The 50,692-nt window shown below is 74.7% G+C and carries 53 protein-coding genes, 1 pseudogene and 1 riboswitch; of the genes and pseudogenes, 32 read left to right on the top strand and 22 right to left on the bottom strand.

Annotation, left to right across the window (positions count from 1 at the left end; all coding sequences use genetic code 11):
* Positions 1-846, top strand: a pseudogene (locus ACFV1L_RS30470) (hypothetical protein); the annotation flags it as partial.
* Between the two features lie 87 nt (positions 847-933).
* On the opposite strand, the gene ACFV1L_RS30475 reads toward ACFV1L_RS30470, so the two are convergent.
* Positions 934-1,368: an SsgA family sporulation/cell division regulator gene (locus ACFV1L_RS30475; RefSeq protein ID WP_380371928.1), complete on the bottom strand. Its 435-nt coding sequence runs from the start codon at positions 1,366-1,368 to the stop codon at positions 934-936.
* A 312-nt stretch (positions 1,369-1,680) separates the two neighbouring features.
* On the opposite strand from ACFV1L_RS30475, the gene ACFV1L_RS30480 reads away from it, so the two are divergent.
* Positions 1,681-2,901, top strand: a complete 1,221-nt coding sequence (locus tag ACFV1L_RS30480; protein WP_380371930.1) for a PucR family transcriptional regulator — start codon at positions 1,681-1,683, stop codon at positions 2,899-2,901.
* A gap of 151 nt (positions 2,902-3,052) precedes the next feature.
* Here ACFV1L_RS30480 and ACFV1L_RS30485 read toward each other — a convergent pair whose 3' ends face one another.
* Positions 3,053-3,589 (bottom strand): hypothetical protein, encoded by a 537-nt coding sequence (locus tag ACFV1L_RS30485; RefSeq protein WP_380371933.1) that lies wholly within the window; start codon positions 3,587-3,589, stop codon positions 3,053-3,055.
* Between the two features lie 276 nt (positions 3,590-3,865).
* On the opposite strand from ACFV1L_RS30485, the gene ACFV1L_RS30490 reads away from it, so the two are divergent.
* Together ACFV1L_RS30490 and ACFV1L_RS30495 are read left to right on the top strand one after the other, a co-directional pair.
* A complete protein-coding gene (locus ACFV1L_RS30490; RefSeq protein WP_380371936.1) occupies positions 3,866-4,651 on the top strand; it encodes a helical backbone metal receptor in 786 nt (261 codons plus the stop codon).
* 105 nt (positions 4,652-4,756) lie between these two features.
* Positions 4,757-5,860 (top strand): serine hydrolase domain-containing protein, encoded by a 1,104-nt coding sequence (locus ACFV1L_RS30495; RefSeq protein WP_380371939.1) that lies wholly within the window; start codon positions 4,757-4,759, stop codon positions 5,858-5,860.
* 30 nt (positions 5,861-5,890) lie between these two features.
* Here the strand turns inward: ACFV1L_RS30495 and ACFV1L_RS30500 are convergent, their stop codons facing one another.
* On the bottom strand, positions 5,891-6,583 hold the full coding sequence (locus ACFV1L_RS30500; RefSeq protein ID WP_380371942.1) for a (2Fe-2S)-binding protein: 693 nt from the start codon (positions 6,581-6,583) through the stop codon (positions 5,891-5,893).
* A 157-nt stretch (positions 6,584-6,740) separates the two neighbouring features.
* Between ACFV1L_RS30500 and ACFV1L_RS30505 the strand changes: the two genes are divergently transcribed.
* Complete coding sequence (locus ACFV1L_RS30505; protein WP_380371944.1) at positions 6,741-7,712, top strand: aldo/keto reductase; 972 nt, start codon at positions 6,741-6,743, stop codon at positions 7,710-7,712.
* A gap of 61 nt (positions 7,713-7,773) precedes the next feature.
* Positions 7,774-8,517 carry an SOS response-associated peptidase gene (locus tag ACFV1L_RS30510; RefSeq protein WP_380371947.1) on the top strand — a complete coding sequence of 248 codons (744 nt, stop codon included), beginning with the start codon at positions 7,774-7,776 and terminating at the stop codon, positions 8,515-8,517.
* Positions 8,518-8,524: 7 nt separating this feature from the next.
* Here the strand turns inward: ACFV1L_RS30510 and ACFV1L_RS30515 are convergent, their stop codons facing one another.
* Positions 8,525-8,734: a hypothetical protein gene (locus tag ACFV1L_RS30515; protein ID WP_380371949.1), complete on the bottom strand. Its 210-nt coding sequence runs from the start codon at positions 8,732-8,734 to the stop codon at positions 8,525-8,527.
* Positions 8,735-9,024: 290 nt separating this feature from the next.
* On the opposite strand from ACFV1L_RS30515, the gene ACFV1L_RS30520 reads away from it, so the two are divergent.
* The 3 genes from ACFV1L_RS30520 (at position 9,025) to ACFV1L_RS30530 (ending at position 11,791) form a co-directional block, all read left to right on the top strand.
* On the top strand, positions 9,025-10,293 hold the full coding sequence (locus ACFV1L_RS30520) for an ADP-ribosylglycohydrolase family protein (RefSeq protein WP_380371952.1): 1,269 nt from the start codon (positions 9,025-9,027) through the stop codon (positions 10,291-10,293).
* Between the two features lie 47 nt (positions 10,294-10,340).
* Positions 10,341-11,033, top strand: a complete 693-nt coding sequence (locus ACFV1L_RS30525) for an HAD family hydrolase (RefSeq protein WP_380371955.1) — start codon at positions 10,341-10,343, stop codon at positions 11,031-11,033.
* 98 nt (positions 11,034-11,131) lie between these two features.
* Positions 11,132-11,791: an endonuclease gene (locus ACFV1L_RS30530; protein WP_380371957.1), complete on the top strand. Its 660-nt coding sequence runs from the start codon at positions 11,132-11,134 to the stop codon at positions 11,789-11,791.
* Positions 11,792-11,851: 60 nt separating this feature from the next.
* Here the strand turns inward: ACFV1L_RS30530 and ACFV1L_RS30535 are convergent, their stop codons facing one another.
* The 4 genes from ACFV1L_RS30535 to ACFV1L_RS30550 form a co-directional block, all read right to left on the bottom strand.
* Positions 11,852-12,022 carry a hypothetical protein gene (locus tag ACFV1L_RS30535; RefSeq protein ID WP_380371960.1) on the bottom strand — a complete coding sequence of 57 codons (171 nt, stop codon included), beginning with the start codon at positions 12,020-12,022 and terminating at the stop codon, positions 11,852-11,854.
* Between the two features lie 30 nt (positions 12,023-12,052).
* Positions 12,053-14,218: an MMPL family transporter gene (locus tag ACFV1L_RS30540; protein ID WP_380371963.1), complete on the bottom strand. Its 2,166-nt coding sequence runs from the start codon at positions 14,216-14,218 to the stop codon at positions 12,053-12,055.
* A gap of 133 nt (positions 14,219-14,351) precedes the next feature.
* Entirely contained in the window at positions 14,352-14,744 is a 393-nt protein-coding gene (locus ACFV1L_RS30545; protein WP_380371966.1) for a DUF302 domain-containing protein, read from the bottom strand.
* Between the two features lie 137 nt (positions 14,745-14,881).
* A complete protein-coding gene (locus tag ACFV1L_RS30550) occupies positions 14,882-15,832 on the bottom strand; it encodes a cytochrome c oxidase assembly protein (protein ID WP_380371968.1) in 951 nt (316 codons plus the stop codon).
* Positions 15,833-15,983: 151 nt separating this feature from the next.
* Here ACFV1L_RS30550 and ACFV1L_RS30555 point away from each other — a divergent pair, with 151 nt between their 5' ends.
* Positions 15,984-17,402, top strand: coding sequence for an FtsW/RodA/SpoVE family cell cycle protein (locus tag ACFV1L_RS30555; RefSeq protein WP_380371969.1), 1,419 nt, complete (start codon positions 15,984-15,986; stop codon positions 17,400-17,402).
* Here the strand turns inward: ACFV1L_RS30555 and ACFV1L_RS30560 are convergent.
* Both ACFV1L_RS30560 and ACFV1L_RS30565 read right to left on the bottom strand, forming a co-directional pair.
* Complete coding sequence (locus ACFV1L_RS30560; protein WP_380372045.1) at positions 17,393-18,373, bottom strand: phosphotransferase family protein; 981 nt, start codon at positions 18,371-18,373, stop codon at positions 17,393-17,395. The two genes, ACFV1L_RS30555 and ACFV1L_RS30560, sit on opposite strands and share 10 nt — an antisense overlap.
* A gap of 8 nt (positions 18,374-18,381) precedes the next feature.
* On the bottom strand, positions 18,382-18,978 hold the full coding sequence (locus ACFV1L_RS30565) for a TetR/AcrR family transcriptional regulator (protein ID WP_380371972.1): 597 nt from the start codon (positions 18,976-18,978) through the stop codon (positions 18,382-18,384).
* A gap of 107 nt (positions 18,979-19,085) precedes the next feature.
* Here ACFV1L_RS30565 and ACFV1L_RS30570 point away from each other — a divergent pair, with 107 nt between their 5' ends.
* Both ACFV1L_RS30570 and ACFV1L_RS30575 read left to right on the top strand, forming a co-directional pair.
* Entirely contained in the window at positions 19,086-20,198 is a 1,113-nt protein-coding gene (locus ACFV1L_RS30570) for an ABC transporter permease (RefSeq protein WP_380371974.1), read from the top strand.
* Positions 20,195-20,845: an ABC transporter ATP-binding protein gene (locus tag ACFV1L_RS30575; protein ID WP_380371976.1), complete on the top strand. Its 651-nt coding sequence runs from the start codon at positions 20,195-20,197 to the stop codon at positions 20,843-20,845. Before ACFV1L_RS30570 ends, ACFV1L_RS30575 begins: the two co-directional genes overlap by 4 nt.
* A gap of 55 nt (positions 20,846-20,900) precedes the next feature.
* Here the strand turns inward: ACFV1L_RS30575 and ACFV1L_RS30580 are convergent, their stop codons facing one another.
* From ACFV1L_RS30580 to ACFV1L_RS30590, 3 genes are all read right to left on the bottom strand, one after another.
* Positions 20,901-22,289, bottom strand: coding sequence for an FAD-dependent oxidoreductase (locus tag ACFV1L_RS30580; protein ID WP_380371979.1), 1,389 nt, complete (start codon positions 22,287-22,289; stop codon positions 20,901-20,903).
* Between the two features lie 187 nt (positions 22,290-22,476).
* Positions 22,477-23,115 carry an MSMEG_1061 family FMN-dependent PPOX-type flavoprotein gene (locus tag ACFV1L_RS30585; RefSeq protein WP_380371982.1) on the bottom strand — a complete coding sequence of 213 codons (639 nt, stop codon included), beginning with the start codon at positions 23,113-23,115 and terminating at the stop codon, positions 22,477-22,479.
* A 77-nt stretch (positions 23,116-23,192) separates the two neighbouring features.
* Positions 23,193-23,441, bottom strand: a complete 249-nt coding sequence (locus ACFV1L_RS30590; protein ID WP_380371984.1) for an SCO4226 family nickel-binding protein — start codon at positions 23,439-23,441, stop codon at positions 23,193-23,195.
* 148 nt (positions 23,442-23,589) lie between these two features.
* A riboswitch (FMN riboswitch) is annotated at positions 23,590-23,717 on the top strand.
* Between the two features lie 188 nt (positions 23,718-23,905).
* Between ACFV1L_RS30590 and ACFV1L_RS30595 the strand changes: the two genes are divergently transcribed.
* The 9 genes from ACFV1L_RS30595 (at position 23,906) to ACFV1L_RS30635 (ending at position 31,386) form a co-directional block, all read left to right on the top strand.
* Complete coding sequence (locus ACFV1L_RS30595; RefSeq protein WP_380371987.1) at positions 23,906-24,565, top strand: riboflavin synthase; 660 nt, start codon at positions 23,906-23,908, stop codon at positions 24,563-24,565.
* A gap of 5 nt (positions 24,566-24,570) precedes the next feature.
* A complete protein-coding gene (locus ACFV1L_RS30600; RefSeq protein WP_380372047.1) occupies positions 24,571-25,200 on the top strand; it encodes a nicotinamide riboside transporter PnuC in 630 nt (209 codons plus the stop codon).
* Positions 25,197-26,480 carry a bifunctional 3,4-dihydroxy-2-butanone-4-phosphate synthase/GTP cyclohydrolase II gene (locus tag ACFV1L_RS30605; protein WP_380371990.1) on the top strand — a complete coding sequence of 428 codons (1,284 nt, stop codon included), beginning with the start codon at positions 25,197-25,199 and terminating at the stop codon, positions 26,478-26,480. The genes ACFV1L_RS30600 and ACFV1L_RS30605 overlap by 4 nt, the downstream gene beginning before the upstream one ends.
* A gap of 46 nt (positions 26,481-26,526) precedes the next feature.
* The gene (gene ribH, locus ACFV1L_RS30610; RefSeq protein WP_380371992.1) at positions 26,527-27,012 is read left to right on the top strand and encodes a 6,7-dimethyl-8-ribityllumazine synthase; all 486 of its coding nucleotides are present in this window, start codon (positions 26,527-26,529) and stop codon (positions 27,010-27,012) included.
* A 104-nt stretch (positions 27,013-27,116) separates the two neighbouring features.
* Positions 27,117-27,389, top strand: a complete 273-nt coding sequence (locus ACFV1L_RS30615; RefSeq protein ID WP_035859611.1) for a phosphoribosyl-ATP diphosphatase — start codon at positions 27,117-27,119, stop codon at positions 27,387-27,389.
* Positions 27,390-27,426: 37 nt separating this feature from the next.
* Positions 27,427-28,275, top strand: coding sequence for an ATP phosphoribosyltransferase (hisG, locus tag ACFV1L_RS30620; RefSeq protein ID WP_380371995.1), 849 nt, complete (start codon positions 27,427-27,429; stop codon positions 28,273-28,275).
* A gap of 61 nt (positions 28,276-28,336) precedes the next feature.
* Positions 28,337-28,780, top strand: coding sequence for a PH domain-containing protein (locus ACFV1L_RS30625; protein ID WP_380371998.1), 444 nt, complete (start codon positions 28,337-28,339; stop codon positions 28,778-28,780).
* A gap of 216 nt (positions 28,781-28,996) precedes the next feature.
* Positions 28,997-30,340 (top strand): hemolysin family protein, encoded by a 1,344-nt coding sequence (locus tag ACFV1L_RS30630; RefSeq protein ID WP_380371999.1) that lies wholly within the window; start codon positions 28,997-28,999, stop codon positions 30,338-30,340.
* On the top strand, positions 30,337-31,386 hold the full coding sequence (locus tag ACFV1L_RS30635; RefSeq protein WP_380372002.1) for a hemolysin family protein: 1,050 nt from the start codon (positions 30,337-30,339) through the stop codon (positions 31,384-31,386). Before ACFV1L_RS30630 ends, ACFV1L_RS30635 begins: the two co-directional genes overlap by 4 nt.
* A 59-nt stretch (positions 31,387-31,445) precedes the next feature.
* Here the strand turns inward: ACFV1L_RS30635 and ACFV1L_RS30640 are convergent, their stop codons facing one another.
* Complete coding sequence (locus ACFV1L_RS30640; RefSeq protein WP_380372004.1) at positions 31,446-32,114, bottom strand: rhomboid family intramembrane serine protease; 669 nt, start codon at positions 32,112-32,114, stop codon at positions 31,446-31,448.
* A 115-nt stretch (positions 32,115-32,229) separates the two neighbouring features.
* On the bottom strand, positions 32,230-33,117 hold the full coding sequence (locus ACFV1L_RS30645) for an SDR family NAD(P)-dependent oxidoreductase (protein ID WP_380372007.1): 888 nt from the start codon (positions 33,115-33,117) through the stop codon (positions 32,230-32,232).
* A gap of 68 nt (positions 33,118-33,185) precedes the next feature.
* Between ACFV1L_RS30645 and ACFV1L_RS30650 the strand changes: the two genes are divergently transcribed.
* The 4 genes from ACFV1L_RS30650 to ACFV1L_RS30665 all read left to right on the top strand — a co-directional run bounded on the left by ACFV1L_RS30650 (position 33,186) and on the right by ACFV1L_RS30665 (position 36,156).
* Positions 33,186-33,851 carry a TetR family transcriptional regulator gene (locus ACFV1L_RS30650; protein ID WP_380372009.1) on the top strand — a complete coding sequence of 222 codons (666 nt, stop codon included), beginning with the start codon at positions 33,186-33,188 and terminating at the stop codon, positions 33,849-33,851.
* A 94-nt stretch (positions 33,852-33,945) separates the two neighbouring features.
* Positions 33,946-34,683 (top strand): YqjF family protein, encoded by a 738-nt coding sequence (locus tag ACFV1L_RS30655; protein ID WP_380372012.1) that lies wholly within the window; start codon positions 33,946-33,948, stop codon positions 34,681-34,683.
* A gap of 159 nt (positions 34,684-34,842) precedes the next feature.
* The gene (locus tag ACFV1L_RS30660) at positions 34,843-35,406 is read left to right on the top strand and encodes a hypothetical protein (protein WP_380372015.1); all 564 of its coding nucleotides are present in this window, start codon (positions 34,843-34,845) and stop codon (positions 35,404-35,406) included.
* A gap of 159 nt (positions 35,407-35,565) precedes the next feature.
* On the top strand, positions 35,566-36,156 hold the full coding sequence (locus ACFV1L_RS30665; RefSeq protein WP_380372017.1) for an RICIN domain-containing protein: 591 nt from the start codon (positions 35,566-35,568) through the stop codon (positions 36,154-36,156).
* 26 nt (positions 36,157-36,182) lie between these two features.
* On the opposite strand, the gene ACFV1L_RS30670 is transcribed toward ACFV1L_RS30665, so the two are convergent.
* From ACFV1L_RS30670 to ACFV1L_RS30685, 4 genes are all read right to left on the bottom strand, one after another.
* Positions 36,183-36,821 (bottom strand): DUF4230 domain-containing protein, encoded by a 639-nt coding sequence (locus tag ACFV1L_RS30670; protein WP_380372020.1) that lies wholly within the window; start codon positions 36,819-36,821, stop codon positions 36,183-36,185.
* Between the two features lie 62 nt (positions 36,822-36,883).
* Complete coding sequence (locus tag ACFV1L_RS30675; protein ID WP_380372050.1) at positions 36,884-38,692, bottom strand: AAA family ATPase; 1,809 nt, start codon at positions 38,690-38,692, stop codon at positions 36,884-36,886.
* Positions 38,693-39,005: 313 nt separating this feature from the next.
* A complete protein-coding gene (locus tag ACFV1L_RS30680) occupies positions 39,006-39,629 on the bottom strand; it encodes a uridine kinase (protein ID WP_380372022.1) in 624 nt (207 codons plus the stop codon).
* A gap of 74 nt (positions 39,630-39,703) precedes the next feature.
* Positions 39,704-40,105, bottom strand: a complete 402-nt coding sequence (locus ACFV1L_RS30685) for a hypothetical protein (protein WP_380372024.1) — start codon at positions 40,103-40,105, stop codon at positions 39,704-39,706.
* A gap of 207 nt (positions 40,106-40,312) precedes the next feature.
* Between ACFV1L_RS30685 and ACFV1L_RS30690 the strand changes: the two genes are divergently transcribed.
* The 4 genes from ACFV1L_RS30690 (at position 40,313) to fxsA (ending at position 44,831) form a co-directional block, all read left to right on the top strand.
* Entirely contained in the window at positions 40,313-40,753 is a 441-nt protein-coding gene (locus tag ACFV1L_RS30690; RefSeq protein WP_035859581.1) for an Lrp/AsnC family transcriptional regulator, read from the top strand.
* A 31-nt stretch (positions 40,754-40,784) separates the two neighbouring features.
* On the top strand, positions 40,785-42,419 hold the full coding sequence (locus ACFV1L_RS30695; RefSeq protein ID WP_380372027.1) for an amidohydrolase: 1,635 nt from the start codon (positions 40,785-40,787) through the stop codon (positions 42,417-42,419).
* 46 nt (positions 42,420-42,465) lie between these two features.
* Positions 42,466-44,070, top strand: coding sequence for an apolipoprotein N-acyltransferase (gene lnt / locus ACFV1L_RS30700; RefSeq protein WP_380372030.1), 1,605 nt, complete (start codon positions 42,466-42,468; stop codon positions 44,068-44,070).
* Positions 44,071-44,261: 191 nt separating this feature from the next.
* A complete protein-coding gene (gene fxsA / locus ACFV1L_RS30705) occupies positions 44,262-44,831 on the top strand; it encodes an FxsA family membrane protein (protein ID WP_380372032.1) in 570 nt (189 codons plus the stop codon).
* A 208-nt stretch (positions 44,832-45,039) separates the two neighbouring features.
* Here fxsA and ACFV1L_RS30710 read toward each other — a convergent pair whose 3' ends face one another.
* The 3 genes from ACFV1L_RS30710 to ACFV1L_RS30720 all read right to left on the bottom strand — a co-directional run bounded on the left by ACFV1L_RS30710 (position 45,040) and on the right by ACFV1L_RS30720 (position 47,620).
* Positions 45,040-45,414 carry an RNA polymerase-binding protein RbpA gene (locus ACFV1L_RS30710; protein ID WP_035859576.1) on the bottom strand — a complete coding sequence of 125 codons (375 nt, stop codon included), beginning with the start codon at positions 45,412-45,414 and terminating at the stop codon, positions 45,040-45,042.
* A 232-nt stretch (positions 45,415-45,646) separates the two neighbouring features.
* Complete coding sequence (locus ACFV1L_RS30715; protein ID WP_380372035.1) at positions 45,647-47,284, bottom strand: hypothetical protein; 1,638 nt, start codon at positions 47,282-47,284, stop codon at positions 45,647-45,649.
* A 141-nt stretch (positions 47,285-47,425) separates the two neighbouring features.
* Positions 47,426-47,620, bottom strand: a complete 195-nt coding sequence (locus tag ACFV1L_RS30720) for a hypothetical protein (protein WP_014134294.1) — start codon at positions 47,618-47,620, stop codon at positions 47,426-47,428.
* A gap of 340 nt (positions 47,621-47,960) precedes the next feature.
* Here ACFV1L_RS30720 and ACFV1L_RS30725 point away from each other — a divergent pair, with 340 nt between their 5' ends.
* The 3 genes from ACFV1L_RS30725 (at position 47,961) to ACFV1L_RS30735 (ending at position 50,574) form a co-directional block, all read left to right on the top strand.
* The gene (locus ACFV1L_RS30725; RefSeq protein ID WP_380372037.1) at positions 47,961-48,362 is read left to right on the top strand and encodes an ankyrin repeat domain-containing protein; all 402 of its coding nucleotides are present in this window, start codon (positions 47,961-47,963) and stop codon (positions 48,360-48,362) included.
* A gap of 21 nt (positions 48,363-48,383) precedes the next feature.
* Positions 48,384-48,890, top strand: a complete 507-nt coding sequence (locus ACFV1L_RS30730) for a GNAT family N-acetyltransferase (protein WP_380372040.1) — start codon at positions 48,384-48,386, stop codon at positions 48,888-48,890.
* 238 nt (positions 48,891-49,128) lie between these two features.
* Entirely contained in the window at positions 49,129-50,574 is a 1,446-nt protein-coding gene (locus ACFV1L_RS30735) for an endo-1,4-beta-xylanase (protein WP_380372042.1), read from the top strand.
* Positions 50,575-50,692 lie beyond the last annotated feature (118 nt).

Genomic DNA, 50,692 nt, shown 5'->3' on the forward strand with positions numbered 1-50,692 from the left:
GCTCCGCCCCCTCCACCGTCCGTCCACAACCCGGGGATCCACGTGCGCCCGCTCCGCCTCGCCGCCGCGGCGGCCTGCCTGTCCGCCGTCGCCGTCCTGACCGCCTGCGACCCCGACGGGGCGGACGGCGGCTCCGGCGCGAAGACCTCCGCCGCCGCACCGCCCGCCGCCTCCGGCACGCCGTCGTCCGGCGGCGCGGCGTCCGGGCCGGCGCCCGCACCGACCGCGACCGGCGGCGGGACGGCCGGCGGGAAGGGCTCGGCGGTGCCGCCGGCGGCCTGGATCGCGCCCCAGCAGGTGCCGCTGAACGCGGCGCTGCACTGGACGGCGCCCGCGCCGTCGGCGAAGAGCCTGGGCGCGAAGGGCCAGTTCCTGATCGAGCAGCTCTGCCACGGCAAGCGCTCCGCCGACTGGACGGACACCGTCCCCGGCCTGGACACCGCCTCGCTGGGCGGCGCGGACGGCGACTGGAAGGCCGACCAGAGCATCGTCAGCTTCGGCGACGCCGCCAAGAGCAGCGCGGCCGCGCAGTCCGCGTTCGGCCTGCTCGGCGCGGTCAAGGACGAGGTGCGGAACTGCGCCGCCACCGCGCCGGGGGCGAAGGCCGAGATCACCGGCGACGACAGCGAGTACCTGGTGGCGACCGTGACGGTCCCGCAGCCCGACGGCGGCGCCGTGCAGGTCCACGAGTACCTGACCACCTCCGGCGGCGCGCTGGTCGAACTCACCCTGCACACCCGGGTCGCCAAGGGCGGCCACCCGAGGACCGCCTGGTCCGCGCCCGCCGACAGCGCCGTCCTGAGCGCACTCGCCAAGCCCGTCTGCACGGCCTACCAGGACTGCTGACCGACGACGGAACCCGCACCCGGGCTGCGGCCGGCCGGTGCGCCGACGGGCAGTCAGGAACCCCGGCGGGCGGGCGGGTCGGCGGCGTCAGGCGTCCGGTGCGGCGTTGGCGGCGAACAGGGCGTCGAGCGCCCGGTCCACCCGGGCCCGCTCGGCCGCGCCGCCCGGCGGGACCAGGCGCAGCGTGTGCCGGGCCCAGGCGGCCAGCGGGGCCGCCGGGGCCTGCAGGAAGGCGTCCCCGTCGGGGGAGCAGAGCATCAGGGTGACGCTGCGGCGGCCGTCCGCGGCGGTCGGCCAGATCCGGACGTCGCCCAGGCCGGTGGGCCGCAGCAGGCCCTGCACCAGCAGGTCCCGGGCGAAGTACCAGCCGATCGGCCGCGCCGCGTCGACGTGGAACGCGATGTGCACCGCGTAGGGGTCGTCGACGGAGTACCGCAGCCGCGCCGGGACCGGGAAGGCCTCCTCCGGCGACAGCAGCAGATCCATCACCAGATCGAGGCGCAGCTCGGTGGGGCTCTCCATCGCGCGTGCCTTTCCACTCGGACCGCGCCGGCGGCTCCGGGCGGGACTGCACCGAGCGTAGGGCCGCCCGGCGCGGCCGACGCGCCCCGGAACACCAACGCTGTCGCGGCCGACAGCCCCGGCCCGCTCCGCCTGTGGGCCGCAACAAAACGTTGAGCCGACCGCCTGACGCACGGTCAATCCGGGGCGCGGCGCTCACCCGTGGAACGTCCGTGCGGCGGTCGCCCGTCGTGGCACTTGAGGGCGTGCCCGCCTCCTCCCGCGCCCCCGCGCCGAGCGAACGCGCCGCTGTGCGCCGCCTAGGCTCACCGCATGGGCACCCGACTCACCGACGCGCCGGTGGATTCCGCCGCGCGACTGGCCGGCCACCTGCTGGAACGACTCCCGTGGCTGACCGAGGAAACGGTCCGGCGGATCCGCGACAACATGAGCGTCTACCGCTCCGCCGGGCCGCTGCCCGCCGGCGACCTCAGCGAATCCGTCCGCAGCAACATCGAGTTCACCCTGCGCCGGCTGGCCCACGAGGAGGGGCTCAGTCTGGAGGCCCCCCGGCGCACCGGACGGCTGCGCGCCGAGCAGGGCATGCCGCTGGCCGCCGTGCAGTCCGCGTTCCGGATCGGCTTCGCCCACCTGTGGGAGACCATGGCCGCCGAGTCGCTCCGGCACGGCCTCGCCACCAGCGAGGAACTGGTGCAGATGGCCACCGACGTCTGGCGGTTCAACGAGGAGTCCACCACCGCCATGATGAACGCCTTCAACCGGGCCACCGCCCTGCTGATGGTCCGTCGGGACCAGGAGCGCTCGGCCCTGGTGGACGTGGTGCTGCGCGGCGGCATGGGCAACCCCGGCTCCGTGCTGGAGGCCGCCGACATGCTCACCCTCCCGTACGACGGCACCTTCGCCGTGGTCGTCGCGCACGCCCCCGGACTCGCCCGGCAGGCGCTGCCCGACATCGAACCGACGCTGCGCGAACACGACATGGGCTCCGCCTGGCGGCTCACCCCCGACGCGCACATCGGCATCGTCTCGATGCGGGCCGCCGCCGCGATCGACCAACTCGTCGACACGCTCCGGCAGCAGACCGTCCGCCGGGCCGGCGTCAGCCCCTGCTACACCCGCCTCGACCAGACCCCGCAGGCCCTGCACCTCGCCCAGGTCGCGCTGGCCAGCTCCGCCCGCCCGGACGAGACGGTCACCCTGTTCGACGCCAACCCGCTGCCGATGCTGGTCGCCTCCGCGCCGTCCACCGCGTCCCGGATCGGCAACCAGGTGCTCGGCCCCGTCATCGAACTCCCCGAGAGCCAGCGGGAGCAACTGCTCACCACCATGTCCACCTGGTTCGCCGTGGACGGCTCCGCGGACAAGGCCGCCAAGCTGCTGTACTGCCACCCCAACACCGTCCGCTACCGACTGCGCCGGATCGAGCAGCTCTCCGGGCGGTCGTTCGAACGGCGGCTGGACTCCGCCGAGTTGTACATCGCGCTGCAGGCGGTGCTGCACCTGCCCGAGGTGGTGCGCGACCCGCTGGAGTGAGGCCGCCCCGGTAGGGCCGGGCCCGGGCGGGGAACATGCGGCCGGGCCGCCGGCGCCGCCCCGGAGGGGGCAGCACCGACGGCCCGGACGCACCGCTCGCGTCAACGGGCGCCACGGGCGGCGCAGTCGACGTCGAGCGGGCCGTCGGCGGCTACGACAGGTCGTAGGCGCCGCCGGCGACCGCCACGCCGACCGGGCAGGTCAGGCGCACGCGGAACAGGCCGGAGAACTCGACGGTCGACACGTACCGGTTGCCGTCGGAACAGTCCACGAACGGCTGCCAGAGCGAGCCGTTGCAGGTCTCGGTGAAGCTGGCCCCGCTGAACGAGAAGTTCCCGCAGGTGAGGTCCAGCGGCTTGATGCTCGTGACCGACCCGTCGGAGTGCACGGTCGGCAGGTTGGACGGCCTGGCCATGGTGACCGAGGCCTCGACCACGGTCTCGCCGGTCGCGGACGCGTTGTTCGCCACCACGGGCACGACCGCGGCCCCGCCCATCGCGGGCGCCTCGGCCATCGCCGGCACGTGGTCCGTCGCGACGGGCTTGATCGCGGTGCCGACGGGCTTGATCGCGGTGTCGGCGGGCGTGGCCGTGGTGTTGGCGTACGCGACGGAGCCGACCGTGCCGACGGCGGTGAAGGCCAGCGCCGTGGCGGTGCCGACGGCGGCGAGCATCTTTCCGAATGCCATGTCATTCCACTTTCGCTGAAGCAGGACTACTGCTCGGGGAGGGAGTTCGACAGGGGGCCCACCTGCGGATTCGCCCCGGAACGCCGGGGCCGAGAGTCACGTTAGGTCAGCCGTCGGGGGTCGGCATCACCAGGACGCCGGTTTTGCTCCGTATACGCTCCAGTGGCTCTGCGGCCGGTTTGAAACGGGCCCGCAGCCCGTCCGGCCCCGGCCGGGCCGGCCGGGGCGGGGTCGGTGCGCGCCGGGGCCCGCCGGCCCGGGCGGTAGCGTGGAGTCATGGGCGCGGAACGCGAGTTGACGGACGACGAAGGACACCCGGTACGGCTCGGCGAGGTCCGCCGGATCGTCTCGCTGGTCCCCTCGCTCACCGAGGCCGTCGCCGTCACCGCCCCCGGGCTGCTGGTCGGCGCCACCGACTGGTGCACCCACCCCGCCGGCCTCGACGTCCCCCGGATCGGCGGCACCAAGAACCCCGACGTGCCGCGGATCCTCGCGCTCCGCCCCGACCTGGTGATCGCCAACGAGGAGGAGAACCGGGCCCCCGACCTCGCCGCGCTGCGGGCCGGCGGCGCGGCCGTGTGGACGACCCGGGTCCGAGACCTCGACCAGGCCCTCCGCTCGCTGCACCGGCTGCTGGCCCACGCCTGCCGACTGCCGGAGCCGGACTGGCTGGCGGCCGCTCGGGCGGCCTGGGACGCCGTGCCGGCGCCGACGGCCCCGGCGGGCGCGGTGGCGCCGATCTGGCGGCGGCCGTGGATGGTCCTCGGTCCGGACACCTTCGCCGCCGACCTGCTCCGCCGCCTGGGCGTCACCGTCCTGACGGCCGGACACGCCGGCCGGTACCCGCGCGTGCCACTGCCCGAACTCCGCGCCGCCGGAGCCGAGTTCCTCGCCCTCCCCGACGAGCCCTACCGCTTCACCGCCACCGACGGCCCCGACGCCTTCCCGGACCTCCCGTACGCCCTGCTGAGCGGCCGCCACCTCACCTGGTACGGCCCCTCGCTCGCCGAGGCGCCCGCCGTCCTCACCGCCCAGCTCGCCGCCCGGCACGGCCGGGGCTGAGAAATTCCGCCGCGGCGGATGTCGAGAACCGTGCCCCGGCTCCGACCGTCGGACGAGCGGCGCCCACCGGGGGCGCCGCCGAGCAGCGGGAAGGGCGCGACAGCCGTGCAGCAGCAGGTTCAGCAGGTCATCGACGAACTGGTGGAGTCCGGGGAGGAGCTGGGCATCCAGGTGGCGGTCCACCGGCACGGCGAACTGGTGGTGGACGCGGTCGCGGGCCTCGCCGACCCGGGCACCGGCCGGCCGGTCACCTCGGACACCCCGTTCTTCAGCGCCTCCACCGGCAAGGGCGTGACGGCGACCGTCGTGCACGTCCTGGTGGAGCGCGGCGTCCTCGCCTACGACGAGCCGATCGTCGACCTGTGGCCGGAGTTCGGCGCCCACGGCAAGGGCGGCGCGACCCTCCGGCACGCGCTGACGCACTCGATCGGCGTCCCCGCCGTGCCCGCCGACCTGACGGTGCCGGACCTGGCCGACTGGGACGGGATGTGCGCGCTGATCGCCGACTCCGTCCCCTGGTGGGAGCCCGGCACCGCGTCCGGCTACCACGCGGTGACCTGGGGCTACGTGCTCGGCGAGATCGTCCGCCGGGCCACCGGGCGGCCGATCTCCCAGGTGCTGCGCGAGGAGGTGGCCACGCCGCTCGGCGTCGCCGACGAACTGTACTTCGGCGTACCGGAGTCCGAGCTCGGACGGCTCGCCAGGCTGGAGGACGCGCCCGGCACCGCCGAGATGCTGGCCGCGATGCCCGCCGACCTGCCGCTGTTCAAGGCCGCCCCGCCCGCCGTGACCCCGTCCGCCGCCTACGGCAACGACCCCGCGGTGCTCACCGCCGACATCCCGTCCGGCGGCACGATGACCGCCCGCGCGGTGGCCCGGATGTACGCGGCGCTGCTCGGCGAGGTGGACGGCGTCCGGCTGCTCCCGGCCGAACGGCTGCGGGAGGCCACCGCCCTGGCCACCGCCGACATCGACCGGATGGTGGGGTTCCCGGCCCCCCGCGCCCTCGGCTACAACCTCGGCCGCCCCGGCGCGGACCCGCTGCAGACCCTGACCGTCTTCGGCATGCCCGGCATGGGCGGCAGCGCGGCCTGGGCCGACACCGCGACGGGCACCGCCTTCGCCCTGACCAGGAACCGCTTCTTCCCGGGCCCGGCAGCGGCGGTCGACCGGATCAGCGCCCTGGTGGCGAAGGCCGTCGCCGCCTGAGCCCGGACCCCGCCGCGCCGGCCGGCGGCGTCAACCGCCCGCTCGGCGGCCGGACTTCGGGGCGCGGGTGAAGACGCAGTCGCCGCAGAGGCCGCCGGCGGGGGTGCGGTAGTAGAGGCAGCAGGAGGCGCGCCGGAAGGCCAGCGGCCGGGGCGGCGGGGTGGCCTCGCCGGCGGGGGAGAGGTCGGGGAAGGCGAGGAGGGCGCGGGCCAGGGCGGCTGCGGGGGCGCGCAGCGCCGGGACGGTGCCGAGCCGGCGGGCGGCGCCGACCAGCGCGGACGCGGCGTTGCCGGCCAGCAGGCCGGCCGAGAGCGGGGTGCGGGCGCGGACGGCGTCGGCGAGCGGGTGCAGGTGACGGTCCATCACCAGCGCGTGCAGGGCGGCGGCCGACGCCTCCGGGCCGGGCCGGTCGGGCAGCCACAGGTCGAACGGCCCCTGCGGCGGCAGGGTGAACCGGGCGCCGTCCAGGTCGGGCAGCCGCCCGGTGGTGACGGCCGTGCCGAGGGCGACCGACCAGAGGCGGGCCGCCAGTCCCAGGTGCGCGGTGGACGCGGCGACCCGCGCCTCGTCCGTCCGCAGCACGCGGGCGACCTCGTCGATCCGCCCCGCCAACGGGCCGTCCGGGGCGGACAGTTCGTGCAGCGGCCGGAACCCGGCGGGCGGGGCGCCGGTGCGGGTGGCGAAGTAGGGGCCCAGCGCGGCCGTCGGCGGTCGGTCGGTCATGGCGCGGAGTGTAGCCCCGCCCAGGTCGGGCGGGGTGGTCCGGGTGCGGGGCAGCTGTCCGCCACCGGACCCGGGAGGCTCTGGCGCCCGGGCGGCCGGGCCGCCTATCGTCGCGGGCGGAGGACACACCAGCCACGGACACCGGGAGGAACGGCCCATGCAGTACCGGACGTTGGGGCGCAGCGGGATCGAGGTCTCCGAGGTCGGCTTCGGTGCCTGGGGGATCGGCGCCTCGGGATGGATCGGGGCGCGCGAGGACGAGTCGCTGGCGGCGCTGCACCGGGCCATCGACCTGGGGGTGAACTTCGTGGACACCGCGCGCGGCTACGGGGAGAGCGAGCGGCTGGTCGGGCAGGTGGTGCGGGAGCGGGCCGCGGCCGGGCAGCAGGTGCGGGTGGCGACCAAGGTGCCGCCGTTGAACCGGCAGTGGCCGGCCCGGGCCGGGGTGGATCCAGCGGAGGCGTTCCCGGGCGCGCACATCCGGGAGAGCGTGCAGACCTCGCTGCGGGTCAGCGGTCTGGAGCGGTTCGACCTGGTGCAGTTCCACGTCTGGCACGACGAGTGGATGGGCCGCGGCGACTGGCTGGAGACCGTCGCCCAGCTGAAGCAGGAGGGACTGATCGGCCTGTTCGGCGTGTCGATCAACGACCACGAGCCGCACACCGCCGTCGAGTTGGTGCGCAGCGGCGCGGTCGACGCGGTGCAGGTGATCTTCAACGTGTTCGACCAGTCGCCGCTGGAGGAGCTGTTCCCGGCCTGCGAGCAGCACGGCGTCGGGGTGATCGTCCGGGTGGCCCTCGACGAGGGCGGCCTGACCGGGCGGCTCACCGCCGACACGGTGTTCCCGGACGGCGACTTCCGGCAGCGCTACTTCCGCGGCGACCGGCTGGCCGAGGTGGAGCGGCGGGCCGCCGCGATCGCCGCGGACCTGGGCATCGGCGCCGACGGGCTGGCCGAGGCGGCGCTGCGGTTCGTGCTCAGCACCCCGGCGGTGTCCACCGTGATCCCGGGGATGCGCACGGTGCGCAACGTCGAGCGCAACGCCGCCGTCGGGGACGGAGTGCCGCTGTCCGAGGGCGAGTTGAAGATCCTGGCCGGGCACCGCTGGGACCGGAACTTCTACTCCTGAACCACCGGGGCGCCGCGTGGGGTGCGTGCGGTTGTCGGGGTTCGGTGGCAGGGTGGGGCGCATGTGCGGTCGTTTCGTCTCCACCACCGAACCCGGTGACCTGGTCGCCCTGCTCGACGTCGCGCGCTGGGACCCCACCGAGGCGCTCGCGCCGAGCTGGAACGTCGCGCCGACCGACCCGGTCCCGGCGGTGCTGGAGCGGGTCGACCACGACACCGGCGAGGTGGTGCGCCAACTGCGGCCGCTGCGCTGGGGCCTGGTGCCGTCCTGGGCGAAGGACCGGTCCGGCGCGGCGCGGCTGATCAACGCCCGCTCGGAGACCGTCGACCAGAAGCCGGCCTTCCGCAAGGCGTTCGCCGCGCGGCGCTGCGTCGTCCCCGCCGACGGCTACTACGAGTGGCGGCCCGTCCCGGCGGGGGACGGGCGCAAGGCGTACAAGCAGCCGTACTACCTGAGCACCGGCGAGCTGATGCTGATGGCCGGGCTGTACGAGTTCTGGCGGGACGCGAGCCTGCCGGAGGACGACCCGGCGGCCTGGCTGGCGACCGCGACCATCCTGACCACCGACGCCGCCGACCGGGCGGGGCGGGTGCACGACCGGATGCCGCTCACCATCGCCCGCGAGGACCTGGACGGCTGGCTCGACCCGGCGCACACCGACCGGGCCGAGCTGCACCACCTGCTGCACCGCCCCGCCGACGGCAACATCCGGGTCCGGGCGGTGCCCACCGCCGTCAACCGGGTCGCCGAGAACGGTCCTCAGCTGCTCGCCGAGGCCCCCGACCCGCTGGGACTGGCCGACTGACGCACCGTCAGCCGGCGTCGCCGGAACCGGAGTCGAGGAGCCGGCGACGGTCCTCGATCCGGCGGCGGCGGGCGTCCCGCCGGACCAGCTCGCCCGCGACGAGCGTCACCCGGGCCACCGCCCGGACCCAGCCGGGCCCGCCGCGCTCGGCCCACACCACACAGCCGCAGCCGCCCACCACGAGCAGCAGCACCACCACCAGAACCGCGCCGATCATCGGAGCCCCTTTCCTGAACGCTGCGTCCGATCATCGCAGGCCGCTGCCCCGGGACGGCGCGGCGCGGCGGCAGTTCAGCGAGTTCAGCGGCCGGGCGGAGTTCAGTGGGTGGCCCCGGCCGGGACGGTGAGCCGAGCCGGACGGTGCGCCCCGTCGGGCGGTCCCGGCCCGCCGCCCGCGGAGCCGCCGCGCGGTGTGATCGCGCCCGGCGCGCCGCGCCGGCAGGGGAAGTGTCCTCCGGCGAATACGACTTGACGCGGCAGCACCCCGCGCGCTTCGGTAGTGGCCGTATGAACGTTCCCGTTTCGCACGCCGGGCCCGCGCTCGACTCGCTCCAGGGCCTCTCCGTCGGCGACGCCCTCGGCGCCCAGTTCTTCGTCCCCGAGACCGCCCGCGCCCACTTCTCCGCGCGCACCGAACCGCCCGGCCCGTGGCCGTGGACCGACGACACCGAGATGGCCTGCTCGGTGTACGCCGCCCAGGTCGAACGCGGCGCCGTCGACAGCTACGACCTCACCCACGCGTTCGCCGTCCGCCACGACTTCGACCGCGGCTACGGGCCCGCCGCGAACCGCCTGCTGCGGCTGATCCGGGAGGGCGGCGACGCCCGCCGGCTGGCCGCCGAACTCTTCGACGGGCAGGGCTCGTTCGGCAACGGCGCGGCCATGCGGGTGGCGCCGCTCGGCGCCGCCCACGCCGACGACCCGGCGGCCGCGGTCGGCCCCGCCGCCGCCACCGCCGTGATCACCCACACCCACCCGGACGCCGTGGACGGCGCGATCGCGGTGGCCGTCGCCGCCGCCCACGCGGTGCGCTGCCGCACCGAACCGCTCGGCGCCGAACGCTGGTTGAGCGCCGTCGCCCGGTTCACCCCGTACGGCGCCGTCCGCGACGGCCTGCACCGGGCCCGGTCCCTGCTCGACCGCTCCGACGCCCGCGAGGTCGCGGCCGTGCTCGGCAACGGCAGCCGCACCAGCGCCGTCGACACCGTGCCGTTCGCGCTGTGGTGCGCGGCCCGCTGGCTCGACGACTACCCGACCGCGGTCCGCTCCGCGATCAGTGCCGGCGGCGACATGGACACCGTCGCCGCGATCACCGGCGGCGTGGTCGCCGCCCGCACCGGCACCGGCGGCATCCCCGCCGCCTGGCTGGCCGCCCGCGAACCGCTGCCCGACTGGGCGTTCCCCGACCCCGGCAGCATCCCGCCCGCGCTGCCGCACCTCACCCCGATGCGGCTGCCCCGGCCCCAGCCCGTCCCGGACGGGCTGCACTTCACCGAGGAGCAGTGGAACCGCTACCGGGCCGGTTACCGCGCGGCCCGCTGGGCGGCCCGCGCCGAGGAGGGCGTGCTGCGCCTGCACTTCGCCGTCTCCGGGCACCAGGCGTTCGCCGTCCGGGTGCGCCCGAGCGGCAGCGGGCAACGGCCCGTCGCCGTCGAGGTCGAGGCCCACCCCGCGTTCCACAACGGCGCCCGCCGGCCGGGGGCGCTGCTGGCGGCCGTGCTGGAACTGGAGGGCGTCCTCCAGACCAGGGGCAGCGAACCCGCCGGCCCCTGGTGACGCGGGTAGGCTGAGCGTTCCGAACGGGACGGCCGAGGAGCGGCGGGATGCGGATCGAGGTGGTGCTGTTCGACCTCGACGGCACGCTGCTGGACCATGACGGCGCCGCCGAGGCGGCCGTGCTCGCCGGAGCGGCCGCCGAACTCGCCGGGCGGCCGCTGGACCGGGACGGGGTGCTGCGCTTCTGGCGCGAGCTGGAGGAGCGCGAGTACGACCGGTACCTGAGCGGCGAACTGACGGTGCAGCAGATGCGCCGGGTCCGGGCGGCCGCCCTGGCCCGCCACCTCGGCCTGGGGGAGTGGCCCGACGAGCGGGCCGACGCCTGGTTCGCCGGCTACCTGCGCCGCTACCGCCGGTCCTGGCGCGCCTACCCCGAAGTGCCGCGCGCCGTACGGGAACTGGGCGCCGACCGGCGGCTCGGAGTGATCACCAACGGCGAGGGCGACCTGCAGCGGCAGAAGCTGCACGCCGTCGGCCTCGGCGCGCTGGCCGCGCACACCACCGCCTCCGCCGAGGCCGGCTGCGCCAAGCCGGACCCGCAGATCTTCCACCTGGCCTGCCGCGCCCTCGGCGTCGCCCCCGGGCGCGCCGCCTACGTCGGCGACCGGCTGGACGTGGACGCACAGGCCGCCGCCGAGGCTGGCCTGCTCGGCATCTGGCTGGAGCGCGAGCCCACCGGGGCGGGCGCCGCCGTGCCCCGGGTCCGGTCGCTGAGCGAGGTCGCCGCGCTGCTGGCCTGAACCCCGTGCGGCGTGGTGCGGGCGGCCCGGGCCCCGCTCCGCGTACCGTCGGCCCGGAGGCTGACGGTTCGTCAGCGAAGCGACTGAGGGAGGCCGGTATGGACGCACGACGGCGGGTGGCAGTGCTGGTGGCGGAGGCGGGAACGACGCTGGCCGAACAGGCGGGCATCGACATCGCCGACCGGCCCGCCGAACTCTGGCAGCTGCTGATGCTCAGCAACCTGGTCTCGGCCCGCATCCAGGCCGACATCGCCGTCACCGGCACCGCCTCGCTGGTCGCGGCCGGCGCCGGCACCCCCGCCGGCACGCTGGAACTCGACTGGCAGCAGCGCAAGGACGCGCTGATCGCCGGCCGCTACCAGCACTTCGCCGACGGCACCGCCACCCGGCTCGGCGAGTGCGCCCGGCTCACCCAGGACGAGTACGGGGGCGACCTGCGAAAACTCGCCGCCGCCGCACAGGGGCGCCCCGAACGGACCCGGGCCCTGCTGCAGCGCTTCCCCGGCATCGGCCCGGCCGGCGCCGCCGCGTTCTGCCGCGAGGCCCAGGCCGTCTGGCCGCACCTGCGGCCCGCCCTCGACGCCCGCGCCCTCACCGGCGCCGAGCGGCTCGGGCTGCCCGCCGACCCGGCCGAACTGGCCGCCCTGGTCGACCCCGCCGACCTGCACCGCCTGGCCGACGCCCTGGTCCGGGCCGCCCTCGACCCGGCCATGGTCGAGCGGGTCCTCGCCGACAGCACGGAGGCCGCGCCGGTCTGACCCCGCACGCGCGGGCGCCCCCGCCCTGACGGTGGGCGGGGGCGCTCGGTGCGAGGGGTGTCAGCCTCGGCCGAACAGGCGGTTCAGCCAGGAGCCGGACGCGGCCTTGTCGGCCGCCGTGCAGGAGCAGCGCTGGGACTTCGGGATGCCCGCCAGGACCTGCTCGACGTGCATGCCGCAGCCGGCGTACGAGGGCTTGTTGCAGGTCTTGCAGGTGATGCGACGACACATGGTGGTGGATCCTTCCGGGGTGGGGGTGGGTCAGGAGTGCGAGAACGGAATCCTGGGCAGGACGCGGTCCAGCCAGCGGGGGGTGTGCCAGGCGGCGCGGCCGGTCAGGCGGAGCAGCACGGGGAGCAGGACCAGGCGGACCAGGGCGGCGTCCAGCAGGACGGCGACGCCGAGGACGATGCCCATCTCCTTCGGGGGCAGCGGACCGGAGATGGCGAAGGTGAAGAACACCGCGACCATCACGCCGGCCGCCGCGAAGATCACCCGGCCGGAGTGGGCCAGCGCGCCCACCATCGCCTCCTTCGGGTCGCCGCTGCGCTCGAAGTGCTCCTTGGCGGAGGCCAGCAGGAAGACGGTGTAGTCCATCGCGATCGCGAAGATCATCGCGAAGAAGAACACCGGCGCCCAGCCGTCCAGGAAGCCCTGCGGCTCGAAGCCGAGCAGTCCGGCGCCGTGGCCGTCCTGGAAGACCAGCCGGGCGACGCCGAACGCCGCGCCGGTGGACAGCAGGCTGGCGACCGTGCCGAGCGCCGCGATCAGCGGGGCGCGCAGCGCGAACAGCAGCAGGACGAAGCCCAGTGCCATCACGACGCCGATCACCAGCGGGGTCTTCTCGGTCAGCAGGTGCTGCAGGTCGAGGTTCTCCACCGCCGCGCCGCCGACCAGGGTGTGGTCGGGCAGCTCCGCGCGCAGCGCGTCCACGGTGCGGCCCAGCTGCGGGTCGGACGGGTCGACGGACGGGACGGCCTGGATCATCGACCAGTTCGCGCCGTCGGCGGCCGGCATCGCGGGCATCACACCGGCGATCCCGGGGGTGCCGGCGACGGCCTGCGCGGTGGCCGCGGCCTGGTCGGTGGGGGTGAGGATCTGCAGGGTGCCGGGGGCGCCGTCGCCGAACGCCCGCTGGACGGCGGTGTAGCCGGTCCGGGCGCTGGCGTCGTCGGGCAGCACGTTGATCGACGGCATCGCGGTGCGCAGTCCGATCACCGGTGCGGCCAGCGCCGCCAGCACGACCAGGGCGAGCGCGCCCCAGCGCAGCGGGTGCTTCCACAGCCGCTCGCCCCAGGCGGCGAACTTCGGGGAGCGGTGCTCGCCGCTCTTGACCCAGGGCAGCGCCAGCGCGTCGATGCGGTGGCCGAGCTTGCCGAGGACGGCGGGCAGCAGGGTCAGGGTCGCGCCGAGCACGAACAGCACCGCGAGCATGATGCCGCCGGCCATCGAGCGGAACGCGGGGGACGGGACCAGCATCACCGCGGACAGGCTGACCAGGACGGTCGCGCCGGACAGCAGGACGGCCTTGCCGGCGGTGTCCATGGTTTCGGCGACCGCTCCGGCGCTGCCGAGCGAGCGGCCCATGCGTGCGCTGCGGAAGCGGACCACCAGGAACAGCGCGTAGTCGATGCCCAGCGCGAGGGCGAACATCATGGCGAAGTTCATCGCCCAGATGGAGACCGGGAACAGGTGGCTGATCAGCACCAGCGAGCCCGCCGAGGCGGCCAGGCCGGCCATGGTCAGCAGCAGCGGGAGTCCGGCGGCGACCAGCGAGCCGAACGCCAGCACCAGGATGGCCAGCGTCACCGGCCAGGACATGATCTCGGACTTCATCATCGCGTCGTGGTTGGCGGTGTTGAAGTCGCTCCACAGCACGGACGCGCCGGTCGCGGTGACGTCCACGCCGCCGCCGGACAGGGCGTGCAGCGGTTCCTTCAGGTCGTCGGCGGCGCGCACCATGTCGTCCGGCGAGGCGGCCGCGCCGGCCAGCAGCACGGCGGTGCGGCCGTCCTGGCTGATCGTCGCGCCGGGCTGCGGCGGGATCACGGTGGAGATCCGGGAGTCGGCGGCGGCCAGCGCGGTGGCCCGGTCGACGACCTGCTGCACGGCGGGGTCGGTGACGGGGCGGTCGGCGGCGACCACGATCTGGATCGCGGACGAGGCGTTGCCCGCGAAGTGCTCCTCGGCGAGGGTGCGGACCTTCACCGAGTCGGAGCCGTTGGCCTGCCAGCCCGCGCCGGACAGCGCGGAGGTGACCTGCGGGGCGAAGGCGCCGAGGCCGATCACCACGATCAGCCAGCCGGCCAGCACGGTCTTGAAGTGGTGGACGGACCAGACGCCGAGGCGGCCGAGCAACCCGGGCCGGGGCGGAGCTGCGGCGGCCGGGCCGATGGCGGCGGCCGGCGCGGGGGCGGAGCGGTTCACGGGGTTTCTCTCCAAGCGGGCGGGAGGTCCGCCGATCCAAGGGTAATACCTAGGGGGGTATATGCGGACGCAGGCGGGGGTCGGGGAGCGTGGCGAACGGGGGCGTCCGGGGACGCCCCCCGCCGGAGTGGGGTCAGGCGTTCAGCGCGGCCAGCGCGGCGCGCAGCCTGCCGGCGGCCTGGTCGGCCACCTCGGCGAGCTCGGGCCGGCCGGTGAACTGCATCATCAGCTGGGGGTCCATGGCCTCGACCCGCACCGCGCCGTCCACGGCGCGCAGCACCACGTTGCACGGCAGCAGCAGGCCGACCCGGCGGTCCACCTCCAGCGCGCGGTGCGCGATCGGCGGGTTGCAGGCGCCGAGGACCAGGAAGTCCTCCAGCTCGACGCCGAGCTTGGCGCGCAGGGTGGCCGTCATGTCGATCTCGGTGAGCACGCCGAAGCCCTGCTCGGCGAGCGCCGCGCGGACCCGGTCGGCGGCGTCCGCGAACGGGATGCCGGTCAGTGTGGCGGTGAAGTCGTCGGTCATGCTGCCCAACCTCTCTGATCGATACCCCCCTGGGTATTTCAGCGTACGTCGGTTGGAACCCGGCCGGCGGGAGGTCCATTCCCGGGCGCGGCGGGTGACGTCCGTCTCACCCGCGCCCGCCCGCCGGCGGGGCCGGGTCAGCCGCCGTAGCGGTGGCGCAGGTTCGGGTCGTCCAGCCACCACGGGCGCCCGTCCGCCGCGGGTCCGCCGCCGCTCGCGGCGGCGGCCGTGCGGGCCTGCTCGGCGGCGTCCAGCGCCGCGTCCACGGCGGCGTTCTCGGCCCGGCCGGTGACGATCAGCCGGCGGATCAGCGCGACCAGGAACGGCAGGCCGACCAGGTCGCCGAGGATCCAGATCGCGTTGCCGCCGACGAACTGGTCCCGGGCGAGCGACGGGCCCCAGTCGCGGGCCAGCGAGGCGTAGTACGGCTCGGCGATCACGTGGCCGCCGTACAGCAGCACCAGGGCCAGCGCCGCGTCGAACACCACCTCGACGAAGCCGATCACCACACCGATCAGCAGCGGGTACTCGTGCGCCACCGGGTCCAGCTGGAGGCGCGGCCAGAAGTACAGCAGGCCGAGCAGCACCAGCAGCAGGTGGAAGCCGGTGTTCCCGGCGGTGCTGGAGAGCGTCGTCCCGTACCACGGCGTGAAGTACAGCAGCCACGGCGGGGCGATCAGCAGCACCGTCGAGACCAGCGGGAACATCAGCACCCGGGAGGCCCGTCCGCCGAGCGCCGCCCGCAGCCGGGCCCGGCCCGCCGGCGGCAGGGTCTCCGCCAGCAGCGAGACCGGGGCGCCGAGCGCCAGCAGCAGCGGGACCAGCATCAGCAGCAGCACCAGCTGGACGGCGCGGTCGGTGAACAGCACCCGCTCGTACGCGCCGAGGCCCGAGCAGGTGGTCCACACCCACACCGCCAGCCCGCCCAGGAACGCCGCCGTGCGGTACCGGGGCCAGCCGCCGCGGCGGCGCGCGCCGGCCAGGTAGCCGCCGGCCAGCAGGACGGCGAGGGCGGCGACCGCCGGCTCCAGGGTCCAGGTGTCGACCAGCGCCGACCAGTGCCAGGGGACGGCCGCGGAGTGGGGCATGGGAGTGGCTCTCCTTCGGGCGGGATCCGGCCGCGCCGCCCGCCGGTGGAACCGGTGGCGGTCACCCTGCGTCGTCGCAGCGTCGGGTCCGTGCGAGGATCCGACAGCAAAGTTCTACACCTGTGTAGATACCACCGAGTGGGGGGCCCGGTTGACATCCGCCGCGCGCAGCGCGGGCCGGCGACACGCCGCGCACCGCCGGAACGTCGAACTGGGCCTGCTGGCCCTGGCGGTGACGGTGTGTCTGGCCGGCTGGGGGGCCGCGAGCCTGGCCCTGCGCGGCGCCCTCCCGCCCGGCCTGCTGCCCTACGGCACCGGCCTGACCGCCCTCACCGCCGTCCTGCACCTGGCGGTGCGCCGCTTCGCCCCGTACGCGGACCCGCTGATCCTGGCCCTCGCGGTGCTGTTCACCGGCTTCGGCCTGGTGCTGCTGGACCGCCTCGACTACTCGTACGCGATCTGGCACGCCGCCAAGGGCGACTGGCAGAAGATCCCCGCCGCGCCCAGCCAGGTGCAGTGGACGGTGATCGCCACGGCCGCCGCCGTGGTGCTGCTGGTCGTGGTCAAGCACCACCGGCTGCTGCAGAAGTACGTCTACCTGACCATGACGGGCGCGATGGTGCTGCTGGCCGCGCCCGCGTTCTTCCCCGGCGACGTGCTGGGCGCCAAGCGCTGGATCCGGATCGGCGGACTCTCCTTCGAGCCCGACGAGTTCGTCAAGGTCGCCATCGCGGTGTTCTTCGCCGGCTACCTGACGGCCAACCGGGACGCGCTCGCGCTCACCGGCCGCAAGGTGTGGGGCGTACAACTGCCGCGCGGCCGCAACCTCGGGCCGGTGCTGGCGATCTGGGTGGTCAGCCTGCTGGTGCTGGTCTTCGAACGCGACCTCGGCACCTCGCTGATCTTCTTCGGGGTGTTCGTGGTGATGCTCTACACCGCCACCGAACGCACCGGCTGGGTGCTGATCGGCCTGCTGATGGCCGTCGGCGGCGCGACCGTGGTCGGCGACCTGGAGCCGCACGTGCACGGCCGGGTCGCGGCCTGGCTGCACCCGCTGGACTACTACGAGCCGGTGCACGACCCCGCGATCGTCTCCGAGCAGCCCGCGCAGGCGCTGTTCAGCCTCGGCAGCGGCCACCTGCTCGGCAGCGGACTCGGGCAGGGCCGGCCGTTCCTGATCGGGTTCGCCGGGCGCAGCGACTTCATCTTCACCACCGTCGGCGAGGAACTCGGCCTGGCCGGCGGCATGGCCGTGCTGCTGCTGTACGGCCTGTTCGTGCAGCGCGCGCTGCGGACCGCGATCGCCGTCACCGACCCGTTCGGCAAACTGCTCGCCACCGGCCTGGCCGCCGCCGTCGCCCTCCAGGTCTTCGTGGTCGTCGGCGGCGTCTCCGGGCTGATACCGCTCACCGGCAAGGCCCTGCCGTTCCTCGCCGCCGGCGGCTCCTCGCTGACCGCGAACTGGCTGCTCACGGCCGTGCTGATCAAACTCTCCGACGCGGCCGGCCGGGCCGAGCTGGAGCCCGCCCCGCAGCCGCGGGTCCGGGGGCGCGGCCGGGACTACGCGTAGCGGTCCAGCAGGGCCCGCAGGTACTCCTCCAGCCGGGCGGCCACCACCCGGGGCGTCAGATCGGTGCGGCCCGACTCCCGCCAGGGGACGGCGACCTTCTCGGCGTCCGGGGCGAAGGCCAGCGCGTCCAGCAGCCGCCAGTACAGGTGCGCGGCGGGATCCTCGGCCGGCGAACCGCCCGCCGCGACGTAGCGGTCGACGAAGTCCATGCCCGCCGGGACGCCGTGCAGCAGGGCCAGCGCGGTCGAGCAGTGGGCCACGTCCAGGTCGGCCGGGCCCCAGGAGGTCTCCACCCAGTCGACGACGCCGGTGATCCGCAGGTCGTCGCCCGCCCCGTCGAACAGGACGTTCCCCGGGTGGAAGTCCCGGTGCAGGAAGCACGGCCGGTGGGCGGGGGCCTCGCGGCGGATGACGTCCACCGCGCGCCGCCACACCTCGGGCCGCCCGGTCGCCTCGGGCACCCGGACCCGCTCGGGCCCGGTCCAGGCCTGGTAGGTCCGCGGGCGGTCCGCCTCGCCCACCCGCAGCCGGTGGACGTCCAGCAGTTGACGGGCCAGCAGATCGGCCCGCCGCTCCGCCCCGTGGTCCGCCAGCCGGATCGTCCCGGGCAGCAGGGTCATCAGCAGCGAGGGGTGGTCGCAGTGCTCCGCCGTCGCGTCGACCGCCACCGGCCGGGCGGCCGGCACGCCCGTGCCGGCCAGCAGTTCCTGGACCCGCGCCTCGCGGGTCAGCAGCCCCTCGGCGTGCCGGACGAAGAACTCGTCGACGAAGGACCGCAGCACCAGCGAGCGCGGCCCGTCCGGCCCCGAGACGTCCAGGCGGCGCATCTGCGACGTCCACCCGCCGCGCAGGCGCACCGCCTTCTCGATGCGCTCCGACGGGGCCAGGGACCGCTCGACCCACGCACGGGTCGCCGCCCAGCCGGTCCGGTCACTGTCCTCGGTGTCCGCACTGTTCTCCACGGGGAGCAGACTACGCGTCAACTCCCGGACGGCCTCAGGGCGGTGAGGGCGGCGACGGCGAGGGCCTCGGCGCGCTCGGCGGTGGGCCGGTAGGGGGCGCCCGACTCCAGGGCGGTGACCGCGGCGTTCACCAGGCCCTGGATCAGCTGGGCGGTGAACTCCGGCGCGTCGTCGCCGAGTTCGGCGAGCGCCGCGACCAGCGGGGTGAGCAGCTCGCGGTGCGCGTGGCCGGCGGCCTCACGGAGCGCGGCGGCGTCCCGGTCGCCGGCCAGCGCGCGGGCGATCCGGTGCTCGCCGTCGCGGACCAGCTCGCACTGGGCGCGGACGTACGCGGCGACCCGCTGTTCGGGGGTGTCGGCGGCGGCCATCGCGGCGGCGATCCGCTCGGTCCACCGCGGTGCGGACTCCCGCACCACCGCCGAGAGCAGGTCGGCGCGGTCCGAGAAGTACTTGTAGACGCTGTTGCGGGCCAGTCCGGCCTCGCGGGCGACGGCCGTGAAGGTGACCGCGCCGGCGTCGCCCTCGCTCTCCAGCAGCGCACGGGCGGCCGCCACCAGCGCCCGGCGCTGCTGGGCGCGGTGGTCGGCGACCGTGGCGGCACTGATCTTCGGCACCCCGACAGTCTAGGAGCGCCGCCACCCCAGGTTGGGGACGCAGCGTCGCCATGTTCTATCTTGGGGACGCACTGTCCCCATCTTGTTCCCCCTTCGGAAGGAGCACGGTGTACCTCGCCCTGCTCGAACTCAAGGCCGCCCGCGGCCGCTTCCTGCTCATGGGCTGCGTCGTCCTGCTGGTCGCCGCCCTGGTCGGAATCGTCTCCGGGTTCACCACCGGACTCGGCGACGACACCGTCTCCGCCCTCCGCCGGCTGCCCGCCACCCACCTGGCGTTCTCCCCGGACGCCAAGTCCGACCAGTTCGCCCGCAGCCTCGTCCCCGCCGAGACCCTGGCCGGCTGGCAGCAGCGCCCCGGCGTCCGGGCCGTCCCGCTCGGCGTCGCCATCACCCGCGGCACCACCGACCGGCACACCGAGGTCGACCTCGCCGCGTTCGGCGTCGAACCCGGCTCCTTCCTCGACCCCGGCGCGGACGAAGGCCAACGCCTCGGCGGCGAGGACCAGTTGGTGATCTCCCGGAAGCTCGCCGACGAGGGCGTCGCGATCGGCGACACCCTCACCGTCGACCGGCTCGGCATCGCCCTCAAGGTCACCGGCATCACCGACCGCGCCTCCTACGGCCACGTCCCGGCCGGCTACACCACCCTCGGCACCTGGCAGCGGATCCGCTTCACCACCCCCGGCGCGAGGACACCCGCCGCCGAACTCCCGCAGCAGTACAGCGCGATCGCCCTGCGGGCCGGCGCCGCCGCCGACCTCGCCGCCGCCGACCGCGACCTCGGCACCCGGACCGTCACGCTCACCGACGCGTACGCCGCCGCACCCGGCTACACCGGCGAACGCGTCACCATGACGTCCATCCAGTTCTTCCTGTACCTGATCGCCCCGCTCGTCGTCGGCGCGTTCTTCGGCGTCTGGACCGTCCAGCGGCAGCCCGAACTGGCCCTGCTCCGCGCGATGGGCGCCTCCCGCCGCCGGCTCCTCGGCCACACCCTCGCCCAGGCCGCGGCCGTCGTCCTCGGCGGCACCCTGGCCGGCGCGGCGCTCGCCTCCGCCGTCGGACTGCTGGTCGGCGCCGAAGTCCCGTTCAGCCTCCCCGCCTCGACCCTCGCCACCACCATGGGCGCCGTCGCCCTCGCCGCCCTCGCCGGCGCCGCCCTCACCCTCCGACGGGTCGCCACCGCCGACCCGATGACCATGCTGGGAGCCGGACGATGACCTCACTCACCCTGCGCGGCATCACCGTCTCGCTCGGCCACGGCGACGCGAGGACGCCCGTCCTGCGGGACGTCGACGCGGAGTGCCGGCCCGGCGCCCTCACCGCCCTGGTCGGCCCGTCCGGCTCCGGCAAGTCCACCCTGCTCGCCGTCGCCGGGGCGCTGCTCAGGCCCGACAGCGGGCAAGTGCTGCTCGGCGGAACCGACTTGGCCGCGCTGAGCGACGGCGGACGGGCCCGGGCCCGGCGCGAACGGATCGGCTACATGTTCCAGAGCGGCAACCTGCTCGGCGGCCTCACCGCCGTCGAACAGCTGCTCGCGGCGGCGTCCGTCGCCGGCCGCCCCGCCGGGCGGCTGCGCGCCGCGGCGGAGTCGGCGCTCGCCGAGGTCGGCCTCGGGCACCGGCTGCGCCACCGCGCGGACCGGCTCTCCGGCGGCGAGAGGCAGCGCGTCGCGCTCGCCCGGGCCCTCTTCCTCGAACCGGAACTGCTCCTCATCGACGAACCCACCGCCGCCGTCGACCGCGAACAGGCCGGCGCCCTCACCGAGTTGATCGCCCGCACCGCGACGGCCCGCGGCTGCGCGGCGCTGGTCGCGACCCACGATCCGGTGGTCGTGGAGGCGGCGGAAGCGACGATCTCGATGTGAGCGGGAAGGGAGGGGCGCGCGGCCTCCCGGCCGGTAGGCCGCGCGCCCCCGGGGGTCAGCCCGCGTTGCGCTCCGTCACCCGGTCGCTGCGCGAGGCGTCGAGCATGGCGACGCGGTCGACGACCTTGACCCGTTCGCGGCCCTCGGCCTCGCCGAGGGCCTTCTCGTGGGCGTCGAGGAGGTGCCAGCCCTCCCAGGTGGTGAAGTCGACGCCGCGGGCGCGCAGGAAGCCGATCACGGCGGACTCGGCCGGCTCCTCGGCGAGGCGGAGGGCGCCGGCGGCGTGGTCGGCGACGAGGCAGGCGACGGTCTCGTTGGCGTCGCCCTTGGTGTGGCCGATGAGGCCGACGGGGCCGCGCTTGACCCAGCCGGTGACGTAGACGGAGGGGAGGTGGGCGCCGTTCTCCCGGACCCGGCCCGCCTCGTGCGGGACCGTCGCGGAGAGGGCGTCGAACGGCAGCTTCGGCAGCTCGTCGGAGCGGTAGCCGACCGCCCGGTAGACCGCCTGGACGGGCCACTCGCGGTAGGTGCCGGTGCCGACCGTGTTGCCGGTGCCGTCGAGCCGGGTGCGCTCGGTGCGCAGGGCGACGACGCGGCCGTCCTCGCCGAGGATCTCCACCGGGTTCTCGAAGAAGTGCAGGTGGATGCGGTGCGGGCGGTCGCCGATGTCGCGGATCGCCCAGTTCTCCAGGGTCGAGGCGACCATGTCGGCCTGCTTGTTGGCGCGCCGGGTGGCTATCGAGGCGTCGTCGTAGTCGATGTCCTCGGGGTCGACGACGACCTCGATGGTGGGGGAGTGGTCGAGTTCGCGCAGCTCCATCGGGGAGAACTTGGCCTGCGCGGGCCCGCGTCGTCCGAACACGTGGACCTCGACGGCGCGGTTGGCGGCCAGGCCGGCGTGGACGTTCGGCGGGATCTCGGTGGGCAGCAGCTCGTCGGCGGTCTTGGCGAGCACCCGGGCGACGTCGAGGGCGACGTTGCCGACGCCGAGGACGGCGACCTGCTCGGCCTCCAGCGGCCAGTCGCGCGGGACCTCCGGGTGGCCGTCGTACCAGGAGACGAAGTCGGCGGCGCCGTAGGAGCCCTCGAGTCCGATGCCCGGGATGCTCAGGTCGCGGTCGGCCTCGGCGCCGGTGGCGAACACCAGGGCGTCGTAGAAGCGGTGGAGCTCGTCCAGGGAGAGGTCGCCCGGGTAGTCGACGTTGCCGAGCAGCCGGACCTGCGGCTTGTCGAGGACCTGGTGCAGGGCGGTGACGATGCCCTTGATCCGGGGGTGGTCGGGCGCGACGCCGTACCGGATCAGGCCGAAGGGGGCGGGCAGCCGCTCGATCAGGTCGATGGAGACGCCGGGGGCGGTGGCCAGCTCGGACTTCAGCAGCGCGTCGGCGGCGTAGATCCCGGCGGGACCGGCACCGACGATGGCCACCCGGACGGGGCGGGACATGGGCAGGTACTCCTGTTCGGCTCTGGGCGCGTACCGCCAGCCTTCCGGCGGGCGGGCGCGACCGGTACGGTGCTCCGGCTTATGTCGTCATAAGTCGAAGCTATGACCCCCCAAAGTTCCGCCTATGCGGCGTTCCCGTGCCTTCCAGCATGCACGAGCCGCCGCACCCGCCCGGCGGGCCGGCGGATCACTCGTAGCGCAGCCGCAGCGACTCCTCCTCCGCGGCCACGATGTGATCCAGCGTCAGCGACGGGTCGCCCACGTGGGAGAGGGTGATCTCGGCCGAGCTGGGCGCCGCGTCGGCGGGCAGCCACTGCCCGGGACGCCAGGCCGAGCCGCGCAGGAACGCCTTCGGGCAGTGCCCGTACACCTCGTCCGCCGACACCACGATCGCGGTGCGCGGCGGCTTGCCGACCGGGGTCAGCCGCTCCAGCAGCCGCGGGTCCGCGCTGACGCAGGCCCGGCCGTTGACGCGCAGCGTGGCCTCCCGGCCGGGCACGACGAACAGCAGTCCGGCCTTCCCGGTCGCGGCGATGTTGTGCAGGCTGTCGAGCCGCCGGTTGCCGGTGGCGTCCGGGACGGCGAGGGTCCGCTCGTCCAGCACCGCGACGAAGCCGGGCGGGCCGCCGCGCGGGGTGGCGTCGCAATTGCCGTCGGCGTCGGCCGTGGAGAGGAAGACCAGCGAGGAGCAGCCGATGAACCGGCGCGCCGCCTCGTGCAGGCGGTCCACCTGCTTGCGCTGCACCAAGGGGCTCGGCTGCTCGTACAACTCGCGCAGCCGGGCCGGGTCGTGGATCGCCTCCGCGGCGAGGGCATCGAAGATCACGTGGCCCGACCCTACCCGCGCCCACGCCCCGGCGGCAGGGGGGCCGACGCCTGCGCCCGCCGCACCGGCGGAGGGGCTCAGACCTGGAGCGGAACGGCGTGCACCTCGTCCGCCGGGTGCCCGGTGCGCTCGTGCACGCGCTGGACGGCCTCCCGGGACGGGCCGGAGGACAGGCAGTACACGGTGCCGGAGTCGGGGTCGGCCCAGGCCTGCCGGAACTCCACGCCCTCCTCGCCCTGCGCCGCGAGGTCGGCCTCGTGCGCGGCCTTCAACTGCTCGGCGGTGATGCCGGCCATCCCGTGGTGGACGTCCATGAAAAGTGCCATCGCTGCTCAACTCCTCGGCCGGGAGCCCCCGTACGGAAGCCCGTTCACCTCCACCCTGCGACCGGGGCGTGAAGCAGGCCACAGGACGCGTCCTTGCCATCGGAGCGGATGCGCGTGCAACAATGCTGGTGCAGTAGCAGTGACGTTCAGCGCACTCCGGGGTCGGTGAAATTCCGAGCCGGCGGTTACAGTCCGCGACCCGTCCGCAGCCAGCGGCCGGTTGACCAGGTGAAATTCCTGGACCGACGGTCAAAGTCCGGATGGGAGGCGTGCGCGCGGACAGGTGTGTTCACACCACGGCCCACCCGAGGGCCGGGGTGCGGAAGCACGGCATGACGGCAGCGGACACCCGTGCCACGACCGGTCGGTCGGGGCCTCGCGGGGGCGCTCCCGGCACGCCGCGTCCGCAGTCAACTCCCGATCGCCGCCCCGGAGTCCGCGCCCCAAGCGCGAGGAGAACCCGGGTGTTCACCGGCATCATCGAAGAGCTCGGCGAGGTCGTCTCCATCGAGGAGATCGGCGAATCCTCGCGAATCCGCCTGCGCGGCCCGCTGGTCACCGCGGACGCCCGCCACGGCGACTCCATCGCGGTCAACGGCGTCTGCCTGACCGTGCTCGACGACAACGACCGACTGGCGCGGCGCGACGGCGAGTTCAGCGCCGACGTGATGCGCGAGACGCTGCAGCGCTCCAGCCTCGGCGCGCTCCGCCCCGGCTCCCGGGTCAACCTGGAGCGGGCGATGGCGCTCGGCGCCCGACTCGGCGGCCACCTGGTCCAGGGGCACGTCGACGCCACCGGCACCCTGCTCTCCCGCGCCCCGGGCGACCCCGACGCGGACGGGAATCCCCGCTGGGAGGTGCTGCGTTTCAGCCTGCCGCAGCCGATCTCGCGCTACCTGGTGGAGAAGGGGTCGATCACCGTGGACGGGGTGAGCCTCACCGTGGTCGAAGCGGCCGCCGACTCCTTCACCGTCTCGCTGATCCCCGCCACGCTCGCGCTGACCACGCTCGGCGCGAAGGCCGTCGGCGACCCCGTCAACCTGGAGGTGGACGTGCTCGCCAAGTACGTGGAGCGACTGCTCGACACCCGTGCACTGCCCGACACCCTGGGGGAATCCAAGTGAGCGTGATGACCGACAGCTTCACCGCCTTCGGCGAGCAGGTGAAGATCGCCGACATGGTCGGCAACCTGATAGGGCTCGGCGCCCTCGCGCTGGGCTGGCGCCGCTCGGTGCTCACCTGGCCCGCCCAGCTGCTGGCCGGCGCGGTGCTGATCACCGCGTACCTCGGTGCGCAGATGCCCGGACTGATCGGCAAGCAGGCGATCGTCATCGTCACCGCGGTCTGGGGCTGGACCCGGTGGAACCGCGGCCGCCGCGACACCGGCGAGGTGACCGTGCGGTTCGCCTCCTGGACCCAGCGGGCCGTGCTGGTCCTCGCCCTCGCGGCCGGCACCGCCGCCGTCGCCGCGCTGTTCGCCGCGTACCCGAAGCTCTCCTGGAACCCGCTGCTGGACGCGTACATCTTCACCGGCACGCTCGCCGCGATGTACGCCCAGGCCCGCGGCTGGGTGGAGTTCTGGTTCGCCTGGATCGCCGTCGACGTGATCAGCGTGCCGTACAGCTACGCCCACGGCTACGTGTTCTCCGCGCTCACCTTCACCATCTACTTCGTCCTGGTGCTGGCCGGCCTGGTCAGCTGGTGGACGAAGGCCCGCACCGTCCGAACCGCCCCGCGCGCCCAGGGAGTCGCCGCATGAGCGCCGACCGGTCCGAAGAACCGACCGCCGCCGGGGAGCCGCCGGCCCTCGACCCGGTGGAGCGCGCGATCGCCGACATCGCGCTCGGCCGCGCCGTGATCGTGGTCGACGACGAGGACCGCGAGAACGAGGGCGACATCGTGTTCGCCGCGTCCGCCGCCACCCCCGAACTGATGGCCTTCACCGTCCGGTACAGCTCCGGCGTGATCTGCGCCCCGATGACCGGCGCGGACCTCGACCGGCTCAAGCTGCCGCCGATGACCCAGGTCAACGAGGACCGCAAGGGCACCGCCTACGCCGTGTCGGTGGACGCCCGCGACGGCGTCGACACCGGCATCTCCGCCGCCGACCGGGCCCGCACCGTCAAGCTGCTGGCCTCGGCGGGCACCGAGCCCGGCGACCTCACCCGGCCCGGCCACGTCTTCCCGCTGCGCGCCGTCGACGGCGGCGTGCTGGTCCGCCCCGGCCACACCGAGGCCGCCGTCGACCTGGCCCGGCTGGCCGGCCTCGCCCCCGCCGGGGCGATCGCCGAAGTGGTCAACGACGACGGCACCATGGCCCGGCTGCCCGAACTGCACGCCTTCGCCCGCCGGCACGGCCTGGCGATCATCTCCATCGAGGACCTGATCGCCTACCGGCGCCGCACCGAACTGCACGTCGACCGCGCCGCCGTCACCGGACTGCCCACCTCCCACGGCGAGTTCACCGCCGTCGGCTACCGCGGCACCATCGACGGCGTCGAGCACCTGGCCCTGGTGGCCGGCGGCCTGGACGCCGACGGGAAGCTGCCCGACGGCGAGGACGTGCTGGTGCGCGTGCACTCCGAGTGCCTGACCGGCGACGTGTTCGGCTCGCTGCGCTGCGACTGCGGCCCGCAGTTGCAGGCCTCGCTGCGCGCCGTCGCCGAGGAGGGCCGCGGCGTGGTGCTGTACCTGCGCGGCCACGAGGGCCGCGGCATCGGCCTGGCCCACAAGCTGCGCGCGTACGCACTCCAGGAGCAGGGCCGCGACACCGTCGACGCCAACCTCGACCAGGGGCTGCCCGCCGACGCCCGCGACTACTCGATCGGCGCGCAGATGCTCGCCGACCTCGGGGTGCGCTCGCTCACCCTGCTGTCCAACAACCCGGCCAAGCAGACCGCGCTCACCGAGCACGGCCTGAAGGTCGCCGCCCGCCGTCCGCTGCCCACCGCGGCCGGCGCCCACAACCTGCGCTACCTGCGCACCAAGCGCGACCGGATGGGCCACGACCTGCCGTGGCTCGACGACGACGCCAAGTAGCACCCCCCGCAAGCGTTCTGACGCACCGCCGAAAGAGGAACGAGCCATGGCCGGCCACGGAGCCCCCGTCCTGTCCCCGAAGAACTGCGCCGACCTGCGGGTCGCGGTGATCGCCGCGCAGTGGCACGAGCAGGTGATGAACGGACTGCTGGACGGCGCGCACCGCGCGCTGAAGGAACTCGGGATCGAGGAGCCGACCGTGGTCCGCGTCCCCGGTACCTTCGAACTGCCGGTCGCAGCCAAGCAGTTGGCCGGCCGCGGGTACGACGCGGTGGTGGCGCTGGGCGTGGTGGTGCGCGGCGGCACCCCGCACTTCGACTACGTCTGCCAGGGCGCGACGCTCGGCCTGACCCAGGTGTCGGTGGAGACCGGCGTCCCGGTCGGCTTCGGCGTGCTCACCTGCGACACCGAGCAGCAGGCGCTGGACCGGGCCGGGCTGCCCGGCTCCACGGAGGACAAGGGCCACGAGGCGGTCACCGCCGCCGTCGCCACCGCGGCGGCGCTGCGCGAGGTCGCCGAGCCCTGGCGCTGATCGGACGATCGCACCGCGGGCGGGCCGCCGGATGTCCAGCGGACTGTCCACGGTGCGAAACCGTTTACCGTCCGTCCGCCCGCACCCCGTAAGGTGAGGTCATCATGGCTTCCAAGACATTCGAGGAGCTCTTCACCGAGCTCCAGCAGAAGGCCGCCACCGGCGACCCCACGACCTCCCGCACCGCCCAGCTCGTGCAGCAGGGCGTTCATGCCATCGGCAAGAAGGTCGTCGAGGAGGCCGCCGAGGTCTGGATGGCCGCCGAGTACCAGTCGCCCGAGGAGGCGGCGGAGGAGATCTCCCAGCTCCTCTACCACGTCCAGGTGATGATGGTCGCTCGCGGGCTGACGCTCGAAGACGTCTACAAGTACCTGTAAACCCCACCCCGCACAGCCAACGAAGGGTTCGCCTCTCATGCTCCGCATCGCCGTCCCCAACAAGGGTTCGCTCTCGGGTCCCGCGGCGGAGATGCTCCATGAGGCCGGCTACCGGCAGCGCAAGGACGCCAAGGAACTCGTCCTGGTCGACCCGGACAACCAGGTCGAGTTCTTCTTCCTGCGCCCGCGGGACATCGCCGTCTACGTCGGCTCCGGCCGGCTCGACGTCGGCATCACCGGCCGCGACCTGCTGCTCGACTCCGCCTCGGACGCCGAGGAGGTGCTCGCGCTCGGCTTCGCCGCCTCCACCTTCCGGTTCGCCAAGCCGGTCGGCGCCGAGATCGCCTCCGTGCAGGACCTCGACGGGCTGCGGATCGCCACCTCGTACACCGGCCTGGTCGAGCAGCACCTCGCCGAGCACGGCGTCAAGGCCACCGTCACCAAGCTGGACGGCGCCGTGGAGACCGCCGTCCACCTGGGCGTCGCCGAGGTGATCGCCGACGTGGTGGAGACCGGCACCAGCCTGCGCAACGCCGGCCTGGAGGTGTTCGGCGAGCCGATCCTGGTCTCCGACGCCGTGGTGATCCGCCCCAAGGGCGCCGCCGAGGACCCGGCGGTCGAGCAGTTCCTGCGCCGCCTGCAGGGCGTGCTGGTGGCCCGGCGCTACGTGCTGATGGACTACGACATCCGGGCCGAGAAGGTCGGCGCGGCCGTCGCGCTCACCCCCGGCCTGGAGTCGCCGACCGTGTCGCCGCTGCACACCGAGGGCTGGGTCGCGGTCCGCGCCATGGTGCTCCGCAAGGAGGCCCAGCGGATCATGGACGACCTCTGGTCGATCGGCGCCCGCGCCATCCTGGTCACCAACATCCACGCCTGCCGCCTCTGACCCTCCGTCAGAACGGGGGCCGCCCGCCGCGGCGGCCCCCGCCTTTTCCGGGAGCCACCGCATGTCCACCCCCGCCGCCCTCCCCGTCACCTGGGCGCCCCGCCGCAACCGCGCCGTGCTGCTCACGCTGTGCGGCGTGATGGTCCTGCTGTTCACCGTGCTCGCCGTGGCACTGCCGGAGAACTGGCAGCTCAGGGACCGGGTGATGATGGTGATCAGCGGCCTGCTGTTCGCCGCGGTCGGCCTGATGCTGGCCCGCCCCAAGGTGGTCGCCGACGCCGACGGCCTGACCGTGGTCAACTTCGTCCGCAGCCGCCGGCTGGCCTGGGCCGAGGTGCTCCGGGTCAACCTCAAGCAGGGCGACCCGTGGGTGATGCTCGACCTCGCCGACGGCACCGCGCTGGCCGCCGTCGGCATCCAGCCCGCCGGCGGCCGCGAGCAGGCCGTCACCGCGGCCCGCGCGCTCCGCGACCTGGTCGAGGAGCGCGGCGCCGCCCGGAGCTGAGCGCGCCCTGACACGCCCCGGACGCCCGGGCCGAACCGGGCCCGGGAAACCGTTCGGGTATCGTCTACGCTGGTAAAACCGCGGCAAAGCCCACCAGTGTCCGGCTTTCCGCGCCGACCCGCGACCTGAGGAGTGACACCTCCCCTCGATGGACGATCCGTCCGGTAGTACCCGCGCCGCCGTGCACATTCCGAGCCGGGAAGGGCGGGCGGCCCGATGACCACCGCCTGGCTCATGCTGTTCGCGGCCTTCCTGCTGATCCTCGCCAACGGCCTGTTCGTGGCCGCCGAGTTCGCGTTCGTGACCGCCGACCGCGGCACCGTGGAACGCGCCGCGGCCGCCGGCGAGCGCCGTGCGAAGAGCCTGTCCAAGGCCCTGCACAGGCTGTCCTTCCAGCTCTCCGGCGCCCAGCTCGGCATCACCATCACCTCCCTGGTGGTCGGCATGCTCGCCGAGCCGGCGCTGTCCACCCTGCTGTCGCCGGTGTTCACCGGCATCGGCCTGCCCGCCTCGGCGGCCCGCGGCACCGCGCTGATCGTCGGCCTGGTGCTGGCGACCGTGCTGCAGATGGTGATCGGCGAACTCGTCCCGAAGAACTGGGCGATCTCCCACCCGATGCAGGTCGCGTACGCCGTGGTCGGCCCGCAGCGGGTGTTCTCCGCCGCCTGCCGCCCGCTGATCGCGTTCCTGAACGGCTCCGCCGACCGGATCGTCCGGGCCTTCGGCGTGGAACCGCAGGAGGAGCTCGGCCACGCCCGCACCGCCGACGAACTGGTCGCCCTCGCCCGGCACTCGTTCCAGGCCGGCGCGATGGACGAGGAGTCGACCGTCCTGTTCGTCCGCACCCTCGGCCTGCGCGAACTGACCGCCGAGTCCGTGATGACCCCGCGGATCGACGTCGCCGCGCTCCAGCAGGACGCCACCGCGAGCGACGTGCTCAACCTCACCCGGGCCACCGGCCTGAGCCGCTTCCCGGTCTACAGCGACAGCCTCGACGAGGTCACCGGCACCGTCACGCTCAAGGACGCGCTCGCCGTCCCCGCCGACCGCCGCGACCACACCAAGGTCCGCCACCTGGCGTCGCCGCCGCTGCTGGTCCCCGAGACGCTGCCCGTCGAGCGGCTGCTCGACCTGCTGCGCCGACGCGAGCCGATGGCCGTGGTGGTCGACGAGTACGGCGGCACCGCCGGCGTCGCCACCATCGAGGACATCGTCGAGGAGGTCGTCGGCGAGGTCCAGGACGAGCACGACCCCGACGACACCCCCGACCTGCGCCCGCTCGCCCCGCGCGACGGACTGCCGGTCTGGGACGCCGACGGCCGGGCCCGGCTCGACCAGCTCGCCAAGATCGGCCTGAACGCCCCCGACGGCCCGTACGAGACCCTCGGCGGACTCCTCGCCGACCTGCTCGGCAAGCTCCCGGCGGTCGGCGAGAGCGCCGACCTGCCCGGCTGGGAGATGACGGTGACCGCCGTCGACCGCCACCGCACCAGCCGGGTCGAGGTGCGCCGCACCCGCCCCGAGCACGACCATGACGACGACCAGGACGGTCACCGATGAGCGCCCTGCAACTCGCCTTCTCGCTGCTCCTGCTGCTCGGCAACGCGTTCTTCGTCGGCGCCGAGTTCGCCGTCATCTCGGTGCGCCGCAGCCAGATCGAACCGCTCGCCGAGGCCGGCGACCGGCGCGCCCGCACCGTGCTGCACGCGCTGTCCAACGTCTCCGCGATGCTGGCCGCCGCCCAGCTCGGCATCACCGTCTGCTCGCTGCTGCTCGGCGCGCTCGCCGAGCCGACCATCGCGCACCTGCTGGAGCCGGCCTTCCACGCCCTCGGCGTGCCCGACTCGGCGATGCACCTGCTCAGCTACGCGATCGCGCTCAGCGTGGTGGTGTTCCTGCACATGGTGATCGGCGAGATGGTGCCGAAGAACCTGGCGCTCGCCGGACCGGAGAAGGCCGCGCTCTGGCTCGGCCCGCCGCTGGACCGGCTCGCCCGCTGGCTGGCCCCGGCGATCACGTTCCTGAACGCCTTCGCCAACGGCGTGCTGCGGCTGTTCCGGGTCGAGCCCAAGGACGAGGTCAACTCGGTGTTCACCAGCGAGCAGCTGCTGCACCTGCTGGCCGACTCCGGCGAGGCCGGCCTGCTGGACGACACCCGCCGCGAACGGCTGGAGGACGCCCTGGAGATGGGCAGCCGCCCGGTCACCGAGGTGATGCTGCCGGCCGACCAGCTGGTCACCGTCGACCGCGCGGTCACCGGCGAGCAGATCCAGCAGCTCGCGGTGCGCACCGGCTTCTCGCGCTTCCCGGTCACCGACGAGCGGGGCGCCGTCCTCGGCTACCTGCACGTCAAGGACTCGCTGGAGGTCGACGACCTCACCGCGCCCGTCCCGGACCGGCTGTGGCGTCCGATCACCGTGCTGCGCTCCGGCCTGCCGCTGGACGACGCGCTGGCCGCGATGCGCCGCGCCGCCGCCCACCTGGCGGCCGTGGTCGACGCGGACGGCCGCCAGGTCGGCCTGGTCGCCCTGGAGGACGTCCTGGAGGAGCTGGTCGGCGAGGTCCACGACCCCGACCACCGCCCGCCGGCGCCCACCGCGCGCTGACCGGCCCCCGCGCAGCTCCTCGGCCCCCGTCGCGGTTCCGCGGCGGGGGCCGAGCGCCGTCAGCGGGCCGTCAGGGGCGCCGGCCCGGTGCGGGGGAGCAGGGCCAGGCCGAGCAGGCAGCCTGCCAGCAGGCCCGCCCCGTGGTTGTTGTGCAGGGCGCACAGCAGGACGCCCCCGGCGGGGACCAGCAGCGCCCACCGGGCCTCCGCGAGCGGGCCGGCCGCGAGGAGGGCGACGGCGAGCGCGCCCAGCAGGCCGCAGATCGCCACCGAGTCGCCGCCGCCGCGGACCGACCAGCCGGCCAGGCTGACGGCCTGCGCCAGGACGCCGGAGGCCAGGAACACCGCGAGGGTGCGCCACCGCCCGAGCACCGGTTCGGCGACCGCGCCGACCACCAGCAGCGCCGGCAGGTTGACCGCGATCTGCGCCGCGCCGGAGGACTGCACCAGCAGCGCCGTCCCGGCCCGCCACCACTGACCGTCCGTCAGCGCCCCGGGCCGGCGGCCGAGTCCGTCGACCACGCCCGGTGCCGCGTACTGCACCACGGCCATGACCGCCAGCACGGCGAACAGGGCGAGCGTCACCCACGGCCGCCGCCGGGCCAGGGCGGTCAGCGCTTCGCGCGGGCCGCCGTCCGGGCCGCCGGGGGCGGTCAGGGCCAGGGTGCGCAGTCCGCCGCCGACCACCAGCGCCGCGCCCGCGTACAACCCGATCCCGTGCGGTGACATGTTCCGACCCCCGTCCGTGCGGCCCGGGGCCCCTGCCCCGGTGCGAGGGTCCATCATGGCGGCCGGGCGGGGCGGTCCGGCAGTCCGGACGATCATGGAAAGGCCGTGACGGCTGTCACGCCGCGGGCGGCAGGTCCACCGGGTAGGGCTCGGCGAAGTCGGCGGAGCGGCTGACCCGTTCCCAGGCGCCGGCTTCGGCGAGCTGGCGGCGCGACCAGTCGAGCGCCATCGTCACGGCGTTCACGCCGAGCAGCAGGTGGCTCGGGACGTCGCCGCGCCGGACCGTGCGGACGATGATCGCGGCGGCCCGCCGCGGGTCGCCGGCGCCGCCCGAACCGCCCTGCCGGACCCGGCGGTTCATCGCGCCGACCGTTTCGTCGTAGGCCTCGGGGACGGGGTGGGCGGTCATCGAGGAGCCGGCCCAGTCGGTGGCGAAGCCGCTGGGCTCGACCACCATGTACCGGATCCCGAAGGGTGCGGTCTCGGCGGCCACGACGCGGGTGAAGCCGTCGACCGCGAACTTGGCGGCCTGGTAGGAGGCGATGCCGGGGGAGCCGCCGACCCGCCCGCCGATGGAGGAGAACTGCACGACGGTGCCCGACCGTTGGCGGCGCAGCGCGGGCAGCGCCGCCTTGGTGACGTGGTAGACGCCCCAGAAGTTGGTCTCGAACTGGGCGCGGACGTCGGCGTCGTCGGAGGTCTCCACCGGCGACACGTTGGCGTACCCGGCGTTGTTGACCAGGACGTCGATGCGGCCGAAGCGGGCGAGGGCGGCGTCGATCGCCGCCTGCGCGGCCGCCGGGTCGGTGACGTCCAGCGGGAGGGTGAGGACGCGGTCGCCGTGGCCGGCGAGTTCCTCCGCGAGGGGTTCGGGGCGGCGGGCGGTGGCGACGACGAGGTCGCCCGCGTCGAGGGCGGCGTCGACCAGGGCGCGGCCGAAGCCGCGGGACGAACCGGTGATGAACCAGACCTGCTGCCGGGTGGTGCGCGCTTCTTCGCTCATGCCATTAGTACAACACCGTTCTCTTAATAGCGCAACAGCGTTGTGTTAGCTGCTCCTATGATGGGCACATGACTGAGCCAGCCTTCCGACGGGCCCGCAGCGCCGAGGCCAAGCAGGCCCGCGAAGGGGCGATCCTGGACGCCGCCCGGGCGCTCGGCGAGGGCCGCGGCATCCGCGAGGTCACCCTGACCGACATCGCCGCCGAGGTGGGCATGCACAAGTCCGCGCTGCTGCGGTACTTCGAGACCAGGGAGCAGATCTTCCTGGAGCTCACCGCCCAGGGCTGGCGCGAGTGGTCCGCCGCCCTGCGCGCCGACCTGGCGGCCCGCGCGCACGCCACCCCCGCCGAGGTCGCCGAGCTGCTCGCCGCGACGCTGTCGGCCCGCCCGATGTTCTGCGACCTGCTGGCGCAGGCCCCGCTCAACCTGGAACGCAACGTCTCGCTGGACGCGGTGCGCACCTTCAAGCTCGTCACGCTGGACGAAGTCGCGCTGATCGGCGCCGAGTTGAACCGCCTGCTCGGCCTGACGGAGCAGCAGGTGCTCGACCTGGCCGCCACCGCCACCGGCATGGCCGGCGCCCTCTGGCAGATCGCCACCCCCGGCCCCGCCGTCCGCGCCCTCTACACCTCGGACCCCCGCCTCGGGCACGCCGTCGTCGAGGTCGAACCCCGCCTGCGCCGCATCCTCGCCGCCTTCCTGACCGGCGTCGAGGCGGCCGCCCCGACCGGCTGAGGCACCTGCCGCACCCGCGACCGGGCACCGCGAAGACCCCCGGGTGGTCCGCCGCCGGGGCGGTGGGGCGGCCGGCTCCGGGTAGACGCCGGCCATGACGCAGCGACACGCCGACCCGCCCGCCGCCCCGGTCGCCCTGCGGATGGACTGGCTGCGGCTGGCCTTCCTGCACTGGCCCTACGAGCCGAGGGCGGTCCAGCGGCTGCTCCCCGCCGGGCTGACCGTCGACGAGTGGGCCGGCCGGGCGTGGGTGGGGCTGACCCCCTTCACCATGGCGGACGTCCGCCTGGCCGGCCGCCTGCCACTGCCCGGGCCGGGCCGGTTCCCGGAGACCAACCTGCGCACCTACGTCCGGGGGCCGGACGGACGGGACGGCCTCTGGTTCTTCTCCCTGGAGGCCGCCCACCCCCTGGTGGTCGCCGCCGCCCGCACCCTGCTGGGCGCCCCCTACCGGCTCGGCCGGCTGCGGGTCGAGGACGGCGGGGAGCGGATCGACTACGCCGGGCGCCGGGCGGGCGGCGGCGCCGCCTACCGGGTGCGGCTGCGCCCGGGCGGCGCCGTCGTCCCCGCCGACCTGGAGATCTGGCTGACCTCCAGGTGGCGCGCGTACACCCGCCACGCGGGCCTGTTCTGGGAGGTCCCGGTGGACCACGAGCCGTGGCCGCTGCGCGCCGCGACCTGCGAGGAGGCCACCGAGAGCCTCACCGCGGCGGCCGGGCTGCCCGCCCCGGCCGGGCCGCCGTTGGCGCACTTCTCCGACGGGGTCCGCGGCGTGCGGGCCGGGCCGCCCCGTGCGCTGCGGCGGAAGGCCGCACCTCCTGCTGCGCGGTGACGTCGGGGCGGAGCGGGCCACCCGCAGGGAGGAGGGCGTTCTCGTCCGCCGTGCGGAGCGCGGTTCGTCCGCCGGGCGGAGGGCGGCCGGCGGCCGGGACGGAAGGATGAAGGACGTCGGGCGAACGCCCGATTCCCTTGCAGTGACGGAGAATTGACGATGCGAAAGCTCGACCGTGCAGCCGCCGCCGTGGGCGTGGCGACCGTGGCGCTGGTGGCCGGAACTGTCGGGGCGGCGGGCCCCGCCGCCGCCGCGCCGGCCGCCGGACGGCACCTGGGCGTGCACAGCTGGACCCTGCTCAACCAGGGCGGGCCCGGCCCCAACCCCGGCCAGCGGCTCACCGCCCGGGTGGAGGCCCGGACCGAGAACGGCCGCACCGGCGGGCACGCCGTCGTCGAGCACGTCTTCGACGGCGAGGGCACCGTCCGGGTCGAGTTCGACGTGGACTGCCTGGTGGTGGACGGCGGCGCGGTGACCGTCACCGGCCCGGTCGCCGGCGCCGTGGCCACACCGGCCGACGGCAGCGCGCCGACCACCGGACCGGCCGGGTGGCACCCCGAGACCGGGCTCACCTTCTACCCGGCCGACGCGCAGGGCCGGCTGCGGGCGGGTTGGGCCGGCGCCGACCTGCTGCACCCCGAGAACCCGCCCCGGGCCACCAGGTGCACCCCGGTCCCGGCGTCCGCCTGGGTCATCGGGGGCCGGACCGTCGTGCACGGCTGACGGCGCGTCGGGGAGCGTCCGGGCGGTGTTTCCGGCCAACCTTGACGGTGCCCCATCAAGGGATTCCGGCGTCCGCGGGGCTCGTCTACGGTGGGTGCCGCTCGCCCGCACCACCGGGCAAGGGGCCCGGTTGCGCTCAAGCACTTGGGGGGACCCACCATGCGACTCCGCACCACCGCCGTCCTGCTCGCCGCCGCCGCGGCCCTCGCCGCCCCGCTGCTCCCCGCCACCGCCCAGGCCGCCGCGCCGACCACCGCCGGCGCGGACCTGACGCTCGGTCGGAACGCGGTCGGCGTCCGGCCCGGGGCGGCGACCGTCACCGGCACCTACATCCGCATCCACAGCCTGTACTCGGCCGTCACCGGCCAGTGCCTGGACGCCGACGCCAACAACGGCGCCAACGGCACCCGGGTGCAGGTGTGGGGCTGCAACGGCACCACCCAGCAGGAGTGGATCTCCTGGAGCGACTACAGCATCGAGAGCGTGCGCTTCCCCGGCATGTGCCTGGACGCCGACACCAACGGCGGCGGCAACAACGGCACCCGGCTGCAGCTGTGGCAGTGCAACGGCACCACCCAGCAGCAGTGGTTCATGCGCGCCAACGACCTGGCGATCTACAACCAGCGGTTCAACAACAACCTGAACACCGTCGTCGACCGCGACATCAACCTGGCCGGCAACGGCGCCCAGGCCCAGCTGTGGGCGAAGAACTTCCAGTCCCAGCAGTGGTGGCAGATCACCGGCGCCTGACCCGGGAGACGGGCGGCGGAGGGCGCCTACGCCACGGTCACCGTGACCGAGGTGAAGCCCAGCGAACCGAGCAGGCCGGTCAGCATCGCCCTGGTGTTGTTCTCGGCCGTCGCGGTCAACTCGGTGTCCTTCGCCGCCTGCTGGATCTTGTCGACGGCCAGCAGCTCCACCTTGTGCTGGTCCTCGCCGGAGTCGGAGGAGAAGAAGTCCCCGATCCGGTCGAACAGCCCGCGCTCCTGCGAGAACAGGTACGAGTGCTTCACGTCCAGCGCGGCGTCGGCGAGTTGGGCGTGCGGAATCACGATGCTCGCGGTGCGGCGGTCCTCGGAGACCTTCACCGCGTCCGGCCCGAGCCGGCCCAGGTCCACGTACGCGCCGACGCTGCCCGCGCCGACGTACAGCGAACGGGTGCCGAGCAGCGCCGACGGCAGGAACTTCGCCTCCTGCGCGAGGTCCACCACGACCTGGAAGTTGCCGGTCGCCGCGGTGTAACGGCTCATGTTCTGCACGGACTTGAGGACCACCGGCTGGCTGCGGTCCACCGTCCGCTCCTCGAACGGGTCGACCACGCCCGGCAGCCAGCCGAGCTTCGCCGCCCCGAGGAACACGGCCGCGATCACGGCCAGGGTGATCGGCAGGGACAGGTACCAGGGCACACGACGCACGGCCGCTCCTCCTCGCGGGGACGGGTCCTCCACCCGACCCTCGCGCGGCACGCTATCGCCCGTCACTGACGTCCGTCGATCAGTTCGCCGTACGCCTGGAGCAGATCCGGCAGCCGCAGGGTGGCCAGGTCCTCCCGGGACGGCACGCCGCGCTGGCCGGACAGTCGCAGGTCCCGGTAGGCGCACGACTTCTCGTACAGGGTGCGGACGAAGCGGCCGTTGCCGAGCTGGTCGATCCAGCCCTCGGCGACCACGTGCCCGCAGATCGACGCCAGCTCCTCGGCCGCGTCCACGTCCCAGCCGTCGCCGTCGGCCTGCGCCAACTGCACGCCGATGTCCGCGAGTTCCGCCGGGCGGTAGGAGGGGAAGTCGACCCGGGTGGTGAACCGCGAGTTCAGCCCCGGGTTGGTCGCCAGCAGCCGGTTCATGCCCTCCGGGTAGCCGGCCAGGATCACCACCAGCCGGTCCCGGTTGTCCTCGGCCCGTTTCAGCAGCACCTGCAGCGCCTCGTCGCCGTACGCATCGCCCTTGCTGTAGCCGGAGTTGGCCAGCGAGTACGCCTCGTCGACGAACAGCACGCCGTCCAGCGCCGAGTCGATCAGCTCGTTCGCCTTCACCGCGGTCTGCCCGAGGAACTCGCCCACCAGGTCCGCCCGCTGGGCCTCCACCAGGTGGTCGCCGGAGAGCAGGCCGAGGGCGTGGAACACCCGGCCGAGGATCCGCGCCACCGTGGTCTTGCCGGTTCCCGACGGGCCGGAGAAGACGAAGTGCCGTTTCGGCGGCTGCACCGGCAGCCCCCGGTCCGCGCGCAGCCGGGCCATCCGCAACTGCGCCGACAGCGCCCGGACCTGACGCTTCACCGGGTCCAGGCCGACCATCGCCTCCAGCTCCGCCAGCGCCTGGTCCAGCTCCAGCCGGGCGGCCGGCGCCGGGTTCGGCCCGGCCGGCGGAATCACCGCCGCCGCCGGCCAGTTGCCCAGCCGCAGGGGTAACGGCGACACGCCGGACGCCCGTTCGGCCAGCTGCCCGCCGCGCGGCTCCCCGGCCGGCGGCTGCGCGCGCTCCGGCTCCGGCGAGCCGTCCTCCACCAGGTCGACCGCCGCCTCCACCGCGGCGCCCCGGTACTCCCCGTACGACTCCCCGTACCCGGCGCCGTCCAGCAGCCCGTCCTCGGCGGAGATCGCCGCCAGCCGCTGCTCGGTGTCCATGAACGCCGGATCCGCCCGGTGCACCGCCCGGTACAGCGGCAGCGCCGCCGCCGTGCGCCCCGCACCCTCGTACGCCCGGCCCAGCCAGTACCGCAACTCCTTGCGCTGCGGCTGCTCGGAGCGGCAGCGGGCCAGCGAGGCCGCCAGCGGGCGCTGCGCCTGCGCGCACATGTCGAGGCGGACCCGGGCCATGCCCGCGAACAGGCCGGCCTCGATGCCCAGCACCGGATCGTCCAGCAGCCGGTCGGTGTCCCGGATCAGCTGCTCCCAGTCCTTCAACAGGTAGGAGCGGCAGGCGTGCAGGAACCGCACCGCGGGCTCCTGCTCCGGCGCGGGGCAGGCCGCCAACGCCTGGTCCAGCTCGGTGAGATGACGGCCGTCAAGCCAGTGCGAGGCGTGCGCCAGGGCCAGGTCCTGCGCGGTCTCCAGCACCGGCTGCACCCACCAGCCCAGCCAGTACCAGGAACTGAGCGGACGGCGGTGCCGCTCGCGCTGCTCGCCGAACCGCTCCCGGTGCCGGTGCATCGCCAGCAGCGCTCCGGCGGTGTCGCTGCGCAGGGCGTGCAGGCCCAGCCAGGCGTCCGCCATGCCGGGGTCGACGCGCACCGCGTCCCGGAACTCCTCCTCGGCGCGGGCGTACGAGCCGGCCGTGTACGCGTCCATGGCACGCGACCAGGCGCGGTCGGCCTCCGGATCCGGCCCCGCCGCGGCGGACCCCTTGCCGCCGGAACTCTCCACCGTCACTGACGCCCCCCGCCAGACCTCGGGGCGCTGATGCGCGCCTGCGGGCATGGTACCGGCGCAGAGCTGATCCGTAAGCCTGGCGCGCGGGTCAAATGGCGCGAGACGATCGGGTGTTGGGGTGCGAAGCGGACCCCGCCGCGAAGGGGAACGGCGTCTCCGGCTCACGGGGGAACAAGCCGGAGACGCCGTGTCTGTGGTTGCGGATTCAACTGATTTCCGCGACAGGCCGAACTTAGGTCCTGACGACGCCGCAGGTCAAGACCAGTTCAACCGGCTCACTCAGGGTGTCCCCGACGATCCGCCCGGTGATCCCGTCGACCCGCGGCGAGGCGTACGGACGACTCGGATCGGCCGCGAAGTGCGCCCGCTCCGCCGCCGCCCAACCCGCCCAGAACTCGGCCAGTTCCGGACCGTCCCGCAGCTCCCCGCGGGCCCGCGCCGCCGCCGCGTCCAGCTCCATCCACAGCAGCGCCGCGAGCGCCGGACGCACCGCCCGCCGACCCGCGCCCACCCCCTCCAGCAGCACCACCGGCGCGGGCGGCACCTCCCGCACGCCGCGGAACTCCCGCGCCGTCCAGTCGTACACGCCGTGCCGGGCCGGCTCCCCGCGCGACAGCGGCGCCAGCACCTGCTCGCGCAGCCGGCCCACCCAGCCGAACGGCTCCTGATGGGTCGCCAGATCGTCCAGGTGCACCACCGGCGCGCCGCCGAGCGCCGCCGCCAGCCGCCCCGCGAACGTGGTCTTGCCGGACCCGGCGTGCCCGTCCACCGCGACCAGCCGCACCGGGCCCAGCGAAGGCGGCAGCGCGAGCAGGCCCGCGGACAGCGCGGACAGGTCGGGGAAGGCGTCGGTCATCCGGCCAGCCTACGCGGGCCGGGCGGAGCACCCGGAGGGCACCGGAGGACGGCGCCCTCGACGGGACGTGCGGCTCAGGCCGCCCGGCGGTCGCGCTGCGCGGGCAGCAGTGCCCGCACCGCGCGGTGGGCGCCCGCGTGCGAGAACGGCTGGGTGCGCCAGTCCAACGCCGTCGGCAGCGCCACCAGGTTGTCGAAGCCGTCCTGCGCCGGCTGCTCCACGCACTCCGGCAGGTCGGCCGTCGGCGCGCCGGTGCCCCGGCAGATCGCCGACTGGAAGGGGTTCCACGCGGACGGCAGCACCGCGTGCTGCGGCAGCCGCTCCTCGTCCCCGATCAGTGCGATCGGGCGGTCACAGGCCGGGCAGTGCACCCGGACGATCTCCCAGCTGTCGGCCGCGCCCGGGTCCGTCCCCAGGGACGGCTCGGGCGCGCCGGGTTCGTCCTCGACGTCGGGACGCTGGTCGGTGGAAGGCATCTGATCCCCCTCGGATCGGGCCGGAGTCACTCGTTGTCCGGGCCACCAGCAGCACTTCCCCCTGACGGCACGTCATAACCCTGCACTCGGGCGCACGGTGATGCACCGCGTGTGTTCCTCGCCACATTCCATTGGCATGTGCCCCCCGAATGCGCCCCCCGTGAGCTGCCTGCACGGCCCCGCCCTCATCGAGTAGGTTGACGCCTTGTGGAGGAACTCGACCAGCGCATCGTCCAGCTGCTGCTGCAGGACGGACGGATGAGCTACACCGACCTGGGCAAGGCCACCGGCCTGTCCACCTCGGCCGTGCACCAGCGGGTGCGGCGGCTCGAACAGCGCGGCGTCATCCGCGGCTACACCGCCATCGTCGACCCCGAGGCGGTCGACCTGGCGCTCACCGCGTTCATCTCCGTCAAGCCGTTCGACCCCAGCGCCCCCGACGACACCCCCGAACGCCTGGTCGCCCTCCCCGAGATCGAGGCCTGCCACAGCGTCGCCGGCGACGAGAACTACATCCTCAAGGTCCGCGTCCCCGGCCCCGGTGACCTGGAGGACCTGCTCGCCCGGATCCGCTCGGCCGCCGGCGTCTCCACCCGCACCACCGTCGTCCTCTCCACCCCGTACGAGGCCCGCCCCCCGAAGCTCTGAGCCCGGTGTCCGTGGTGCGAGACTGGACGCCATGACCGAACGCACCGACCGGACCGTCCTGCTGCGCGGCGGCAACGTCTACAGCCCCGCCGACCCCTTCGCCACCGCCATGCTGGTCGAGGGCGAACACATCGCCTGGGTCGGCAGCGACGGAGCGGCCGAGGCGTACGCCGACGTCGCCGACGAGATCGTCGAACTGGACGGCGCCCTGGTCACTCCCGCGTTCGTCGACGCCCACGTGCACGCTACCTCCACCGGCCTCGCCCTCACCGGCCTCGACCTCACCGACTGCGCCGGCCTCGCCGACGCGCTCGCCGCCGTCTCCGCGTTCACCGCCGGCCGGACCGAAGGCATCCTGCTCGGCCACGGCTGGGACCAGACCCGCTGGCCCGAGCACCGCGCCCCCTCCCTCGCCGAACTCGACGCCGCCGCCGGCGGGGCCGCCCTCTACCTCTCCCGCACCGACGTCCACTCCGGCCTCGCCACCAGCGCCCTGCGCGCGCTCGTCCCGGCGCTCGCCGACCACGCCGGGTACTCCGCCGACGGCCCGCTCACCCAGGACGCCCACCACGCCGTCCGCCGCGCCGCCCTCGCCCACCTCACCCCCGCCCAGCGCCGCGACGCCCAGCACGCCACCCTGCGCCGGGCCGCCGAACTCGGCATCGGCGCGCTCCACGAGTGCGCCGGCCCCGACATCTCCTCCGCCGAGGACCTCGCCGCGCTGCTCGCCCTGGCCGCCGAGACCGACGGCCCCGAGGTCTTCGGCTACTGGGGCGAGCTCGGCGCACCGGGCGTCGAGACCGCCAAGCGCCTCGGCGCGGTCGGCGCCGGCGGCGACCTCTTCGTCGACGGCGCACTCGGCTCGCACACCGCCTGCCTGCACGACGCGTACGCCGACACCGACCACACCGGCGTCGCCTACCTGACGGCCGATCAGATCGCCGAGCACGTCGTCGCCTGCACCGAGGCCGGCCTGCAGGCCGGCTTCCACGCCATCGGCGACGCCGCGATCGGCGCCGTCCTGGACGGCGTCCGCGCCGCCGGCGACAAGCTCGGCGCCGAACGCGTCAAGGCGATGCGGCACCGCGTCGAGCACGCCGAGGCCCTCACCCCCGAGACCATCGCCGCGTTCGCCGAACTCGGCCTCACCGCCTCCGTCCAGCCCGCCTTCGACGCCGCCTGGGGCGGACCCGACGGCATGTACGTCGAACGCCTCGGCGCCGAACGCGCCGCGCGGCTCAACCCGTTCGCCGCGCTGCTGCGCGCCGGCGTCCCGCTGGCCTTCGGCTCCGACGCGCCCGTCACCCCGCTCGACCCGTGGGGCGCCGTCCGCGCCGCCGCGTTCCACCGCACCCCCGAGCACCGGATCTCGGTGCGCGCCGCGTTCACCGCCCACACCCGCGGCGGCCACCGCGCCCTCGGCCACGACCAGGACGGCGTCCTGGTGCCCGGCGCGATCGCCTCCTACGCGATCTGGGCCACCACCGACCTGGTCGTCCAGGCCCCCGACACCCGGATCGCCGGCTGGTCCACCGACCCCCGCTCCGGCACCCCCGGCCTCCCCGACCTCACCCCCGGCGAACCCCTCCCCACCTGCCTGCGCACCGTCGTCCGCGGCCGGACCGTCCACACCCGCCAGGACCCGCCGGCCCGCCCGCACGGGTGAGGTACCTTTCGGGGGACGTCGTACGAGGTAGAGAGGTGGTGCGCAGGTGGCACTGCCCGTTTCGCAGGAGCGCCCGGTGACCGCGGGGAAGTCGGACACGGCACCGGAACGCCCCGGCCGCGGGGCCTGGTGGGCCCGGACCGGCCTGGCCGCACTGGCCGGGACGGTGATGGCGTTCGCCTTCCCGCCGTACGACGTGTGGCCGCTGTCGATCCTCGGGGTGGCGGCGCTGACGCTGCTGACCCGGGGCCGGCGGGCCCGGCACGGCGCCTGGCTGGGCTTCGTGTTCGGGCTGCCGTTCTTCGTGGTGCTGCTGTCCTGGCTGCGCGTGGTCGGCTGGGACGGCGTGGTCGGCCTGTCCGCCATCGAGGCGCTGTTCCTCGCGCTGATGGGCGCCGGCCTGGCGCTCACCTCCAAGCTGCGCGGCTGGCCGTTGTGGGCCGCGATGCTCTGGGTGACCCAGGAGTGGGCGCGCGACCGGCTGCCGTTCGGCGGCTTCCCGTGGGGCCGGCTGGCGTTCGCCAACACCGCCAGCCCGTTCACGCCGCTCGCCGCCCTCGGCGGGGCCCCGCTGGTGACCTTCGCCGTGGCGTCCTGCGGAACCCTGCTGGCCTGGGCGGGGCTGAGCGTGCTGCGGGCCCGCCGGGCCGGTACCGCCGTCCTGCCGTGGCGCACCGTCGCGGGCGGCCTGGCGGCCGTCGCGCTGGTGCTGATCGGCTACGCGGTGCCGGTGCCGACCACGGCCGCCGACACCGTGCGGGTGGCGATCGTCCAGGGCAACGTGGACCGCCCCGGCATGGACTTCCTCGGCCGGCCGATGCTGGTGCTGAACAACCACGCCGGTGCCACCGAGCAGCTCGCCGCCGACGTCGCCGCCGGCCGGGCGCCCAGGCCCGACGTGGTGATCTGGCCGGAGAACGCCTCCGACCTGGACCCGTTCACCGACCCCGCCGCCTACGCCCGGATCGACCAGGCCGTCAAGGCGGTCGGCGTCCCGACCCTGGTCGGCGCCCTGGTCGACGGCCCGGACCAGCAGCACGTCCGCAACGAGGGCATCGTCTGGGACCCGTCCTCCGGTCCGGGGGAGTCCTACACCAAGCAGCACCCCGTGCCGTTCGGCGAGTACGTGCCGTTCCGCTCCGAACTCTCCAAGGTGATCACCCGCCTGCAGCGCGTCGCCCGGGACTTCTACCCCGGCACCGGCAGCGGCGTCATGCACCTCGGCCCGGCCCGGATCGGCGACGTCATCTGCTTCGAGGTCGCCTACGACGAGATCGTCCGCGACACCGTCAACCAGGGCGGCCGGGTGCTGGTCGTGCAGACCAACAACGCCACCTACAACCGCACCGGCCAGACCGAGCAGCAGCTGGCGATGTCCCGGCTGCGCGCCGTCGAGCACGGCCGCGCCGTGCTGATCGCCGCGACCAGCGGCGTCAGCGCCGTCATCACCCCCGACGGGCAGGTGCAGCAGCGGACCGAGGAGCTCGACCAGGAAGTGCTGAACGCGGTGGTGCCGCTGCGCGACAGCCAGACCGTCGCCGACAAGGTCGGCGCCGGGCCCGAGTGGGTGCTGGCCCTCGGCGGCCTGCTGGCCTGCGGCGTCGCCGCCGCGGCCGGATGGCAGCGGCGCCGGGCGGCGAAGCGGCCCTGACGCGGCACGCCGGGCCCCGGCCCGCCGCCCGACGGGTGGCGCGCCGGGGCCCCGTCGCAGCCCGGCCCGGCCGGCCGGCGCCGGGCGGCGGAACACGCGGCCGCGTCGGGCCGTTGTGCAGGGTGGTGCCGTGAACGCGGCCGGAGACGCCGGCCGCCGCTGAGAGCACCGCGATGGAGTGGATCCGTACCGTGTCCCAGCAAGCAACCCCGGCCCCCCAGGCCCGCCGCGGGCGCCTCGCCCGCGCCGTGCCGCTGCTGATCGCCGCCTGGCTGGTGCTGGAGATCTGGCTGGTCACGGTGGTGGCCGGCTGGGTGGGCTGGTTCCTGACGTTGGTGCTGCTGCTGGCCGGGGTGTTCCTGGGCGGCACGGTGATCAAGCGGGCCGGCGCCCGGGCGTTCCGCGCCGCCGTCGAACTGTCCAAGGACCCGCAGTCCGCACAGCCGCAGACCGGCACCTCGATGACGGTGCTGGCCGGCGTGCTGCTGATCCTGCCGGGCTTCCTGTCCGACCTGCTGGCCGTCACCTTCCTGCTCCCGCCGACCCGCGTCCTGTGGCGCGCCGCCGGCCGCCGGATCACCGGCTCGGTGCTGCGCTCCACCGCCCCCGTGGGCGCCGACCGGTTCGCCGACGCGATGCGCCTGCAGGAGCAGCTGCGCATCCACCGCCCCGACGGCAAGATCGTCCAGGGCGAGGTCGTCGACCCGCCGTCCCGCCCGAACGGGCCGGACACCGAGTACCGCCCGCCGATCGCGCCCTGACGCGGCTTCCACCGCCCGGAGGGGCGGGAACGCCCGCGAGGAGGAGAGAGGAGAGGGGGACGGCCCGGCGGCCGTCCCCCTCTCCGTGCCCGTCCGGCCGCCGTGCCCGCCGGCTGATCCTCCGCACCCGCGGACAGCCGAAGGGCCCCGGAACTTCCGGGGCCCTTCGGCAGTGGTGCGGGGTCGCCGCCCTTCGGTCCTTCGGCCGTCAGGCGGACTTGCGGGAGTCGCGCGGGTGGACCGCCAGGTTCATCCCGCCGGAGCGGAGCACGGCCAGGCGCTCGGCCAGGACCTCCTCCAGTTCCTCGCGGGTCCGGCGCTCCATCAGCATGTCCCAGTGGGTGCGGGTGGGCTTGGTCTTCTTCTCCTCGGGCTCCTCACCGTCGAGGAGCGCGGCCTCCTGACCGCAGAAACGGCACTCCCACACCATGGGGATCTCCGCCTCGACCGAGAACGGGACCTCGAAACGGTGTCCGTTCTGACATGCGTACTCGACGGTCTGGCGCGGTGCCAGATCAATGCCGCGGTCGGTCTCGTAGCTGGTCGCCCCGAGTCGCGTGCCGCGGAGAGCTCGCTCGCTCATGAATCGTGCCTCCCGGGCTTCTTGCCCACAGGACTAGTGGTCGCTGTTCTTCGTCGATGGGTCCAACGCCCGACCTCCGACGAAGATTCCCGTCCGGGACATACGTCGCCTGTCGTGCCGCCCCTGTTTGTACCCATGGTCGCCCGATTTGTCACATCTGAGCGGTGATATCACCCGGCGTGTCACATTTTGTGCACTTCTGGTCGGTGGGGCGGGCCGGGAGCGGTCCCGGTCACCAGGCCGGTCGGGGCTGGGCGGCGGCGACGTCCTTGGACAGCTCCACCTGGACCGGCTCCGGCTCGGCGGCCGCCGGCTCCGGATCGAGCGCCCCGGCGTCCACCGCCTCGACCGCGGCGACGTCCACCGCCTCGGCCGGTGCGGGCGCCTCGGTACGGGTGTCGCGGTGCGGCAGCAGCGCGATCACCGCCTCGCGCAGCGCGGGCGCCGCGTCCTCGTCCAGCGGGTCGACCGTCACCGGGACCTGGACCCGGACCGGGGCGGCGGTGCCGATCCGGGCGTAGCCGCGGCCGGGCGGGGTGTGCGCGGCGGGCGCGATGTCCAGCGGGACGCCGAGTCCGGCCGAACCGGAGTCCGCGGTGACCGGGCCGAGCACCAGCCGGGCCCGGGTGCAGGTGTGCACGGTGGGGGAGATCCGGTCCCGGGCCTCCAGGTCGTCCACGAACACCACCGTGACCCGCGCCGCCCGGCCGTGCCGCAGCGGCACCTCCAGCAGTGCCTGCGGGTCGGTGCGGCCCTCGGCGTGGGCGAGTTCGGACAGCTCGGTGAGGTGGTCCAGCAGGATCCACAGCGGTCGGGTGACGTCCGCCGGAGCGGCCACCCCGTGGTGGCGGGCCGCGTTCAGCGCGATCAGCCGGCGCTCGGTCTCCTTCGCCACCCACTCCAGCGCGGCCAGCGCCCCGTGCAGGCTGGTTTCCACGGTGTACACGCCCGGCCGGTTCACCAGGCAGGCGTGCTCGCCGGTGCTCGCCCCGTCCACCACCACCAGGTCGCCGTACGGCAGCGCCTGCAGCGCGATCGAGCGCAGCAGCGTCGACGTCCCGTACCCGGCCGCGCCGAGCGCCAGCAGGTGCGGCTCGGCGGAACGCGGGCCGACCCGCCACACCACCGGCGGCTGCTGCTCCGTCACCCCGCCCTGCTCGACCGGGATGGTGCGGTGACTGCCCTCGCCGTCGGTGAAGCCGAGCACGATCTCGCCCGGCGCGGTGACGAAGCGCTGCGCCACGATGTCGGCGGGCAGCGGGGCGAGCGCGCTCACCCGCAGCCGGTTGATCTCCTCGTCCCAGTCGAAGCGGTACTCCCGGGAGCGGCCGGCCTTGCCCTGCACCACCTGCTCGATCCGGGCCCGGGCGGCCGGCTCGGTGTCGGTGAAGTACGCCGGGTAGGAGATCTCCAGGGTGGCGAGCCGGCCGTCCGCGTCGAACTCCCAGCCGGAGAACGCCGCCCGCCACTCGCCGTCCAGCCGGTACAGCGCGAACGGGTCGTCGAAACCGCCGAAGTACGGGGTGAGCGCCGCGTACAGCGCGGTCAGCTTGACGTCGGCGAGGTCCGGCTCCGGCTCGGGCGCGGACTTCGGGCTGCGGCCGACCCAGGCCGCCGAGGCGACCAGGGCGACGATCGCCAGCAGCGGGCCGTGCGGCAGCAGGAAGATGCCGAGCGTGGTGGCCGCGGCGACCAGCAGGGTCGGGCCGCGCCGCTCCTTCGGCAGGGCCGTCCAGCGGCCCCTGGCCCAGTCGGCGTGGCGGCGCAGACCGCGGCCGATCAGCGTCAGCGGCGCGAACACGTCGGCGGCGTGGTCGCCGGCCGTGCGGGCGAGGTCGCGGCCCCGGTTGAAGTGGCGGTTGAGGGACATGCGGACTCCGGAAGCGGGGAGGGGTGCTGACGGGGGATCAGGTGGGCGATCGGGTGCGGGCGGGCCCGGTGCCGGGCGGGGACGGCCCGGACGGGCGAACGGCCCGGGGCGGTGGGAACTCCGCGCCCGGGCCGGGACCGCTCAGAACTTGAGGCCGCCGATCAGGCTGGCCAGGCTCGCGCCGCCCGCCTGGATGCTCGGGGCGATCGAGGAGCCCGCGACGTAGAAGCCGAACAGCGCGCACACCAGGGCGTGCGAGATCTTCAGCCCGTCCCGGCGGAAGAACAGGAAGGCGATGACGCCGAACAGAACGATGCCGGAGATGGAGAGAATCACGGGATGCTCCTCACGGGGCGGGGGACAAGGTGACAGAAAGTGCCTTTATGGTGACAAAAAGTAAATGGGGATGGGGTGCGGCGAACGGGTGGTTCTCGCCGGGCCGGCCGGGTCGGCCGTGCACGTCCGGGGCGTCCCGCGGGGCGGTGCCGGTGGATCGCACCGGCGCACTCAGGCGTCCCCGCGCCCGGCGCACCCGCGACCCGAACGCCCGGAATTCGCCCGAACGGCTGGGCGGAACCACCCCCGGGCGGCCCCCGGCCGCAGCGCGCGCGGCACCTCCCGGGGCCGCGGCACGTTCACAGGACCCCACGACACCCATCGGAAGGCGGAACACCCCATGACCGGACCCGGCACGCCCGACGCCGACGTCATCGCCCTGGCCGGCCGGCTCTTCGACGCCGCCCGCGCCGGCGACACCGAACTGCTCGCCGCCCACCTCGACGCCGGCGTGCCCGCCAACCTCACCAACGACCGCGGCGACACCCTGCTGATGCTCGCCGCCTACCACGGCCACGCCGCCACCGTCACCGCACTGCTGGAGCGCGGCGCCGAACCCGACCGGGTCAACGACCGCGCCCAGACCCCGCTGGCCGGCGCCGTCTTCAAGGCCTCCACCGACGTCGTCGACGCCCTGCTCGCCCACGGCGCCGACCCGCACGCCGGCACCCCGTCCGCGCTCGACGCCGCCCGCCTGTTCGGCCGCGACGACCTGGTCGCCCGCCTCACGGACGCCCGGTAGCGGCCCGTACCCTTGACCGACATGGAGATCCGCACCACCGGCTTCGGACACCCCGACGCCCAGAAGCTCGCCGCCGACGTCCAGCAGGAGTACGTCGTCCGGTACGGCGACGGCGACCAGACCGTCCTGCACGCCGACCACTTCGACCCGCCCGCCGGGCTGTTCGTGATCGGCTACCTGGACGGCGAGCCGGTGGCCTGCGGCGGATGGCGCGTCAAGGAGCGCGACGAGGACGGCCTGCGCGACGGCGACGCCGAACTCAAGCGGATGTACGTCGTCCCCGCCGCCCGCGGCCGCGGCCACTCCCGCGTCCTGCTGCGCCACCTGGAGCAGGCCGCGATCGCCGCCGGCCGCACCCGGCTGGTGCTGGAGACCGGCACCCTGCAGCCCGAGGCGGTCGGCCTGTACCGGTCCGAGGGGTACGCCGAGATCCGCAAGTTCGGCTACTACAAGGACCACGAGCTCAGCATCTGCATGGGCAAGGAACTCGTCGGCGCCGAAGCCGGCCCGGTCGCTGACGCACTGTAACTTTCGCACCCGGCCCGCCGGTCGGAGCGGCCGCCGACCCGGCACCACCGGGCGGCGGCCGCTCCGCCGTTCCGCCGCCCCGCCGCAGGTCGGGGCGGCGGTGCGCCCGCGCACCGTCGAACCCCCGGGGAAACCCGGCCGGTCGGCGGCACCGGCCGCCGGCGCGGCCGTCCGTTGCCCGGGGCGCGAGGCCGACCGTACGGTCCGTCCACCCACCCACCCCCCGGAAGGACGGACCATGGCTGCACAGTTGCGCGCAGCACACCGGCGCGGGCGCGCCCTCGCGGCGCTCGCCGTCGCCGCGGCCGGCGGACTGCTGGCCGCCGCCACCTTCGGCAGCGGCCCCGCCGGAGCCGCCGGCACCACCCTGCGCGACCTCGCCGAGGCCAAGGGCAGCTACTTCGGCACGGCCATCACCCAGAACGACCTGAACAACTCCGCGCTGACCGCCGTCGCCGGCACCCAGTTCGACATGGTCACCCCCGGCAACGAGATGAAGTGGGACACCACCGAATCCTCCGCCAACAACTTCAACTTCGGCCCCGGCGACAAGATCGTCATCTTCGCGAAGTCCCACAGCATGCGGGTGCGCGGCCACACCCTGGTCTGGCACAGCCAGCTGCCGTCCTGGGTGAGCAGCCTGCCCGGCTCGCAGGTGCAGGCCGCGATGGAGAACCACGTCACCACCCAGGCCACCCACTACAAGGGCCAGGTCTACTCCTGGGACGTCGTCAACGAGCCGTTCAACGAGGACGGTTCGCTGCGCAGCAGCGTCTTCTACAACGCCATGGGCAGCGGCTACATCGCCGACGCGCTGCGCACCGCGCGGGCCGCCGACCCGAACGCCAAGCTCTACCTGAACGACTACAACATCGAAGGCCTCAACGCGAAGAGCGACGCCATGTACCAACTGGTGTCCTCGCTCAAGTCGCAGGGCGTGCCCATCGACGGCGTCGGCCTGGAGTCCCACTTCATCGTCGGCCAGGTCCCCAGCAGCATGAAGGCCAACATCCAGCGCTTCACCGCGCTCGGCCTCGACGTCGCCGTCACCGAGCTCGACGACCGGATGCAGGTGCCCGCGAGCGCCGCCGACCTCGCCCAGCAGGCCACCGACTACGCGACCGTGATCGGCAACTGCCTGGCCGTCAGCGGCTGCGTGGGCGTATCCCAGTGGGGCGTCGGCGACGCCGACTCGTGGATCCCCGGGGCGTTCAGCGGCTACGGCGCGGCCACCATGTACGACAACAACTACCAGCCGAAGGCCTCCTACAACTCGGCCGTCACCGCGCTCGGCGGCACCGCGGGCTCGCCGTCGCCGTCCTCCTCGCCGTCCCCCTCCTCCTCGCCGTCGACGCCGCCGAGCGGCGGCGCGTGCAAGGTCAGCACCCAGGTCAGCGCCTGGAACACCGGCCTGACCGAGAACATCACCGTCACCAACACCGGCGGCAGCGCCGTCAACGGCTGGTCGGTGAAGTTCACCCTGCCCGGCGGACAGACCGTCACCAGCGCCTGGAACGCCACCGTCAGCCCGACCGCCGGACAGGTCACCGCCACCAACCTGGGCTACAACGCGGCCATCCCGGTCGGCGGCACCACCACCTTCGGCTTCAACGCGAACCACACCGGCAACGCGGCCGCCGCCACCGGCTTCACCCTCAACGGGGTGGCCTGCACCGCCGGCTGACCGCCGAGCGGCGGTCGGACGGTCCGCCGGACCCGGGGCCCGGCCCCCCGACGGGGCGGGGGCCGACCCGCCGGGGGCGGGGGGTGGGGGACCCCCGCCCCCCCCTCCCCCGAGGGCG

This window comes from Kitasatospora sp. NPDC059646 (assembly GCF_042734615.1).
Classification (GTDB): Bacteria; Actinomycetota; Actinomycetes; order Streptomycetales; family Streptomycetaceae; genus Kitasatospora.

Bases quoted from the DNA above. Each gene is read 5' to 3' on its own strand.
- ACFV1L_RS30475 (WP_380371928.1), bottom strand. From the start codon at position 1,368: ATGGAGAGCCCCACCGAGCTGCGCCTCGATCTGGTGATGGATCTGCTG.
- ACFV1L_RS30480 (WP_380371930.1), top strand. From the start codon at position 1,681: ATGGGCACCCGACTCACCGACGCGCCGGTGGATTCCGCCGCGCGACTG.
- ACFV1L_RS30485 (WP_380371933.1), bottom strand. From the start codon at position 3,589: ATGGCATTCGGAAAGATGCTCGCCGCCGTCGGCACCGCCACGGCGCTG.
- ACFV1L_RS30490 (WP_380371936.1), top strand. From the start codon at position 3,866: ATGGGCGCGGAACGCGAGTTGACGGACGACGAAGGACACCCGGTACGG.
- ACFV1L_RS30500 (WP_380371942.1), bottom strand. From the start codon at position 6,583: ATGACCGACCGACCGCCGACGGCCGCGCTGGGCCCCTACTTCGCCACC.
- ACFV1L_RS30505 (WP_380371944.1), top strand. From the start codon at position 6,741: ATGCAGTACCGGACGTTGGGGCGCAGCGGGATCGAGGTCTCCGAGGTC.
- ACFV1L_RS30510 (WP_380371947.1), top strand. From the start codon at position 7,774: ATGTGCGGTCGTTTCGTCTCCACCACCGAACCCGGTGACCTGGTCGCC.
- ACFV1L_RS30515 (WP_380371949.1), bottom strand. From the start codon at position 8,734: ATGATCGGCGCGGTTCTGGTGGTGGTGCTGCTGCTCGTGGTGGGCGGC.
- ACFV1L_RS30520 (WP_380371952.1), top strand. From the start codon at position 9,025: ATGAACGTTCCCGTTTCGCACGCCGGGCCCGCGCTCGACTCGCTCCAG.
- ACFV1L_RS30525 (WP_380371955.1), top strand. From the start codon at position 10,341: ATGCGGATCGAGGTGGTGCTGTTCGACCTCGACGGCACGCTGCTGGAC.
- ACFV1L_RS30530 (WP_380371957.1), top strand. From the start codon at position 11,132: ATGGACGCACGACGGCGGGTGGCAGTGCTGGTGGCGGAGGCGGGAACG.
- ACFV1L_RS30535 (WP_380371960.1), bottom strand. From the start codon at position 12,022: ATGTGTCGTCGCATCACCTGCAAGACCTGCAACAAGCCCTCGTACGCC.
- ACFV1L_RS30545 (WP_380371966.1), bottom strand. From the start codon at position 14,744: ATGACCGACGACTTCACCGCCACACTGACCGGCATCCCGTTCGCGGAC.
- ACFV1L_RS30550 (WP_380371968.1), bottom strand. From the start codon at position 15,832: ATGCCCCACTCCGCGGCCGTCCCCTGGCACTGGTCGGCGCTGGTCGAC.
- ACFV1L_RS30575 (WP_380371976.1), top strand. From the start codon at position 20,195: ATGACCTCACTCACCCTGCGCGGCATCACCGTCTCGCTCGGCCACGGC.
- ACFV1L_RS30580 (WP_380371979.1), bottom strand. From the start codon at position 22,289: ATGTCCCGCCCCGTCCGGGTGGCCATCGTCGGTGCCGGTCCCGCCGGG.
- ACFV1L_RS30590 (WP_380371984.1), bottom strand. From the start codon at position 23,441: ATGGCACTTTTCATGGACGTCCACCACGGGATGGCCGGCATCACCGCC.
- ACFV1L_RS30600 (WP_380372047.1), top strand. From the start codon at position 24,571: ATGACCGACAGCTTCACCGCCTTCGGCGAGCAGGTGAAGATCGCCGAC.
- ACFV1L_RS30605 (WP_380371990.1), top strand. From the start codon at position 25,197: ATGAGCGCCGACCGGTCCGAAGAACCGACCGCCGCCGGGGAGCCGCCG.
- ribH (WP_380371992.1), top strand. From the start codon at position 26,527: ATGGCCGGCCACGGAGCCCCCGTCCTGTCCCCGAAGAACTGCGCCGAC.
- ACFV1L_RS30615 (WP_035859611.1), top strand. From the start codon at position 27,117: ATGGCTTCCAAGACATTCGAGGAGCTCTTCACCGAGCTCCAGCAGAAG.
- hisG (WP_380371995.1), top strand. From the start codon at position 27,427: ATGCTCCGCATCGCCGTCCCCAACAAGGGTTCGCTCTCGGGTCCCGCG.
- ACFV1L_RS30625 (WP_380371998.1), top strand. From the start codon at position 28,337: ATGTCCACCCCCGCCGCCCTCCCCGTCACCTGGGCGCCCCGCCGCAAC.
- ACFV1L_RS30630 (WP_380371999.1), top strand. From the start codon at position 28,997: ATGACCACCGCCTGGCTCATGCTGTTCGCGGCCTTCCTGCTGATCCTC.
- ACFV1L_RS30635 (WP_380372002.1), top strand. From the start codon at position 30,337: ATGAGCGCCCTGCAACTCGCCTTCTCGCTGCTCCTGCTGCTCGGCAAC.
- ACFV1L_RS30640 (WP_380372004.1), bottom strand. From the start codon at position 32,114: ATGTCACCGCACGGGATCGGGTTGTACGCGGGCGCGGCGCTGGTGGTC.
- ACFV1L_RS30645 (WP_380372007.1), bottom strand. From the start codon at position 33,117: ATGAGCGAAGAAGCGCGCACCACCCGGCAGCAGGTCTGGTTCATCACC.
- ACFV1L_RS30650 (WP_380372009.1), top strand. From the start codon at position 33,186: ATGACTGAGCCAGCCTTCCGACGGGCCCGCAGCGCCGAGGCCAAGCAG.
- ACFV1L_RS30655 (WP_380372012.1), top strand. From the start codon at position 33,946: ATGACGCAGCGACACGCCGACCCGCCCGCCGCCCCGGTCGCCCTGCGG.
- ACFV1L_RS30660 (WP_380372015.1), top strand. From the start codon at position 34,843: ATGCGAAAGCTCGACCGTGCAGCCGCCGCCGTGGGCGTGGCGACCGTG.
- ACFV1L_RS30665 (WP_380372017.1), top strand. From the start codon at position 35,566: ATGCGACTCCGCACCACCGCCGTCCTGCTCGCCGCCGCCGCGGCCCTC.
- ACFV1L_RS30675 (WP_380372050.1), bottom strand. From the start codon at position 38,692: ATGGACGCGTACACGGCCGGCTCGTACGCCCGCGCCGAGGAGGAGTTC.
- ACFV1L_RS30680 (WP_380372022.1), bottom strand. From the start codon at position 39,629: ATGACCGACGCCTTCCCCGACCTGTCCGCGCTGTCCGCGGGCCTGCTC.
- ACFV1L_RS30685 (WP_380372024.1), bottom strand. From the start codon at position 40,105: ATGCCTTCCACCGACCAGCGTCCCGACGTCGAGGACGAACCCGGCGCG.
- ACFV1L_RS30695 (WP_380372027.1), top strand. From the start codon at position 40,785: ATGACCGAACGCACCGACCGGACCGTCCTGCTGCGCGGCGGCAACGTC.
- ACFV1L_RS30710 (WP_035859576.1), bottom strand. From the start codon at position 45,414: ATGAGCGAGCGAGCTCTCCGCGGCACGCGACTCGGGGCGACCAGCTAC.
- ACFV1L_RS30715 (WP_380372035.1), bottom strand. From the start codon at position 47,284: ATGTCCCTCAACCGCCACTTCAACCGGGGCCGCGACCTCGCCCGCACG.
- ACFV1L_RS30725 (WP_380372037.1), top strand. From the start codon at position 47,961: ATGACCGGACCCGGCACGCCCGACGCCGACGTCATCGCCCTGGCCGGC.
- ACFV1L_RS30730 (WP_380372040.1), top strand. From the start codon at position 48,384: ATGGAGATCCGCACCACCGGCTTCGGACACCCCGACGCCCAGAAGCTC.
- ACFV1L_RS30735 (WP_380372042.1), top strand. From the start codon at position 49,129: ATGGCTGCACAGTTGCGCGCAGCACACCGGCGCGGGCGCGCCCTCGCG.